54 protein-coding genes and 1 pseudogene (1 of these 55 cut by a window edge) are annotated in these 55,750 nt (G+C 66.3%); 28 read left to right on the forward strand and 27 right to left on the reverse strand.

The window, feature by feature from the left end:
- Positions 1-174 precede the first annotated feature (174 nt).
- From mmsB to AC07XB_RS20375, 3 genes are read left to right on the forward strand one after another with little or no spacing between them, the layout of a single operon-like run.
- Positions 175-1,074, forward strand: coding sequence for a 3-hydroxyisobutyrate dehydrogenase (mmsB, locus tag AC07XB_RS20365; RefSeq protein ID WP_492831485.1), 900 nt, complete (start codon positions 175-177; stop codon positions 1,072-1,074).
- The gene (locus tag AC07XB_RS20370) at positions 1,071-1,841 is read left to right on the forward strand and encodes an enoyl-CoA hydratase (protein ID WP_492371960.1); all 771 of its coding nucleotides are present in this window, start codon (positions 1,071-1,073) and stop codon (positions 1,839-1,841) included. The genes mmsB and AC07XB_RS20370 overlap by 4 nt, the downstream gene beginning before the upstream one ends.
- A 10-nt stretch (positions 1,842-1,851) precedes the next feature.
- Complete coding sequence (locus tag AC07XB_RS20375) at positions 1,852-3,006, forward strand: enoyl-CoA hydratase/isomerase family protein (RefSeq protein WP_492831484.1); 1,155 nt, start codon at positions 1,852-1,854, stop codon at positions 3,004-3,006.
- 65 nt (positions 3,007-3,071) lie between these two features.
- Here AC07XB_RS20375 and alaC read toward each other — a convergent pair whose 3' ends face one another.
- From alaC to AC07XB_RS20425, 10 genes are all read right to left on the reverse strand, one after another.
- On the reverse strand, positions 3,072-4,328 hold the full coding sequence (gene alaC, locus AC07XB_RS20380; RefSeq protein ID WP_150985560.1) for an alanine transaminase: 1,257 nt from the start codon (positions 4,326-4,328) through the stop codon (positions 3,072-3,074).
- Positions 4,329-4,460: 132 nt separating this feature from the next.
- Complete coding sequence (locus AC07XB_RS20385; protein WP_492831483.1) at positions 4,461-4,973, reverse strand: 2-thiouracil desulfurase family protein; 513 nt, start codon at positions 4,971-4,973, stop codon at positions 4,461-4,463.
- 88 nt (positions 4,974-5,061) lie between these two features.
- Positions 5,062-5,523: a winged helix-turn-helix transcriptional regulator gene (locus tag AC07XB_RS20390; protein ID WP_492371963.1), complete on the reverse strand. Its 462-nt coding sequence runs from the start codon at positions 5,521-5,523 to the stop codon at positions 5,062-5,064.
- Positions 5,524-5,651: 128 nt separating this feature from the next.
- Entirely contained in the window at positions 5,652-6,470 is an 819-nt protein-coding gene (locus AC07XB_RS20395; protein WP_492371964.1) for a siderophore-interacting protein, read from the reverse strand.
- 71 nt (positions 6,471-6,541) lie between these two features.
- A complete protein-coding gene (locus AC07XB_RS20400) occupies positions 6,542-7,297 on the reverse strand; it encodes a PadR family transcriptional regulator (RefSeq protein ID WP_492371965.1) in 756 nt (251 codons plus the stop codon).
- A 537-nt stretch (positions 7,298-7,834) separates the two neighbouring features.
- Positions 7,835-8,170 carry a hypothetical protein gene (locus tag AC07XB_RS20405; protein ID WP_492371966.1) on the reverse strand — a complete coding sequence of 112 codons (336 nt, stop codon included), beginning with the start codon at positions 8,168-8,170 and terminating at the stop codon, positions 7,835-7,837.
- Positions 8,167-8,310 (reverse strand): hypothetical protein, encoded by a 144-nt coding sequence (locus tag AC07XB_RS20410; RefSeq protein ID WP_492387131.1) that lies wholly within the window; start codon positions 8,308-8,310, stop codon positions 8,167-8,169. Before AC07XB_RS20410 ends, AC07XB_RS20405 begins: the two co-directional genes overlap by 4 nt.
- A gap of 143 nt (positions 8,311-8,453) precedes the next feature.
- A complete protein-coding gene (locus tag AC07XB_RS20415; RefSeq protein WP_492371967.1) occupies positions 8,454-8,780 on the reverse strand; it encodes a polymorphic toxin type 8 domain-containing protein in 327 nt (108 codons plus the stop codon).
- A 194-nt stretch (positions 8,781-8,974) separates the two neighbouring features.
- On the reverse strand, positions 8,975-9,601 hold the full coding sequence (gene ycaC / locus AC07XB_RS20420) for an isochorismate family cysteine hydrolase YcaC (protein ID WP_492371968.1): 627 nt from the start codon (positions 9,599-9,601) through the stop codon (positions 8,975-8,977).
- Between the two features lie 65 nt (positions 9,602-9,666).
- The gene (locus tag AC07XB_RS20425; protein ID WP_492371969.1) at positions 9,667-10,548 is read right to left on the reverse strand and encodes a pirin family protein; all 882 of its coding nucleotides are present in this window, start codon (positions 10,546-10,548) and stop codon (positions 9,667-9,669) included.
- Between the two features lie 123 nt (positions 10,549-10,671).
- Between AC07XB_RS20425 and AC07XB_RS20430 the strand changes: the two genes are divergently transcribed.
- Together AC07XB_RS20430 and AC07XB_RS20435 are read left to right on the forward strand one after the other, a co-directional pair.
- Positions 10,672-11,580 carry a LysR family transcriptional regulator gene (locus AC07XB_RS20430; protein ID WP_492371970.1) on the forward strand — a complete coding sequence of 303 codons (909 nt, stop codon included), beginning with the start codon at positions 10,672-10,674 and terminating at the stop codon, positions 11,578-11,580.
- Positions 11,581-11,897: 317 nt separating this feature from the next.
- A pseudogene (locus tag AC07XB_RS20435) lies at positions 11,898-12,129 on the forward strand (patatin-like phospholipase family protein); the annotation flags it as partial.
- Positions 12,130-12,250: 121 nt separating this feature from the next.
- On the opposite strand, the gene AC07XB_RS20440 reads toward AC07XB_RS20435, so the two are convergent.
- Together AC07XB_RS20440 and AC07XB_RS20445 are read right to left on the reverse strand one after the other, a co-directional pair.
- Positions 12,251-12,784 carry a hypothetical protein gene (locus tag AC07XB_RS20440; protein WP_492807486.1) on the reverse strand — a complete coding sequence of 178 codons (534 nt, stop codon included), beginning with the start codon at positions 12,782-12,784 and terminating at the stop codon, positions 12,251-12,253.
- A 516-nt stretch (positions 12,785-13,300) separates the two neighbouring features.
- Positions 13,301-14,149, reverse strand: a complete 849-nt coding sequence (locus tag AC07XB_RS20445) for a LysR substrate-binding domain-containing protein (RefSeq protein WP_492831482.1) — start codon at positions 14,147-14,149, stop codon at positions 13,301-13,303.
- Between the two features lie 100 nt (positions 14,150-14,249).
- On the opposite strand from AC07XB_RS20445, the gene AC07XB_RS20450 reads away from it, so the two are divergent.
- Positions 14,250-14,897 carry a LysE family translocator gene (locus AC07XB_RS20450; RefSeq protein WP_492831486.1) on the forward strand — a complete coding sequence of 216 codons (648 nt, stop codon included), beginning with the start codon at positions 14,250-14,252 and terminating at the stop codon, positions 14,895-14,897.
- Positions 14,898-14,952: 55 nt separating this feature from the next.
- Here AC07XB_RS20450 and AC07XB_RS20455 read toward each other — a convergent pair whose 3' ends face one another.
- Together AC07XB_RS20455 and AC07XB_RS20460 are read right to left on the reverse strand one after the other, a co-directional pair.
- Entirely contained in the window at positions 14,953-15,303 is a 351-nt protein-coding gene (locus AC07XB_RS20455) for a VOC family protein (protein WP_492831481.1), read from the reverse strand.
- A gap of 200 nt (positions 15,304-15,503) precedes the next feature.
- Positions 15,504-15,974 carry an SRPBCC family protein gene (locus AC07XB_RS20460; RefSeq protein WP_492371973.1) on the reverse strand — a complete coding sequence of 157 codons (471 nt, stop codon included), beginning with the start codon at positions 15,972-15,974 and terminating at the stop codon, positions 15,504-15,506.
- A gap of 225 nt (positions 15,975-16,199) precedes the next feature.
- Here AC07XB_RS20460 and AC07XB_RS20465 point away from each other — a divergent pair, with 225 nt between their 5' ends.
- Positions 16,200-16,955 carry a hypothetical protein gene (locus AC07XB_RS20465; RefSeq protein WP_492831480.1) on the forward strand — a complete coding sequence of 252 codons (756 nt, stop codon included), beginning with the start codon at positions 16,200-16,202 and terminating at the stop codon, positions 16,953-16,955.
- A gap of 110 nt (positions 16,956-17,065) precedes the next feature.
- Here AC07XB_RS20465 and AC07XB_RS20470 read toward each other — a convergent pair whose 3' ends face one another.
- Both AC07XB_RS20470 and AC07XB_RS20475 read right to left on the reverse strand, forming a co-directional pair.
- Positions 17,066-17,698 (reverse strand): MlaC/ttg2D family ABC transporter substrate-binding protein, encoded by a 633-nt coding sequence (locus AC07XB_RS20470; protein ID WP_492807240.1) that lies wholly within the window; start codon positions 17,696-17,698, stop codon positions 17,066-17,068.
- A 55-nt stretch (positions 17,699-17,753) separates the two neighbouring features.
- Positions 17,754-18,332 (reverse strand): TetR/AcrR family transcriptional regulator, encoded by a 579-nt coding sequence (locus tag AC07XB_RS20475; protein WP_492371976.1) that lies wholly within the window; start codon positions 18,330-18,332, stop codon positions 17,754-17,756.
- A gap of 191 nt (positions 18,333-18,523) precedes the next feature.
- Between AC07XB_RS20475 and AC07XB_RS20480 the strand changes: the two genes are divergently transcribed.
- Positions 18,524-19,252, forward strand: coding sequence for an SDR family oxidoreductase (locus AC07XB_RS20480; protein WP_150985585.1), 729 nt, complete (start codon positions 18,524-18,526; stop codon positions 19,250-19,252).
- An 82-nt stretch (positions 19,253-19,334) separates the two neighbouring features.
- Positions 19,335-19,928, forward strand: coding sequence for a 2-hydroxychromene-2-carboxylate isomerase (locus AC07XB_RS20485; RefSeq protein ID WP_492807239.1), 594 nt, complete (start codon positions 19,335-19,337; stop codon positions 19,926-19,928).
- Positions 19,929-19,957: 29 nt separating this feature from the next.
- Here AC07XB_RS20485 and AC07XB_RS20490 read toward each other — a convergent pair whose 3' ends face one another.
- The gene (locus AC07XB_RS20490) at positions 19,958-20,761 is read right to left on the reverse strand and encodes a MetQ/NlpA family ABC transporter substrate-binding protein (protein ID WP_492371978.1); all 804 of its coding nucleotides are present in this window, start codon (positions 20,759-20,761) and stop codon (positions 19,958-19,960) included.
- A gap of 249 nt (positions 20,762-21,010) precedes the next feature.
- Here AC07XB_RS20490 and AC07XB_RS20495 point away from each other — a divergent pair, with 249 nt between their 5' ends.
- Entirely contained in the window at positions 21,011-21,376 is a 366-nt protein-coding gene (locus tag AC07XB_RS20495; RefSeq protein WP_492807237.1) for a hypothetical protein, read from the forward strand.
- A 7-nt stretch (positions 21,377-21,383) separates the two neighbouring features.
- Here the strand turns inward: AC07XB_RS20495 and AC07XB_RS20500 are convergent, their stop codons facing one another.
- Positions 21,384-22,631: an AI-2E family transporter gene (locus AC07XB_RS20500; protein ID WP_492807236.1), complete on the reverse strand. Its 1,248-nt coding sequence runs from the start codon at positions 22,629-22,631 to the stop codon at positions 21,384-21,386.
- A 343-nt stretch (positions 22,632-22,974) separates the two neighbouring features.
- Between AC07XB_RS20500 and AC07XB_RS20505 the strand changes: the two genes are divergently transcribed.
- A complete protein-coding gene (locus AC07XB_RS20505; RefSeq protein WP_492371981.1) occupies positions 22,975-23,886 on the forward strand; it encodes a YihY/virulence factor BrkB family protein in 912 nt (303 codons plus the stop codon).
- 43 nt (positions 23,887-23,929) lie between these two features.
- On the opposite strand, the gene AC07XB_RS20510 is transcribed toward AC07XB_RS20505, so the two are convergent.
- Both AC07XB_RS20510 and AC07XB_RS20515 read right to left on the reverse strand, forming a co-directional pair.
- On the reverse strand, positions 23,930-24,685 hold the full coding sequence (locus AC07XB_RS20510) for a sulfite exporter TauE/SafE family protein (protein ID WP_492371982.1): 756 nt from the start codon (positions 24,683-24,685) through the stop codon (positions 23,930-23,932).
- A 90-nt stretch (positions 24,686-24,775) separates the two neighbouring features.
- Positions 24,776-25,759, reverse strand: a complete 984-nt coding sequence (locus AC07XB_RS20515) for a LysR substrate-binding domain-containing protein (protein WP_492831479.1) — start codon at positions 25,757-25,759, stop codon at positions 24,776-24,778.
- Positions 25,760-25,915: 156 nt separating this feature from the next.
- On the opposite strand from AC07XB_RS20515, the gene dsdA reads away from it, so the two are divergent.
- The 7 genes from dsdA to AC07XB_RS20550 all read left to right on the forward strand — a co-directional run bounded on the left by dsdA (position 25,916) and on the right by AC07XB_RS20550 (position 34,374).
- The gene (dsdA, locus tag AC07XB_RS20520; protein ID WP_492807232.1) at positions 25,916-27,289 is read left to right on the forward strand and encodes a D-serine ammonia-lyase; all 1,374 of its coding nucleotides are present in this window, start codon (positions 25,916-25,918) and stop codon (positions 27,287-27,289) included.
- Positions 27,290-27,341: 52 nt separating this feature from the next.
- On the forward strand, positions 27,342-28,322 hold the full coding sequence (locus AC07XB_RS20525; RefSeq protein WP_150985594.1) for a Bug family tripartite tricarboxylate transporter substrate binding protein: 981 nt from the start codon (positions 27,342-27,344) through the stop codon (positions 28,320-28,322).
- 135 nt (positions 28,323-28,457) lie between these two features.
- Positions 28,458-29,636: a DSD1 family PLP-dependent enzyme gene (locus AC07XB_RS20530; RefSeq protein WP_492831478.1), complete on the forward strand. Its 1,179-nt coding sequence runs from the start codon at positions 28,458-28,460 to the stop codon at positions 29,634-29,636.
- A 74-nt stretch (positions 29,637-29,710) separates the two neighbouring features.
- Complete coding sequence (locus AC07XB_RS20535) at positions 29,711-31,237, forward strand: amidase (RefSeq protein ID WP_492807228.1); 1,527 nt, start codon at positions 29,711-29,713, stop codon at positions 31,235-31,237.
- Between the two features lie 505 nt (positions 31,238-31,742).
- A complete protein-coding gene (locus AC07XB_RS20540; protein ID WP_492831477.1) occupies positions 31,743-33,197 on the forward strand; it encodes a cytochrome ubiquinol oxidase subunit I in 1,455 nt (484 codons plus the stop codon).
- 5 nt (positions 33,198-33,202) lie between these two features.
- Entirely contained in the window at positions 33,203-34,210 is a 1,008-nt protein-coding gene (gene cydB / locus AC07XB_RS20545; RefSeq protein WP_492371989.1) for a cytochrome d ubiquinol oxidase subunit II, read from the forward strand.
- The gene (locus tag AC07XB_RS20550) at positions 34,210-34,374 is read left to right on the forward strand and encodes a DUF2474 domain-containing protein (protein ID WP_492371990.1); all 165 of its coding nucleotides are present in this window, start codon (positions 34,210-34,212) and stop codon (positions 34,372-34,374) included. Before cydB ends, AC07XB_RS20550 begins: the two co-directional genes overlap by 1 nt.
- 96 nt (positions 34,375-34,470) lie before the next feature.
- Here AC07XB_RS20550 and AC07XB_RS20555 read toward each other — a convergent pair whose 3' ends face one another.
- A complete protein-coding gene (locus AC07XB_RS20555) occupies positions 34,471-35,235 on the reverse strand; it encodes an SDR family NAD(P)-dependent oxidoreductase (RefSeq protein ID WP_174423665.1) in 765 nt (254 codons plus the stop codon).
- A 158-nt stretch (positions 35,236-35,393) separates the two neighbouring features.
- Between AC07XB_RS20555 and AC07XB_RS20560 the strand changes: the two genes are divergently transcribed.
- The 9 genes from AC07XB_RS20560 (at position 35,394) to AC07XB_RS20600 (ending at position 46,025) form a co-directional block, all read left to right on the forward strand.
- Complete coding sequence (locus AC07XB_RS20560) at positions 35,394-35,990, forward strand: TetR/AcrR family transcriptional regulator (protein ID WP_492831476.1); 597 nt, start codon at positions 35,394-35,396, stop codon at positions 35,988-35,990.
- 55 nt (positions 35,991-36,045) lie between these two features.
- Positions 36,046-37,362: an MFS transporter gene (locus tag AC07XB_RS20565; protein ID WP_492807220.1), complete on the forward strand. Its 1,317-nt coding sequence runs from the start codon at positions 36,046-36,048 to the stop codon at positions 37,360-37,362.
- Positions 37,363-37,726: 364 nt separating this feature from the next.
- Entirely contained in the window at positions 37,727-39,742 is a 2,016-nt protein-coding gene (locus AC07XB_RS20570; RefSeq protein WP_492831475.1) for a LamG-like jellyroll fold domain-containing protein, read from the forward strand.
- 30 nt (positions 39,743-39,772) lie between these two features.
- A complete protein-coding gene (locus AC07XB_RS20575) occupies positions 39,773-39,940 on the forward strand; it encodes a hypothetical protein (protein WP_416052405.1) in 168 nt (55 codons plus the stop codon).
- Between the two features lie 101 nt (positions 39,941-40,041).
- Positions 40,042-42,210 carry a phosphocholine-specific phospholipase C gene (locus tag AC07XB_RS20580; RefSeq protein ID WP_492371994.1) on the forward strand — a complete coding sequence of 723 codons (2,169 nt, stop codon included), beginning with the start codon at positions 40,042-40,044 and terminating at the stop codon, positions 42,208-42,210.
- A gap of 147 nt (positions 42,211-42,357) precedes the next feature.
- Positions 42,358-43,227, forward strand: coding sequence for a LysR substrate-binding domain-containing protein (locus AC07XB_RS20585; protein ID WP_492807216.1), 870 nt, complete (start codon positions 42,358-42,360; stop codon positions 43,225-43,227).
- A 137-nt stretch (positions 43,228-43,364) separates the two neighbouring features.
- A complete protein-coding gene (locus AC07XB_RS20590; RefSeq protein WP_492371996.1) occupies positions 43,365-44,063 on the forward strand; it encodes an HAD family hydrolase in 699 nt (232 codons plus the stop codon).
- 166 nt (positions 44,064-44,229) lie between these two features.
- A complete protein-coding gene (locus tag AC07XB_RS20595) occupies positions 44,230-45,261 on the forward strand; it encodes a M14 family zinc carboxypeptidase (RefSeq protein WP_492371997.1) in 1,032 nt (343 codons plus the stop codon).
- The gene (locus AC07XB_RS20600; protein ID WP_492371998.1) at positions 45,258-46,025 is read left to right on the forward strand and encodes an alpha/beta fold hydrolase; all 768 of its coding nucleotides are present in this window, start codon (positions 45,258-45,260) and stop codon (positions 46,023-46,025) included. Before AC07XB_RS20595 ends, AC07XB_RS20600 begins: the two co-directional genes overlap by 4 nt.
- 17 nt (positions 46,026-46,042) lie before the next feature.
- Here the strand turns inward: AC07XB_RS20600 and treF are convergent, their stop codons facing one another.
- The 4 genes from treF to AC07XB_RS20620 form a co-directional block, all read right to left on the reverse strand.
- Positions 46,043-47,713 carry an alpha,alpha-trehalase TreF gene (gene treF, locus AC07XB_RS20605; protein WP_492807211.1) on the reverse strand — a complete coding sequence of 557 codons (1,671 nt, stop codon included), beginning with the start codon at positions 47,711-47,713 and terminating at the stop codon, positions 46,043-46,045.
- Between the two features lie 191 nt (positions 47,714-47,904).
- A complete protein-coding gene (locus AC07XB_RS20610) occupies positions 47,905-50,082 on the reverse strand; it encodes a sensor domain-containing protein (protein WP_492831474.1) in 2,178 nt (725 codons plus the stop codon).
- A 146-nt stretch (positions 50,083-50,228) separates the two neighbouring features.
- A complete protein-coding gene (locus AC07XB_RS20615; protein ID WP_492807207.1) occupies positions 50,229-50,969 on the reverse strand; it encodes a DsbA family protein in 741 nt (246 codons plus the stop codon).
- 75 nt (positions 50,970-51,044) lie between these two features.
- A complete protein-coding gene (locus tag AC07XB_RS20620; protein WP_492372002.1) occupies positions 51,045-51,950 on the reverse strand; it encodes an MBL fold metallo-hydrolase in 906 nt (301 codons plus the stop codon).
- Between the two features lie 148 nt (positions 51,951-52,098).
- Between AC07XB_RS20620 and AC07XB_RS20625 the strand changes: the two genes are divergently transcribed.
- Positions 52,099-53,025 carry a LysR family transcriptional regulator gene (locus AC07XB_RS20625; protein WP_492372003.1) on the forward strand — a complete coding sequence of 309 codons (927 nt, stop codon included), beginning with the start codon at positions 52,099-52,101 and terminating at the stop codon, positions 53,023-53,025.
- Between the two features lie 66 nt (positions 53,026-53,091).
- Here the strand turns inward: AC07XB_RS20625 and AC07XB_RS20630 are convergent, their stop codons facing one another.
- Together AC07XB_RS20630 and AC07XB_RS20635 are read right to left on the reverse strand one after the other, a co-directional pair.
- On the reverse strand, positions 53,092-55,230 hold the full coding sequence (locus AC07XB_RS20630) for an alpha/beta hydrolase domain-containing protein (protein ID WP_492831473.1): 2,139 nt from the start codon (positions 55,228-55,230) through the stop codon (positions 53,092-53,094).
- A gap of 166 nt (positions 55,231-55,396) precedes the next feature.
- Positions 55,397-55,750 carry the 3' portion of a DUF2938 domain-containing protein gene (locus AC07XB_RS20635; RefSeq protein WP_492831472.1) on the reverse strand. Its footprint extends 168 nt past the window's final position, so only the last 354 of its 522 coding nucleotides appear in the window; its start codon lies off the right edge, out of view; the stop codon is at positions 55,397-55,399.

Here is a 55,750-nt window from a genome sequence, read left to right on the forward strand (position 1 = left end):
CGCGCCTTCTTTGCCTACTTTCTTGGCAAGACAAGAAAGTAGGTCGCCGCCCCGCAGGGGTGGTGAAACTGCAGTTGAAGTTCAGCAGTTTCAGTTAAGCAGTTCCAGTCGCCACAACCACCAAACACCGACCACCAAACACCGACCACCAAACACCAAGAGTAAGGACCCAACATGCACATAGCCTTCATCGGCCTAGGCAACATGGGCGCCCCCATGGCCCGCAACCTGCTCAAGGCAGGCCACACCCTGACCGTCTTCGACCTCAACCCCACCGCCCTGTCAGCCCTGCAAGCCGACGGCGCAGCCGTAGCCCCCTCCGCCCGCAAGGCCGCCGCCGAAGCCGACTTCGTCATCACCATGCTGCCGGCCGCCGCTCACGTCCGCGCCACCTACCTCGGCCCGGAAGGCGTCCTTGCCGGCGTACGGCCCGGCGTACCGCTAGTGGACTCCAGCACCATCGACCCGGCCACCATCCGCGCACTGGCCGTCGAGGCCAAGCAGCAAGGCAACCCGATCGCCGACGCCCCCGTCTCCGGCGGCACCGGCGGCGCGCAGGCCGGTACGCTGACGTTCATGGTCGGCGCCGAACCAACCCTGTTCGAACAACTGAAACCTGTGCTGTCCGGCATGGGCCGCAACATCGTCCATTGCGGCGACACCGGCACCGGACAGGTCGCCAAGATCTGCAACAACCTGATCCTCGGCATCTCCATGATCGGCGTGTCGGAAGCCATGGCGCTCGGCGTCAAGCTGGGCATCGACGCCGGCGTGCTGGCCGGGATCGTCAACACCTCCACCGGCCGCTGCTGGGCCGCCGACACCTGCAACCCCTACCCGGGCGTGATCGAGACCGCGCCGGCCTCGCGCGGCTACAGCGGCGGCTTTGGCGCGGACCTGATGCTCAAGGACCTGGGCCTGGCCACGGATGCCGCTCGCAGCGTGCGGCAACCGCTGTTCCTCGGGGCAATGGCCCAGCAGATCTACCAGGCGGTGAGCCAGGCCGGCGACGGACAGCTCGACTTCTCGGGCGTGATCCGCCAGTACCTGGCCCAAGAGGAGCGGCAAGCATGATCGAGCACGTCATCGACGGACATATCGCCCGCCTCACCCTCAAGCGCCCGCCCGCCAATGCGTTCAACGCCGAGGGGCTGGCACAGTTGCAGCAACTGGTGGCCACGCTGAATGCGGACACGCGCGTGCGCGCCATCGTGATCACCGGCGACGGCAGCCGCTTCTTCAGCGCCGGCGCCGACCTCAATGGCTTTGCCGACGGCGATCGCGCCCATGCGCGGCTGATGGCGCAACGCTTCGGTGCCGCCTTTGAGGCGCTGCAAAACGCACGCCCCCTGGTGATCGCGGCGATCAACGGCTATGCCATGGGCGGCGGGCTGGAATGCGCGCTGGCCTGCGACGTGCGCATTGCCGAGGAACAGGCCCAGATGGCGCTGCCGGAAGCCGGCGTCGGCCTGCTGCCGTGTGGCTGCGGCACGCAAACCCTGCCCTGCCTGGTGGGCGAGGGCTGGGCCAAGCGCATGATCCTGGCCAACGAGCGCATCGATGCCGCCACCGCGCTGCGCATCGGGCTGGTGGAAGAGATGGTGCCCACGGGCCAGGCGCTGGACGCGGCGCTGCGGCTGGCCGAGCGCGCCAGCAATGTGAGCCCGCGCGCGGCTGCCTACAGCAAGCAACTGGTGCACCTGGCGCGCCAGGGCGTGCCGCGCGGCCCGGCGCTGGCGCTGGAGCGCGAGCGCTTTGTCGACCTGTTCGACGACGAGGACCAGCGCGAAGGCGTCAACGCCTTCCTGCAAAAACGTGCGCCGCAATGGCGCAATGCCTAGGAGCCGCGCCATGCGCCTGAACCCGAACGATGCCGCCCAGGAACGCCCCGCAGCCGCGCCGAGCGCCGAAGACGAGGTGTGCTTCGTCGCGATCAACGGCATCGGCCTGATCACGCTCAACCGGCCGCGCCAGCTGAACGCCTTGTCCTACCCGATGATCGGCCTGCTCGATGCGCAGCTTGCCGCCTGGGCCGCGCGCGACGACATCGCTGCGGTGGTGCTGCGCGGCGCGGGCCCCAAGGCGTTCTGCGCCGGCGGCGACATCCGCGCGCTGTACGACAGCTTCCACGCGGGTACGGCGCTGCATCGCCAGTTCTTCGTGCACGAGTACCAGCTCGACTATCGCCTGCACTGCTACCCCAAGCCGGTCGTGGCGCTGATGGACGGCATTGTCATGGGCGGCGGCATGGGCCTGGCGCAGGCCGCGCACCTGCGCGTGGTCACCGAGCGCTCGCGCGTGGCCATGCCGGAGACCGGCATCGGCCTGGTGCCCGATGTGGGCGCGAGCCATTTCTTGTCGAAGCTGCCGCCGGCGCTGGCGCTCTATGTCGGGCTGACGGGCGTGACGCTTGGCGCTGCCGATACGCTGCTGTGCAAGCTGGCCGACATCGCCGTGCCTGCCGCAAGCCTGGAGCACTTCGAGCAGACGCTGGCAGCCATCAACCGGACAGGCGACGTGCTGGCGGACCTGCGCGCCGCGCTGCAGGCAACGCCTGTCGCCAGCGCGCCCGCGGCGCCGCTGCAGTCAGTGCTGCCTGCCGTGCTGCGGCATTTCCGGACAGACGCCAGCGTGGCCGGCCTGCTCGAGAGCCTGGCCGCCGAATCCGACCCGGCCTATGCCGACTGGGCCGCGCGCACACTTGAGATCCTGCGCGGGCGATCGCCGCTGATGATGGCGGTCACGCAGGAATTGCTGCTGCGCGGCCGCGACCTGGATCTTGCCGATTGTTTCCGCATGGAGCTCGGCGCGGTGTCGCACGCGTTCACGCAGGGCGATTTCATCGAAGGGGTGCGCGCGCTGATCGTCGACAAGGACAATGCGCCGCGCTGGCGCGTGAAGGATGCGAGCGAAGTCAGCAAGGCCATGGTGCAGTCGTTCTTCGACAGCGCATGGCCGCGTGAGCCCCACCCGCTGGCCATGCTTGGCCGATCAGGGCATGCCTGATGGTTGCACGCCGGCATGGCGCCGGCGTGTGGTCACGTGCATGCGGATACGGAAAAACTACGCACTCAGTCCTTGGGCTTCGGCGCGTGGCCGTGCGGCTGGTGCTCGTCCACCGGCACCTTCACCAGCCCATCCGCGCGGAACATCGCCTTGATGCCGCGCACCGCCTGCCGGATACGCGCCTCGTTCTCGATCAGCGCGAAGCGCACGTACTCGTCACCGTAATCGCCAAAGCCGATGCCGGGTGAGACGCAGACTTTGGCCTTGGCCAGCAGTTGCTTGGAGAACTCCAGCGAGCCCAGCGCGCGATACGGTTCGGGGATGCGCGCCCAGATATACATCGATGCCTTGGGAATCTCCACCGGCCAGCCGGATTCGATCAGCCCGCGCGCCAGCACGTCGCGGCGTGTCTGGTAGTGCGCGGCGATCTCCTTGACGCATTGCTGGTCGCCTTCCAGCGCGGCGATGGCGGCCACCTGCAGCGGGGTGAACGTGCCGTAGTCGTGATAGCTCTTCATGCGCGTGAGCGCGGCCACCAGATCCGGGTTGCCTACCATGAAGCCGATGCGCCAGCCCGCCATGTTGTAGCTCTTGGACAGCGTGAAGAACTCCACGGCAATGTCTTTCGCCCCTTCCACCTGCATGATCGACGGCGCCTTCCAGCCATCGAACACGATGTCGGCATAGGCCAGGTCGTGCACCACGAAGATATCGTGCTTGCGCGCCAGCGCGATCACGCGCTCGAAGAAGTCCAGCTCCACGCATTGCGCGGTGGGATTCGACGGAAAGCCCAGCACGATCATCTTCGGCTTGGGATAGCTGCCGCGAATGGCGCGTTCCATCTCGGCGAAGAAGTCCACGCCCGGCACCAGGGGCACGGAACGGATATCGGCTCCGGCAATCACCGCGCCATAGATATGGATGGGATAACTCGGGTCCGGCACCAGCACGGTGTCGCCGCGATCGAGCGTGGCCAGCATCAGGTGGGCCAGCCCTTCCTTGGAGCCGATGGTGACAATGGCCTCGGTGTCCGGATCGATCTCGACGTCGTAGCGCTCGCGATACCAGTGCGAGATGGCGCGGCGCAGTCGCGGGATGCCCTTGGAGGCGGAGTAACCGTGGGTATCGGGGCGTTGTGCGGCTTCGGTCAGCTTGGCAACGATATGCGGCGGCGTGGCGCCGTCCGGGTTGCCCATGCTCATGTCGATGATGTCTTCGCCACGGCGGCGCGCCGCCATTTTCAACTCGGCGGTGATATTGAAGACGTACGGGGGAAGACGATCGATACGCGCGAAGCGACGCTTGCCTGCGGAGGCTGACATGGATTTTCCTTGAACGTAAGCGCCCGGAACCGTCCGAGCGACGCTGCCAGCCGTTGGTGCGGCTGACCGGAAAGATCTTAGCGGCGAATACCGGCCGCGTCTACGGCTTTTGCAAGCTGGGCGGCGGCACCGCTACGCACCGGGCACGCCGGCCGTGCGGATCAGGGCATCGATCTCGCTTTCGTTCCACACGCGCACGCCGGCCTCGGCCAGCAACGCCGCGGCCACGCCCTGGCCCGGGCGCAGCACGCCGCCAAACGAGCCATCGTAGTGCTCGTGATTGCCGCATGAGGGGCTCAAGGCCTTGAGCAGCGCGTGCCCGCATTGACGCTGCCGGGCGATGGCCAGCGCGTCGCGGGCGCCTGCCACGAACGGCGCGGTCACGTCGGCACCGGTGGCATCGCGCACGATGGCCGCGCCGGCCAGCACCTGCGCGCCGCTGCCGCCGACGATCTCCGCTGGCGGGCGCGGCGTCGGCAAGCCCCCCATGGACTCCGGGCAGACCGGAATCAGTTCGAAATGCCGCGCCAACATGGCCAGCGTGGCGTCGGGCTGGGCCTTGGCCTGGCCGTCATAGCGCACGGGCTGGCCTAGCAGGCAGGCGCTGACGAGAAGGGGCGGCGGGGTGAGAGATGTTTGCGGCATGGCGATGCGCGAGAGAAGGTGTCGGACAGTGTTGAACAGTATTGAACAGTGTTGAAGGGCGGGATGGTCGATGCATCCGGCGCCGGACTTACTGCAACGCGTCCTCGCCGACCTTGCGGACCACCGCATCGTCGGGCCCAAGCAACCGGCCATCCTCGGCACGCACCTCGAGCGGCCGCACGGGCTTGCCAGCCTTGCTGTCCACCAGCACGGAATGCGGCTCGCCAGGGGCATAGAAGAACGCTTCGCCCCACTGCCGCAAGCCCACCACCACCGGGAACAGCGCGCGCCCTTTCGGCGTCAGCACGTATTCCTGGTAGGCGCTGCCGTCGGAGGCCGGCACCTGTTCCAGGATGCCGTGCGCCAGCAACGTGCGCAGCCGGCCGGCAAGGATGTTCTTCGCAAGGCCAAGGCTGCGCTGGAACTCGCCAAAGCGCCGCAAGCCATCGAAGGCATCGCGCACGATCAGCAGCGACCACCAGTCGCCGATCACATCGAGCGAGCGGGCCACGGGACATGCGGCGCCTTCCAGGCTGGTTCGCCGGACCATAGTGCAACTCCGTTTCACTCGCCAGATGCGGCGTGCCGCGGAATGCGGCGCCAAAATGGCGAGGCGGTTGCATTGTAAAACCAGTTGATCCGGCCTTCAAGGCTTGCACTGCCCCCAGCATGCGCCGCTCAGTCGTCGATGTTCTCGTGCACGGCGGCGGCACCGGCCTTCCAGTAGCTGGCCGCGCGGATGCGGCCCTTCTCGATGCCGCGCTCGCCCACCAGGTACTGACGCACGGCGCGAATCGACGCGGCCTCGCCAGCCGCCCAGACATAGCCTTCGCCGCGCGGCAACGTGACCTCGCGCAAGGCTTGTTCCAGCAGCCCGGCGGCGCTATCTGCCGGTGCGCTGTCGCGGTGCTGCCAGTGGATCTCCACGTCGGCGCGGCTGGGCAGCGGGATTTCGGCGGCGGCGTTGTCCACCGCCAGCACCACCAGCGCGCGCACGCCGGACGGCAGTTCCTCGAGGCGGCGGCCGATGGCAGGCAGCGCGGTTTCGTCGCCTACCAGCAAGTGCCAGTCGAAGCCCTCGGGAATCACGAACGACCCACGCGGGCCGCCCACGCCCAGATACTGGCCGGGCGCAGCCTGCGCGGCCCAGGTGGAGGCGGGGCCATCGCCATGCAGCACGAACTCGATATCGAGCTCGCCGGCGGCGGCATCGTAACGGCGCGGCGTGTAGTCGCGCGCGGCGGGCTTCGGCTGGCCTTCGGGAAACACAGGGCCATTGGGGCCAAGCTCCGGCAGCGCGGGCTTGCTTTGCCCCGGCGCGGGGAGGAACACCTTGATGTGGTCGTCGAAAGACGCGGAGACAAAGCCCTTCAGGTCTTCGCCAGCCAGCGTCACGCGCAGCAGTTGCGGCGACACCGCCTGGGTACGCACCACTTGCAGCAAGCGCATCTTGAGTTCATGGCGAACGCGTTGCACGGTGAGATCGCGAGTAGTCATGGATTTCCTGGTTGGCGGGAATGAGGGGAATGAGGAATACGGAATGTGGAGTGTCGGGATGCGGGTCAGCACTAGGCACCCTGGCCGCCCTGGCCGGCGTTGATCTCGGCGGTTGCCCGCGCCAGGATGGCGGCGATGCGGCGCTGCTCGTCCGGCGTGGCATCGGTGCGCAGCAGCAGCGCCCGCTTGAGCGCCACGCGCGCCTCGACGAACTCGGGCAGCCAGCCGCCCGCGGCTTCACGCTCGTCGGCGGCTACGCCCGCCGCACCCGGCTCGGCGGCTTCGCCCGACAGCGCGCGCCGCACCCACTCCATCTTGCGCGCCACGTGCTTGAGCTTGTTGAGCATCAGGGCCAGCCGCTCACGGTTGGCGTCGAGATGGGCCAGGCCCGGCCCCGCCAGCTGATAGCGCTTTTTGTTGCCCTCGGTGTCCACCGTAGCGTAGCCAAGTTCTTCGAGGAAGGTCAGGGCCGGATAGACCATGCCCGGGCTGGGCTTGTAGAAGCCGTTGGTGCGGGCCTCCAGCGCCTTGATCAGCTCATAGCCATGGCTGGGCTTTTCTTCCAGCAAGGACAGCAGCATGAGTTGAAGATCATCCGAGCTGAACTTGCGGCCACGCCGCCAGCTATCGCCGTCGCCGTCGAAGCCATCGCCGCCGCCACCAAAGAAGCCGCCGGGGCCACCGCCGTGGTGGTGGCGGCCAATGGCTTGGCGGCCATGGCGCTCGCCGTGGTGCGAGGAATGGGACGAAAAGTGGGACGAAAAGTGGGAAGACAGATGGGCAAGCATGTGATGGCTAAGCCTGCCCAGAATGGGGTGGTGACGCATCGTCGCAGCTCCTACGTATCGAAAAACATATCTTACGATATATATCGTACGTAAGGATGTCAAGGCGAGATTTGCAGGCGAGACCGGGGGAATCGCAGACGGCCGGCCGCGTCATAGCGACAAATCCAGATCCTGCCTTCCGACTCGATGCGTCGGCGACCGCTGGGTTGTCGGACGCGATCACATCGGCGGGCAGGCAAAAGAATCGCCGCATCACGTTCCACGGGCAGGTGTCAGTGATGCTGGCTTCACTGCTCTCCTCCAGGCTCGTGACCAGAGGCGTTTTGGGCCCTCGATGGGCTGGTCTATTCGCGATACTGATCGAATGCCATGCACGCTAGACGTGGTAACGCCATTTTCCCTAGCCATCGGCCAAGCAGGTAACTCCCTCCATAAGCTCGCCTATCGCAGCGCGTGGCACAAAGTGCCACTGGCCGAATTCGGCATCGAACAACGCGAACTGGTTACATGGGATTCTCAGTTCTTGGTTCAGGGGCCTTTGACGTGCCAATGAAGCCTACTCGCGCCTTGTCTTTCTTAGTTTCCAGCCCGGATTTCTGCCAGCGCCTTCTCCAGCATCTTCAGATCCGGCGGGTTCTTCTGTCCCCCCTTGGAACCTAACCATCTATGCACGGGATTTTTGGGGCCACTGCTGAGTCGGTTGCCTTCCTCCGTTATCTGGCTTGCCATGATCTGCCGTTTAACCACCTGACCTTGCTCGTCGGTGACGCGACATGTAAGCAGACCCTCGGTCTCCATAAACTTGAACAACGCCTCCATACCCGTTCTCACGGTCTCGGCTAGGTCAGGGACGTTGGCGTACGCCGCCACCAACTCATCAATGTCCCAGACCGAATAATCCTTTGCCATCATTCAATACTCTCCATTTTCGACATACCGTTGACGGGCGTGTCGGGTGTTGGCCGGCACCTGCACGACTGCCCGTTGGTCCCGGTGGCCAGGAACGCGGCTTCGACCAGCGTTTCGTCCAGCCGCGCCAGCGGCACGAGCATGTGCGTCGTGGAACCAAAGATCTCCCATTGTTCACTAAGAGCCAATCCGAGAAAGATCTGGGTAGCGTGCGTCCCAATTCAGCTTCAGCAGCACGGATAGCATCTATTGATGTTCCAATTGCGCGCGCTTTAGACATCGCTCCTCACCTACGGAAGTGCGCCCGGTTTCGGCAGACTAAGCTCTCCCGTACCAGGAGAACCGGAGCTTGGCATTTTTGCAGACCAGCATCATTCTCGAACCAGGGACGGTGTGCAAGCTCGTATCCAGGCGGCGCCTTGATGTTGGCTTGTTTACCAGAATCCTTGACACCGCCGACAGCTCGGCGGCACTCGCCGCGCGGGCACCTCGAGGAAATAGGATTGCTGACCGCCCTTGCCGGTCGATTCGTTTGCCATGTCTGGGCCGCAGTGCGCGGCAATGGTAAAGGTGAGGGGCCCGCGAGCGACAACACGTCAACCAACGCAAACACGGGGTAGCGGGTCAGGCCACCGAAGAATGTTCGCCATTCACATCGGACAAGTCCGAAATCGCACCACTTTTAACAAGAATTTTGCATTGTGTAGCGCAATGTGGGCAGCAGATGCGTGCGCCATGGACCAAGAAGCGGGGCCCGTCCCAGCCCCGACCCGGTTCGCCCTTTTGGGCGGGGCTGTATGTCCAACGCTACTTGCCAGCCTTCACCGTGCTATAGCTCGCCATCAGGTTGCGATAGTCGGGAATGTGATTGGCAAACAGCGTGCCCAACCCTTCGATATCGTTGCGCCAGTCGCGGTGCAGTTCGCAGGCCACGCCGAACCAGCTCAGCATCTGCGCCCCGGCTTGCTCCATGCGGGCCCATGCGGCGTTGCGGGTGATCTCGTTGAAGGTGCCCGATGCATCCGTGACCACAAATACGTCGTAGCCTTCGGCCATCGCCGACAATGCCGGGAAAGCCACGCAGACTTCGGTCACCACGCCCGCGATGATCAACTGCTTGCGCCCGGTGGCCTTGACCGCCTTGGTGAAATCCTCGTTGTCCCAGGCATTGATCTGGCCGGGGCGCGCAATGTAGGGTGCATCGGGAAAGGTCTGCTTGAGCTCCTGCACCAGCGGCCCGTTCGGGCCATCTTCGAAGCTGGTGGTGAGGACGGTGGGCAGGTTGAAATACTTGGCCAGATCCGCCAGCGCGAGCACATTGTTCTTGAACTTGTCCGGCTCGATATCGCGGACCAGCGATAGCAGGCCGGCCTGGTGATCGACCAGGAGGACGGCGGCCTGGCTCTTGTCCAGGCGCTTGTAGGGGGTTGCCATGAGAATCTCCTTTCATTGACTCACGATTTGCGATTGACGTCGAATGGGTTAGCGTCCGACGCTGACTACGCCGCTTCGATCTGCCCGAAGCGGCCGCTGCGAAAATCCTGCAGCGCTTGCTTGATCTCTTCCTCGGTGTTCATCACGAACGGCCCATAGGTCGCCACCGGCTCGTCGATGGCGTCGCCATGCAGCACCAGCACCAGCGCGTCGCTTGTGGCCGCCAGCGCGAATCCGGCGCCCGCGCGATCGAGCAGCACCATCTGCCCGGCTTGGGCGGCCTCGCTGCCGTTGACCAGCACATTGCCGCGCAGCACCACCAGTGCCACGGTGCGCCCCTCGGGAGCAGGCAGGTCCACGTCCGCGCCGTGGCGCAGTTGTACGTCCCATACGTCCATTGGCGTGAAGGTGTGTGCCGGCCCGCGTGCGCTTTCGCCTGTGCCCCGATACTCGCCCGCAATCACGCGCACCTGGCCGGCGCCGCCGGGCAACTGCACCGACGGGATCTGCGCCGACACGATGGTCTGGTAGCCGGGCGCGGCCATCTTGTCGCTGGCGCGCAGGTTCACCCACAATTGCACCATTTCCAGCGTGCCGCCGGTGCGGGTGAAGGCCTCCGAGTGGAACTCCTCATGCAGGATGCCGGACGCTGCCGTCATCCATTGCACGTCGCCGGGGCCGATGCGCCCGCCCTGCCCCGTGGAATCGCGATGCTCCAACTCGCCCTGGTAGACGATGGTCACCGTCTCGAAGCCGCGGTGCGGATGCTCGCCCACGCCGCGCCGCCGGGCGGCAGGCGAGAACTCAGCCGGGCCCGCATGGTCGAGCATCAGGAAGGGGCTCAGGTGACTGCCAAGGCTTTGCTGCGAGAACAGCGTGCGCACGGGAAAGCCGTCGCCCACCCAATGGGCATGCGGGGCACGGTAGGTGCCGCTGATCTTCTTCATGGGAACTCCTGAACGGTGGCGGGCAGGCTTTGCCCCTGACGAAGACCAGCTTAGGCCTGCGGCAGGAACGCCGGTAGCCTCCATGCGCTATCCTCAGTGTCCTATTGATAGGACGATGACCCGATGCATCCCGACCTCAACGACCTTTTCTACTTTGCCCAGGTGGTGGACCATCAGGGCTTTGCGCCGGCAAGCCGTGCGTTGGGCATCCCTAAGTCCAAGCTGAGCCGCCGCGTGGGCGAACTCGAAGAACGCCTGGGCACGCGCCTTATCCAGCGCTCGACGCGGCATTTCTCCGTGACCGAGATCGGGCAGAGCTACTACACGCACTGCAAGGCCATGCTGGTGGAGGCCGATGCCGCGCAGCAGGCCATCGACCTGACGCACTCGGAGCCCCAGGGCATCGTGCGGGTGACCTGCCCGGTGGCGCTGCTGCACGCGCGGATCGGCGCCATGATCGCTGAATTCATGGCGGCCTACCCAAAGGTCATCGTGCATCTCGAGGCGACCAACCGCCGCGTGGACGTGATTGCCGAGCGCATCGACGTGGCGATCCGGGTGCGGGTGCCGCCTTTGAGCGACAGCGACCTGGTGATGCGCACGCTGGCCACCCGCGCGTGGTGCCTGCTGGCCAGCCCCGCGCTGCTGGCGGGCCGCACCATGCCCGCCGTGCCGGCCGACGTGGCCGAGCTGCCCACGCTGGACTGGGGCCCGCCGCAGCCCACGCATAGCTGGCGGCTGCAGGGGCCGGAGGGCGCCAGCGTGGAAATCCGCCATAGCCCGCGGCTGGTCACCGACGACATGCTGGCCCTGCGCCTGGCCGCACTGGCCGGGGTGGGCGCGGTGGCGCTGCCGAGCATGGTGGTGGAGGACGAGTTGAAACTAGGCCAGCTGGTCATGCTGGTGCCAGAGTGGCGGCCAAAGGGCGGCGTCATTCATGCCGTGTACCCTTCGCGCCGGGGCCTGCTGCCTGCGGTGCGTGCTCTAATCGACTTTCTTGCCCTGCGCTTCGAGGCGCTTGTGGAGGCGTAGGCAAAGCGCTGGCGGGCAAGCCGACACATCGCTAGCCACACCACTGCCCAACCACCTTTTGCAGCACAACTACGGGCCAAAAAAGAAAACACTCAATTGCCCTGCCCGCAGTCATGATCGAACATGGAAAACGCGCGGTTGGATGGTGCAGCCAGCGCCATTGCATGAGGCACCGCCGATCACCCGAGGAACAGGCCATGCGACTGCAACGCCTAGCCGTTGGTCTTTTGCTATGTGCCACTGGGTCCACGCAAGCCCAGGCGCAGAAGCCCATCGTGTACCCCGCCAAAGGCAGACCCCGACCCAGCAAGCCCAGCATCGCCGGCACCAGCATGGGCTCGCTGGTGGGTGCCGCGTACGCCACCGGCATGGCACCGATGGCGCAACTGGTCGGCGGCTTGTCGACCGAGAAGCTGTTCAAGGAGCGTGCGCCCCGGCAGGAGTCTGGCGATTCGCCGCAAGCTCGACGACCATACCAACCTGTTCACCCCGGAAATCGGGGTCAGCGGGAATGGCTTGCTGCTGCCAAAGGGCATCGTGTCGGGGATTTTCGCGGGGATGCCTTTTTCAACCTGAACGCCAGCTACCGCCGCACGTGGATCAATTCGCTCGGCGCCGAGTGGCGCACCGATGCGCAAGTCGGCCAGACCAGCCGGCTTGTCAGCGCGCCTTACGACTTCGGCGCCGACGTCACCACAATCGAGATGACCTCGCGATAGACGAGCTTGGCCAGGCGGCCCGCCTTGAGCTTGCCCAGGTCGATGTTGGGGTCCTGGACTTTCACCGTGCGCAGCGTCTCGCGCGGACCACGGAAGGTCACGGTACGGTGCTTCGCATCGACCTTGGTGATCTCCGCCGTCACCGTGGTTGTGATCTCGCGCGCAAAGCCAGGCTTGTCGCCCTCGCCAGCGCGCGCGGTGCGCTCCACCGACTCCGCCAGCGGCATGTCCTTGCTATCGACCGGCTCCAGCGTGGTGACCACGGCCGCCGCGCGGGTCAGCGTGACCATGTCGCCCTTCTTGATCTGCTTGAAATTCTTGACTTCGTCGCCGCCGATCAGCTCGGCGACATTGCCGCGCGGGCCTTGCACCAGCACCGCCTTCGATTCCGGATCGATCGAAACGATGCGCCCGGAGATCACGGTTTCCTCCGCCACGCCGACGGGGCCCGGCGGCGCGGCGTGGACGAGCGGTGCGAATAGCATGGCCGCGCCAAGGCTCAGCGCGTGCAGGGAACGGGGAATCAACCGACGATTTGGCATGGCTGTCCTGACAAGTGAAAAAGCGTGGATACGAAATAACTTGGAGGCCGCCGGGGCACGCGGCACGCAGCGGTACTTCGGAGTTGAACATAGCGCGCAATGGCGCCACGCGGCATGCCTGTTGAAAGATTTCATATCGGACGGGGTAGAAGGTGAAATCAGCCGAAAGTGCCGCCTGACTCACCCATTCCGGATATCGCGCTCGCCACAAGGCTTAATTCACACGGCGAGAACTGCAGGACGAAACCCGTGCCATTGCGAGGGATGCCTATATCTATGCATTCCCGATGATCGAGAACTACAACACAAAACTGCAGCACCATGGCCAAGCCTGCGGGCCAAGCGAGGCGGCGATGAATGGCACGTGGAAGCTGCCACCGTTGACACCCGCCACGGACTGACCTACCCCTCTCCATGCGTCGATGGACGCTTCACCATGCGTGATCGCTCAGGTTTTCCTCAGGTGCTCAATTCAACCAGGATCTGCTCAGCGAGATAATCGCAGGGAGGTCGCGCGGACCGGGAGCTGCGGGCGAGGACGATTTCGAGTTCGGCCAGTGGTGGCAAGCCGTCGCTCTGGGATAGCTGAACAAGATGCCCGGGTACGCTGCATCTCGCCAGGGGGGCCACCGCAAGCCCCGCTTCGACCATGCTGACAAGGCCCAGCAGGCTCGGGCTTTCGTAGGACATGCGGTATTTGATGTTCTCCCGCTGCAGCGCACTGATGGCATTAGCGCGCGCCGTGCTGCCATGGGCGAACACGGCGATGGGCAGCGGGCGCTCGTTCCACACTTTTCTCACGGCCGACCCGACCCAGACCATCGGCTCGAACCGGATGAATTCGCCGGCGATGCCCTTGGCTTTAGTCAGGCAGGCCAGGTCGAGCGTGTTGTCCTTGAGCAATGGCACGAGCGCACTGCTAGGCATGCCGATCACCCGGATTTCCACTCGCGGGTGCGCCACCGCGAACTGTCTGAGGACCGACGGCAGCAACGATGAGGCGTAGTCGTCAGGCACGCCGATGGTGACGCGCCCCTTCATCTCCGGGCGCACGATCGACGCCCACGCCTCCTCCCGCATCGCGAGCATGCGACGGCCATAGTCCAGCAGCGTCTTTCCCTCGGCGGTAATCGTCACGTGCCGCGTGGTCCGCACAAACAGCGGCTTCCCAAGCGACTCCTCAAGTGCCTTGATCTGCATGCTCACCGCCGACGCGGACCGGTGTACGGTCTCTGCCCCCCGCGCAAACGAGCCGGCGTCGGCGACCGCCACCACCATCTCAATGACGTCCAGATCAAGCTTTTTCATATTAATCAGAAAATCTGAATAAAAACGTCAGTTTAACCCGTTTTACTCGGCCACTCACCAAGTGGATACTGCGGTCAATGTCCACTGGGGAACCCCGAAAATGCACAGTGCGGAATCGATCTACGGATTTTTAGCGGTTGGGGGCATGCTAGCCGTGACGCCGGGCCCGAACATGGTCTACGTGATGTCACGCTCCATTGCGCAAGGACGCAAGGCCGGGCTCGTGTCCCTCGCTGGCGTCATGCTCGGATACCTTTTCTATATGTTTGGCGCGGCGTTTGGCATCACGGCATTTTTCCTGAGCGTGCCCTACGCCAGCAGCATCCTGGGCACGGTGGGCGCTGCCTATCTGTTCTATCTGGCATGGCAGGCCGTGAAGCCTGGTGGCCGCTCCCCGCTCGAAGTCCGCGACCTGCCGCACGAACGCCCCCGACGGCTGTTCGCGATGGGCGCCACCACCAGCCTGTTGAATCCCAAGCTGGCGATGACCTTCCTGTCAATTCTGCCGCAGTTCATCAACTATCGGAACGGCAACGTCCTCGAGCAATCGCTCGTGCTCGGGTCCTCGTTGATTGTCGCGTTCGCCACCGTCAACGGCGCCGTGGCAATCTGCTCTGGCAGCATGGCAACCCTCCTGTCCCGCCGGCCGGGACTCCTGCTGGCCCAGCGCTGGGCCATGGGCGCGGTTCTGCTTGTGCTGGGCGCGAACATGATGCTCGACGCCCGAAGACTGGCGGGAATTGGCTGACTGTTGCGGTTGCCTGCCATTGCCAGCGCACCTGCCCCCGTAGCAGACCTGCGCGTCAGGTGTGAGCAAGCACATTGATCAGCTTGCCAAATGGGTCGCGAACATAGAAGCGCCGTACGCCCCATGGTTCGTCGACCGGGCCGTACTCGATGGGAATCCCTGCCGCCTTCACACGCTCAAGCGCGGCGACAATGTCGTCCACTTCGATTGATAAATCCGGCGTTGGCGTGTCCGATCCGCCTTGCGAAGCGAAACTAATCTGCACCTCCATCCTCTCCGACGACCCGTACGTGGCAATCCAGCCATGATCCATCAGCAGGTCGAGGCCAAATACTCTCCCGTAGAAGTCCTTCGCGTCGCCTACGGCTTGCGTGCTGATATTTGCAACGATGCGTTTGACTTTCATTGCGACCTCGATAGGCGTGTGGAGGGAAATATAGCGGGACACTACCATACGGCTTCGACCGCTCCCCCCCGGCAGCAGGCTGCGCCTATTGGAAAGGATGACATTCTTGAACAACTGCTTCTGGGTGAGGATTCAACCGGTCGATGCAACAGATAGCAGTTTGATGAAACCGATCAGCGGGAAGCGCCACCCCAATGCAGTCAGTCATCTCCCGGCTTCCGTTGTCGCAAGTAGGCAGCCATCGCAGCAAAGCGTCGACGCGTTTCCAACTCGAAGACCTTGGCCACGAATGGATCCAGAATGCGCCCCAACAGCTGTGGGCGTAGCTTGATGTTGAATGTGTAAATCAGCTCCGAGGCGCCATGACCAAGGTCACGGTGTCGCATCGAAGCGCCCCAGAATGCGAACAGGCCGGTAGGGGCAATGATGGTCGCTGCGGCAATTCTGGGAGGATCGTAGCTGACGAATTGCGTCCGCATGCCAAGAAGTTTCTTCCAGCCACGACCGAGATTCGTGGTGATGGCACCTACGTGGGGATGCGTCCCGCCGCCCTCCACATAAGCAACCGACAGCAATGTGTCCCATATCAACCGTTTCTCGTGATTATGGAAGGCCTCAAACGCTGCGGCGGCAGATGCCGGCATTGTAAGCACGATACGACGCTGAGCCATGATCAGGATTCTTCTATCGTTGCGTGGATTCCCCACTCGCGAAAGTGGGGTTCGAAATCCGCGAGCTACCTGAGACGGCCCGTGGGTGATCGCAATACACTACAAGCGGCGAGCTTACCAGCAGCCCCCCGCTCTCACAGCCCTTAGTGTGCGGCATTGACCGGTTGAACCCACAGCCAACAGCGGCCGACGCGCTACGATCCGCTACAGTATCAATACAGCCGCATGACACTGGTACAGATGAACCACCGCCCTCAACAGCATCGAGCACAAGACCTCCTCACTTCCTATTTCTGGAGCGGCGACGGCATCCGCAGTCGATGCGTCAGTGACATCGTGTTATGCGGCACGGTCGACGTGCCTGTGCCCCCTGCACGCCTGCTTGCGGACTGGGCCAGGGAGATATCGTCCCGGCTGGTCCTGGAACCCGGGGATGTCGAGGCCATGCCTTTGGCACGAGCGCGGGCGCGCTGGCCGGACTACGTGCACTGCGTGCAGGCGGCGTCCGATTGGGCGTGCGCGCTTGGACTGCCCGGGGTGCTTGCCGGCAGCGACGTCGCCCTCATGGCCTGCCGCGGCGCGAGGTACCACCATGATGGTGCGCAGTATGGCGGTGCGGCCTTTTGCAATCTCTTCCTGAGCGAAGACAGGGACCAGGACTTGCATTTTCCCTCGCTGGGTCTTCGAATTCCCCTGTCCCGGGGTACGGCGGTGATATTCGATACTTGCCAGCCCCATGGCGTGATTCAACGCCACAGCGGCAGTTTTAACGCGGCCGACTTTCCGCCCGACCAGGATTGCATCCAGCTATTCCTGACCTGGGAGCTTCCCATCGAAGATACCCATGTTGCGCACGCACTTCAGGTTGCCTTCGACACCGCCCCTTCGACCTCGTTGCCACTGAATGAAGAGCAAGTCTGGCTGAACGGTGCAAGGGCCGCTGTGTGCCCGGATTCTGGCCGGTGGTGCCGGGCCGCCTAATCGTCAGGGTCATGCAGCGGTTTGCCCTGACTGGGCGCACGGGTGCTGCCATCAACCGGACAGTCGCTCCGGATCCAAGGCATACAGCCCGCATGGCCCCTTGGACTCCCCTACTGCCTGCCAGACACAAGCCGCTCATTGCGCTCGGTCAGTGACTGGATCAGCCCATCCACCCCGCTTTGCTGAATCCTGTCGTTGAATTGCTGCCGGTAGGTCTGCACCAGCCAGGCGCCCAGCACGTTCAGGTCATACACGCGCCAGCCTTCCGGCGTCTTGTGCAGACGGTAGTCGATCTGCACAGGCTGGCCGCTTTTCATATTGGTGGCGACCGTGCGCACCACCACGTCCGTCTCGGCCGGCTCGATGCGCGACGGTGGATACTCGATCTGCTGGTCCGGGCGGAGTTGCGCGATAGCGCCGGCATAGGTGTGGATCAGCAGCAGCTTGAACTGCTCCACCACTTGTTGCTGCTGCGCCGGCGTCGCGGTGCGCCAGTAACGGCCCATGGCGAGCTGCGTGGTGCGGTTCAGATCGGTGTACGGAAGGATGTCCTTGTTCACGATCGTCGTGATGCGCTGGATATCGCCCGGCGCGACCGCGCGGGTGCGCACCTCACGCAGCAACTGCTGCGTCACGGTCTGGATCAGCGCCTGCGGCTTCGACTGGTCATCGACCTGGGCGCAGGCCGCACTGCCAAAGGCAAGCAAGGCCGAAACAACGGGAATCAGGAATACGTTCCTCATCGGTGGGAGTCCTGTCTGAATGTGCAGCCCGCATGTTAAAACAAAGCGCGTTGCGCTACACCCGCACGTCACCCGCCGCACCGCCAGCACGCTCCAACATCGTCCGTGCCCCCTTCAATATCTCCCTGGCCACATCCTGGTTGGCCACCGTGCGCGCCAGCATCAGCGCCCCGACGCACTGGGACATGACGCCCCAGGCCGCCTCCCCGCTCCCCAGCCTTACCGCCAGCTCCAGTTGCATGGCCACCATGCCATCCTCGCAGGCCTGGCGCGTGTCCGCATCGGCGCGGGCGATCTCCGCGCCCAGGCTGGGCAACGGGCAGCCCGTCTCCGGATGCCGCACATGGCCCATGGTGAGGTAGCAATCCAGCATCCTGGCCAGCCAGGCGCCATCGCCTGCCTCCCCGTCGGGCAGCAACAGCTCCCGGCTGCGCTGCAGCTCGCGCTCGATCACTTCGCGCAGCAATGCCTGCTTGGAATCGAAATGGCTGTAGAACGCCCCGCCGGTCAGACCGGCGGCGCCCATCAGCTGGTCAACGCCGGTCGACGCAAAGCCCTCGCGCTTGACCAGCGCGCCGCTGGCCTCCAGCACCCGCTCGCGGGTGGCAGCTTTGTGAGTTGCGGAATAACGCATTGCAGTTCCTGAGATTGTCCTGGGGCAGATGCCGCTTGACGCGACCCGCATTCATACCATAACGTTCGTTTACTAAACGACCGTTTATCTTATGCCGGATCCACTTCCGATGGAAGCGGCCAGCGTGGGCACGAACGCAGAAAGCCCGCCCGGCCATGGCCGGCGGATCATTCCAAGACTGGAGACAAGTCATGTCCAACAAGAAAGCCATCCTTGTGGTAGGTGCCGGCGACGCCACTGGCGGCGCCATTGCGCGCCGCTTTGCCCGCGAGGGCTATATCGCCTGCGTGACGCGCCGCAGCGCCGACAAGCTCACGCCGCTGGTCGAGCAGATCCGTGCAGAGGGCGGCGAGGCCTACGGCTTTGCCTGCGATGCCCGCAAGGAGGACGAGACGGTGGCGCTGATCGAGCGCATCGAGCGCGAGATCGCGCCGCTGGAGGTGGCAATCTTCAATATTGGCGCCAATGTACGGTTTTCCGTGCTGGAAACCACATCCCGCGTGTACTTCAAGGTCTGGGAGATGGCCTGCTTCGGCGGCTTCCTGATGGGGCGCGAGGCCGCCCGCGTGATGCTGCCGCGCGGGCACGGCTCGATTTTCTTCACCGGTGCAACCGCCAGCCTGCGCGGGCGCGATGGCATGAGCGCCTTTGCGGGCGCCAAGCATGCCCTGCGCGCGCTAGCCCAGAGCATGGCGCGAGAGCTGGGGCCGAAGAACATCCATGTGGCGCACCTGGTTGTGGACGCCGCCATCGACACCGATTTCATCCGCTCGAACTTCCCCGACCGCTACGCCACCAAGCAGGACGACGGCATCGTCAATCCGGAGCACATCGCCGACACCTACTGGATGCTGCACCAGCAGCCGCGCGACGCGTGGACACACGAGCTAGATATCCGCCCGTGGATCGAGCCGTGGTAAGCGCTGCGGGCCAAAGCCTCAAAACCATGGAAGCCATGAAAGCCATCAGCAAAAAAACACCACAACAAGCGGAGACGACGACATGAGCAAGCAAGTGGAATTCTATTTCGACTTCGGCAGCCCGTATTCCTACCTGGCCTACAAGGAATTGCCGCGCGTGGCACAGCGCACCGGCGCGCAGATCGTATGGCGGCCCATCCTGCTGGGCGGCGTGTTCAAGGCCACCGGCAACCACAGCCCCGCGGAGATCCCCGCCAAGGGCCGCTGGTCGAAGACCGACACCGCGCGCTGGTCGCGCCGGTACGGTGCCAACCTGCAGCAGAATCCGCATTTCCCGGTCAACACGCTGGCGCTGATGCGCGCCGCGATCGGCTTCCAGTTGCAGGACGAAGCCGCGTTCCACCGCTATGTGGAGACAATCTTCGCCGCCATGTGGGAGCAGCAACGTAACCTGAACGACCCCGCCGAGATTGGCACCGCGCTCACAGCCGCCGGGTTCGACGCGCGCCAGGTGCTGGCGATGATCGATGACCCGGCGGTGAAGGATGCGCTCAAGCAAGCCACCGAGGCCGCGGTAGCACGCGGCGTGTTCGGTGTCCCGAGCTTTTTCGTCGGCGACGAATTGTTCTGGGGCAATGACCGCCTGCTGTTTGTCGAGGAAGCGCTGGCCGCATAGCCGGCGCTATCCCTCGAAAGCGCGCGCCGTCAGAACGCCGGCAAGATCGCTCCCTTGAACTGCGTGGCCAGGAAGTCGCGCACTTCCTGCGACTGGTAGGCCGCCACCAGCGGCTTGACCCACGGCTTGTCCTTGTCCTGCGTGCGCACCGCGATCAGGTTGGCATAGGGGCCGCGCAGGTCTTCGGTGGCAATCGCATCCTTGGCCGGGCTGAGGCCGGCCTTGACCGCGTAGTCGGTATTGATGGAAGCCACGGCCAGGTCATCGAGCGAGCGCGGCAGGATGGCCGAGTCCAGTTCCACGATCTTCAGCTTGCGGGGATTGGACTTGATATCGAGCGGCGTGGCGTTCTTGCCGTTCTTGCCGGCGCCGTCGCGCAGCGTGACCAGGCCTTCTTTCTGCAACAGCAGCAGCGCGCGGTTGCCATTGGAGGGATCGTTCTGGATGCCCACCTTGGCGCCGTCCGGCAGTGCCTTCAGCGACTTGAGCTTCTTCGAGTAAAAGCCCATTGGCGCCACGTACGTCAGGCCGACATTGGCGATCTTGTAGCGCCGCGCCTCGATCTGGCTGTCGAGAAAGGGCTGGTGCTGGAAGCTGTTGGCGTCCAGGTCCCCGGCATCCAGCGCGGCATTCGGCTGCGCATAGTCGTTGAACTCGATGATCTTCACGTCCAGGCCGCTGCGCTTGGCCACGGTGCGCACGACCTCCCAGATCTGCGCGTCGGGACCGCTCATGGTGCCAAGGCGCACCACCTGGTCGGCGGCGTGCGCGGCGGGCAACACGATCATGGCGGCGGCCAGGGCGATGGATTTGAATAGACTACGGCGTTGCATGCAGGCTCCACACTCAGGGCTGCGGCTCTTCGCGCGCCGCGCCGATGCGCGGCGGCGCGCAAGCTGGCCGCTGTAATCAAGGCGCGACCGGCACTTGTGATGCCGGCTCGCTTGGCAGCGATGTTAGCGCCGCGGCCATGGGCAGGGAATGAAGGTGTTCGCCTATCGATATGCGTGGCGTGCGCGGCGCGGGCGCGCTCGGCTGCGGGTAGAATCGCGCTCCAGTTTCCTGCAGATATCCAGCCCGCCATGACGCAAACCCTTCCAGCATCGCCCGCCTGCGAGATTCTCCATGCCTTCACCGCAGCCGCGGGCACAGTACTGGAAATCAAGCGCCTCGGCTTGCCCGCCGATGCGCCGCGTTCGCGCAAATACCAGTGGCTGTGGATAGCCGCGGGCAATGGCCCGCAGCAAGCGCTGCCGTTGCAGTTTGTGTCGATGAGCCAGGGAGATTGCCAGGAGCGCGTGTTTGCCGAAGGCACGCTGCGTTTTGGCGAGCGGGATGCGGCAATGACGCTGCCGACGGGACAGACGCTGCATCTGCGGGCGTGCGCGGCGGATGCGGTCCCGCCCGATGTGGCGGTGCTGGTGGCGAGTTTTTTGGCTGCGGGTTGAGCCAACCTCACTCGCCCAGAAACTCCGCCACCACTTCCAGCCCCTCCACATGGTCAGCCACCACCTTGGCGATCACGGCGATGGGAATCGCCAGCAGCACGCCCCAGGTGCCCCATAGCCAGGTGAAGAGCAGCAGCACGACGAACACCGCGACGGCGTTCATCTTGGCCATGCGCCCCGTCATCCAGGTGGTCACCAGCGCGCCGATCAGCGTGGCGACCAGCAGCGAGCCGCCTGCCGCCATGGCCGCCAGCGCGAAGTCGCCCGACTGCATGAAGGCGGCAAGCCCAATGCAAACCGCGATGAGCACCGCACCGAAGTAAGGCACCAGGTGCAACGCCGCGGCGGCCAGCGCCCACGTGCCGGCGTTCTCTACTTGCAGCCATTTCAGCAGGAACCAGGTCAGCACGCCCACCATGGCGTTGGTGACCAGCAGCATCACCATATAGCGCTGGATCTGCCGGTTGATCTCGTCGAGCATGTGCACGCTGATCTTCTTCTGCGAAAGCGTGGTACCCGCCATCTTGATGAACTTGCGTTTGAACATGTCGCCGGACACCAGCATGAAGAAGGCGAGGAACAACACCACCGCGGCCTGCCCGGCGACGGCAAAGACGCCGACCGAACCTGCCAGCAGGATATTGTTGAGCGAATCCCCGGCGCGCTCCACCACGATCGGGGAGCCACGCACGGGCGGCCCTTGCCCGGTGCCGCCCAGCACCGTGGCCGCCCGCCGGATCTTTTGCACCATCGAGTCGTCTCCGCTGAGCAAGGCGCCCACGGAGCGCGACAGCTTGGTGGCAACTTCCGGCAAACGGTCGATCAGGCTAGCAACCTGATCCTGCAACAGGTATGCGCAGCAGACCACGCTGGCCAGCAGCGCCAGCAGCACCAGCGAGGCGCCGAGCACGCGCGGAATGCGCCGGCCGCACAGCACGGTGACCAGCGGATCGAGCATGTAGGCGACGACCACCGCCAGCACCACGGGGATCACGAAAGCGCTAGCCAGGTGCAGCGTGTAGAGCGACGCGAGCACCGCGAGGATGGTCAGTGGCATTTCGCCGCGCCTGGCCGGTACGGGAAGGTTTGCGGCCACCGCAGGCTGGGCCGCCGATGCGCCCGCAGCCGCGGCTTCAGGCGGCGCCGGCGGCTGGCTGGCTGCAGGAGCCCGCTGGCCTTCGCCGGCGCCGTCACTGGCATCCGCGGAGACAGACGACTGGCTAGCCACAGCGGGGCCGGCGTTCAGATCAGCCATTGGATTGCGGTTCCTGTCGTGATGGTCGCGTACGTGTCGCGTGAAGTGTCGCGTGAATGCCGGCGAAGCAATTGGCCTGTGCGCGCAGCGCGCGCCATGCTTCATCCAAGCATAGCCTTGCCTGCCGGCGTTTCTGTCGGAGAATGCCGCAAGCCTGTGTAGGACAACCACGGCTTGCCGTGCGGCGCGCGATGCACCACATTGAGAGAACACGGATGCGCCGCGAAAGTGACCTCCCTGCCAGTCATACAGACCTCCCAACCAGACAACCCAACCCGCAACGCGCCGTGGCCTGCGCTTTTTCCTGCTGCCCCTGCCATGACGAACTGACACATCCTCTGCCATGCAGATACTCGACGCGCGCGCCCGACTGGTGCTGAAACACCCGTGGCGCTTCGTACTGCGCACGCTCCGGCAATTCCGGGCCAACCAGGGCTTGCTGCTCGCGGGCGCGGTGGCGTACTACGCCCTGCTGTCGATCGTGCCCTTGCTGATCCTGATGGTGATCGCGCTGTCCCATGTGATCGACCCGGCATCGCTGCTGGCCACCTTGTCGCGCTACCTGGAATGGTTGCTGCCGGGACAATCCCGCGCGCTGGTGGGCGAGCTGGCCAGCTTCCTGGCGAACCGCGGGGTGATCGGCTGGGTGCTGCTGGCGAGCATGATCTTTTTCAGCTCGCTGGCGTTCACGGTGCTGGAGAACGCCATGTCGGTGATCTTTGTGCACCGGGTGGCGATCCGCCGCCGCCACTTCCTGGTATCGGCGGTGCTGCCGTACTGCTACATCGTCGTGCTCAGCGTCGGCCTGCTGCTGGTGACGGTGGTCTCGGGCAGCCTGCAGGCCTTAGGCGCGCGGCATGTGGAAGTGCTGGGCCACGACCTGTCACTCGACCGGGTCTCCGGCACCCTGCTCTACCTGCTCGGGCTGGCGGGGGAGATCCTGCTACTGGCCTCCCTCTACCTGGTGATGCCGGTGGGCCGCTTGTCTGTGCGCCATGCGCTGATCGGCGCGGTGAGCGCCGCGCTGCTGTGGGAGGTCTCGCGCCACGTGCTGGTCTGGTACTTCGCCACGCTGTCGCAGGTGAGCGTGGTGTATGGCTCGCTCACCACCGCGATTGTCGTGCTGCTGAGCCTGGAGATTGCCGCCACCTTGCTGCTGCTCGGAGCGCAGGTGATCGCGGAGTTCGAGCGCGGCGGCCTCGATGCGCAAGGGCAGGCGGAGGCGGAAACCGAAACCGAGACCTTTCACACCTGAGCCGCTGCGCACACGAGCCCAGGGCCCAGGGCTCAATGGCCAATCAGTGCAACGTCCCCAGCAGCTTCGGCAGCGAGGCAGAAAGCAGCGCCACGCCGGATGCGGTCAGCAGGCTCAGCACGATCCTGCGAAATGCGATCTCGCTGATGCCGATGTACAGCCGCGCGCCAAGGATGCTGGGCACCAGCATGGCCGGGCCCACCACCAGGAACATGGGCAGCATGTCGCGCGTGACGATGCCGGTGCCGACATAGGTCGCCATGGTCACCGCCAGCGTGGCCAGGTTGAAGTTCTGGATGATGGCGCGCTGCTCGTCCTTGGCCAGCCCGCGCAGGGTGCACCACAGCGTCGGGATGACGCCAGTAAAGCCGCCGATGCCGCCCATGATGCCCCCGGCCGCGCCGATCACGCCGTCAGCCACCCGCCCGCCGGCCCGGATGTGGGGTAGTTGCCTGGACATCAGCATCAGCGGACACCAGATGACCAGCAGCCCGCCCAGGCAAGCCTTGAACACACTGGGATTGAGCGCCGGCAAGATCGCCACGCCAATGGGAATGCCCAGGATGCCGCCGGCCACGAAGGGCAGCAACTGCCGAGGTGAAAAGCTGCGCCGCACCGTCACCGCCGCCACCACCTGGCCGGTCAGCGAGCCGAACACCGCCATCGCCGCGGCCAGGCGCGGCTCCACGGTCCAGACCCAGAAGGACATGGCCACCATGCCGAAGGCAAACCCGGACAAGCCTTGCACGAAGCCGGCCACGATGGCGCCCAGCGCCAGGATCAGGACAGGAAATTCCATCGGTAGCTCGAACGCCCGAAAGCCGGAAAGCCAGAAAGCCGCCCTATGCGGCACGAAAGCCGCAAACTATGCCGGGGATTGAGCGCTTTGTCACCTTCCGGTGGCCTTCGCGCCGCGTGCCTGCACGTCGAGCACCTTGGCCCGCGCCGCTTCGAAGCGCGCGCCCTCGGCAGCCAGCCAATCCTCCACCATGGCGATAGGCGGCGTCTGCCCATGCGCGCAGACGAAGAAGTAAGACGCCTGCGAGCGCGCATGGATGCCGAACAGGTCGACCAGGCGGCCGGCCTCGATATCTTCCAGCACCAGCGCCGAGCGCCCCATCGCGACGCCCTGCCCGGCCAGCGCCGCCCCCACGGCAAGCTGCGACAGGTTGAAGCGCTGGCCCGCGTCAAGTTCGCCCACCTCTGCCGCCACCCCCGCCACCTGCAGCCAGTGGCGCCATTCCTCGAAGGCTTGCGCGCCGTCCCACGGGCTCACGTCGTGCAGCAGCCAGGCCCCCCTCAGGTCCTGTGGCCTGCGCAACTCGGGATGCGCGGCCAGGAAGGCGGGGCTTGCCACCGGCAGCAGCCATTCGTCGAGAAACAGCCGGGCCTTGAGGTCGTCGTAGCCACCCAGGTCGAAGCGCACGGCGGCGTCAATGCCATCGCGTACCATCCGAGTGCGGTCCAGCGCGTGGAACTCGCCATAGACGCGCAGGCCCACCTCGGGGTGATCACGGAAAAAATCGCCCAGCCGCGGGGTCAGCCAGCGCATGGCAAACGACGGTGCGCAACTCAGCGCAATGGGGCCGGCCTCGCGCGGCTTGCGTAGCTGGGTGAGCGTGCCTTCGATGGCCTGGAAGGACTCGCGCAGCACAAAGCGCAACCGCTCGCCCTCGGGCGTCAGCACCAGCGCGCGCGGCGTGCGCAGGAACAAGGGCCGGTCCAGCCACTGCTCCAGCTGCTTCACCTGCTGGCTGACCGCGCCCTGCGTCACGCACAGTTCCGTGGCCGCGTGGGTGAAGTTGCAATGGCGCGCCGACGCCTCGAAGCAGCGCAGCCAGCTCAGCAAGGAAGACGATAACAAGGTGCTCATGACAAGGGGCTCATCAGTGGCCGCCGATACGCATGTCTGCTCTCAGCCAACAATTAGTAAAACTAATGCCTCACTAAGTATAAATGGATTGCCAGCGAATCCGCGCAGGCCAACAATGAAGTCACCCAGGAACCCGCAGCAGCCTATCCCTTTCTGATGAACCAGCCTTTAGCCACGAACCCATCAACCGCAACCGGCCCGCACAATGCCGCAGCGCTGCGCGCCAGCCTGGCCGCCGCCACGCCGTTGTTCTGGTGCAATCCGGCGCGCGCCGGGACGCCGCCGCCCGTCCAGGCCGCCGGCGAGCATAGCATTAGTCTAGCTGATGTCGAGGCTGCACAGGCGCGCTTTGCCCGCTTTGCCCCGCTGCTATCGGCGCTGTTTCCCGAGCTGGCCGAGACCCATGGCGTCATCGAGTCGCCCCTGGTGGCCGCGGCGTCGATGCAGGCGGCCCTTGGGCTGCCACACAGCCAGGGCCAGCTGTGGGTCAAGGCAGACCACAGCCTGCCGGTGGCAGGCTCCATCAAGGCACGCGGCGGCATCCACGAGGTGCTGGAATTTGCCGAGAACCTGGCGCTGCGCCATGGCCTGCTTGGCCCTGGCCACAACGGGCCGGAGCATTACCTGGCACTGGGGGAGCCTGCGGCGCGCGCCTTGTTCGGGCGCTACCAGGTGGCGGTGGGTTCCACCGGCAACCTTGGCCTGAGCATTGGCGTGATGGCCTCGGCGCTGGGTTTTCGCGCGGCCGTGCATATGTCTTCGGATGCAAAGGCATGGAAGAAGGCGCGGCTGCGCAACCGTGGCGTGGAAGTCGTGGAGCATGCTGGCGACTACGAGGACGCCGTCGCCGCCGGCCGCCGCCAGGCGCAGCAGGACGAGTTCACCTACTTCGTGGACGACGAGCGCTCGCTGTCGCTGCTGCTCGGCTACAGCGCCGCGGCGCTGCACCTGCGCCAGCAACTCGCCGCGCACGCGATCCGCGTCGATGCCGCGCACCCGCTCTTCGTCTACCTGCCTTGCGGCGTGGGCGGCGCGCCGGCCGGCATCACCTTCGGCATGCGGCAACTGTTTGGGCCGCACGTGCACTGCGTGTTTGCCGAGCCGACTCAGTCGCCCTGCTTCCTGGTGCAGATGATGGCTGGCGCAGGCAATCCGTCCGTCTACGATTTTGGCCTGAGCAACCGCACGCAGGCCGACGGGCTAGCCGTGCCGCGCGCTTCGGAGCTGGCCGCTGCCGTCATGCGCCCGCTGCTGTCCGGCGTGTACACGGTGGCGGACGATACCCTGTTCGAGCACCTGGCCATGGCATGGCGCACGCAAGGGCTGCGCATCGAACCCTCGGCCGCGGCCGGCTTCAGCGGGCCGCGCATGCTATGCGAGAGCCCGGCGGGGCGCGACTACCTGGCCCGGCACCAGCTCGAAGCCGCGATGCCGCAAGCCACGCATCTGGTGTGGACCACCGGCGGGCTGTTCGTGCCGCCAGCGGAGTACCAAGGTTTTCTGGACCAGGCGGCCGCGCTCGCGGCCTGAGCCGCTCACCGCCAGCATCCATCCCCCCATCGTCGCACGCAGGAGAGTCAGCATGAAACCCGTCCATACCTTCAAGCTTGCATGCCTGGCCGCCTGTTGCCTGGCGGTGCCCGCCGGCAGCGCGCTGGCCCAGGCCTACCCCACGCACCCGATCCAGATGGTGATCCCCTTCCCACCCGGCGGCGCGACCGATGTGATCGGCCGGCTGCTGGCCAAGAAGCTCGGCGACCACCTGGGCCAGACCGTGGTGATCGACAACCGGCCCGGCGCCGGCACCATCGTGGGCGCCGGCCTGGTGGCCAAGGCCGCGCCGGATGGCTACACGCTGCTGGTCAGCTCGGGCACCACATTCACGGTCAATCCGGCCATCCATCCCAAGCTGCCTTATGACCCGCTCAAGAGCTTCGAGCCGATCGGGCTGACCGGGCGCACCGGCCTGATCCTGCTGGCCAACCGCGATGTGCCGGTCAACAACCTCAAGCAGCTCGCGGCGGCGGTGAAGGCGACCCCCGGAAAATTCTCCTACGGCTCGTTCGGCACGGGTACCACCGCGCAGTTCGCCGGCGAGATGCTGCTGAACGATCTTGGCATCAAGATGCTGCACGTGCCCTACCGTGGCAGCTCGCCGGCCATGACCGACCTGATCGGCGGCCAGATCCCATTCTCGGTGGATACCGTCTCGGCCGCCGTGCCGCAGATCCGCGCCGGCAAGGTCAAGGCCATCGCGGTCACCACCGCCAAGCGCTCATCCTTGCTGCCCGACGTGCCCACCGTGGCGGAAAGCGGATACCCGGGTACCGATATGGATACCTGGCTGGCCGTGGTAGCGCCCCGCGGCCTGGCGCCCGAGGTGAAGGCGAAGCTGGAAAAGGCGCTGGCCGAGACCATGGCCGACCCGGACACGCGCAAGAAGCTGCTGGACAATGGCTTCGAGCCGTCCTACGGCACGGGCGCGGAGGTGACCGCGCTGATCACCAAGGAACTACCGCGCATGCGCGCCATTGCGCAGCGTGCCAACATCACGGCGGACTAAGCGCACCCAAATGGCCCGTGGCGGGCTCGGTTTGACAGCGCCCGCCTCCAGCCCACATCATCGCAAGCACCGCCGCCCCCGAGGCGGCGCCACGCCCTCCAGAACGATCCGAGACAGCCCAAGACAGCCCGACATATGACGCTCCCCGACTCCACTTCCGCCACCCTGCAGCTTGGCGCCTGCGCCGTCGTCGGCCAGCCCGCGGTGGCCATCGACACGCCGGCGCTGATGCTCGACCTCGATGCCTTTGAGCGCAACCTGGCGCAGATGCAGCAAGCCGCCGACCGCGCAGGCGTGCAACTGCGCCCGCATGCCAAGGCGCACAAATGCCCGGAGATAGCGCTGGCGCAGATCGCGCGCGGCGCGGTCGGCATCTGCTGCCAAAAGGTCAGCGAGGCGCTGCCCTTCGTGCAGGCCGGGGTCAGGGACATCCATATCAGCAACGAGATTGCCGGGGCGGCCAAGGCCGCGCTGCTGGCCCGCCTGGCGCGGCATGCACGGATGAGCGTTTGCGTGGATGACGCGCGCCAGGTCGCCGCGCTGGCGCAAGCCGCCGCGCAGGCCGGCAGCAGCATCGGGGTGTTCGTCGAGATCGACGTGGGCCAGGGACGCTGCGGCGTGGCCGACGCGCCTGCCGCGCTGCGCCTCGTCCAAGCCATCGGCGCGCACCCGCAACTAGCGTTCCGCGGCTTGCAGGCGTATCACGGCGGCATCCAGCATGTGCGCGATTATGCTGCGCGCCGGCAAGCTGCAGCCGATGCCGCGGCGCGTACCGCCAACATCGTCGCCGAACTGGCCGAGGCCGGCGTGGCTTGCGCCACGGTGACGGGCGGCGGCAGCGGCAGCGTGGAGTTCGACCTGAAGAGCGGCGTCTATACCGAAATCCAGCCCGGCTCCTACATCTTCATGGACGCCGACTACGGCCGCAACGACTACGGCGGCGCGCTGCGTTTCGAGCACAGCCTGTTTATCGCCACCACCGTGATGAGCGTGGCGGCGGCAACGCGGCCCTCGCCGCGCGTTGTGCTGGACGCGGGCCTGAAATCGATGGCGGTGGATTCGGGCCTGCCATTGGTGTGGGGCGCCAATGCCCAGGACCACGCGCTGGCCTATGTGGCGGCCAACGACGAGCACGGCATCGTCGAGCCCGTGCCCGGCACCAGCGCAGCGGGCCTGCCGGGCCTCGGCAACCAGGTGCTGCTGGTGCCTGGCCATTGCGACCCCACCCTCAACCTGTACGACGAGATCGTTGGCGTGCGCGGGCAGGCCGTGGCCTGCTTGTGGCCGGTGTCGGCGCGCGGGCTGAGCCGCTAGCGCGATCCGGATGCCACGCCGCCGCACCTGCCATGCCGGCGCGGCGCTTCCCCCTACCTGCCAGAGAATTCACCATGACCCAGACCGATAACCTGCTTGCCCAATCCGCCGTGGCGCTGCGCCGCCTGATCGGCAGCAAGGAGATCTCGCCCGTTGAGCTGCTTGAGGCGTGCATTGCCCGCATCGAGGCGGTCAACCCCTTTATCAACGCCATCACCGCCACCTGCTACGAGCGTGCCCGCGCAGAAGCCCGCGCGGCTGAGCGCGCCGTGCTCGACGGCGCGCCGCTGGGCCTGCTGCATGGCCTGCCGCTGGGCGTGAAGGACCTGGAAGCCACGGCCGGCCTGCTCACCACCTATGGCTCGCCGCTGTACCGCGACAACGTGCCCAGCGCCGACAACGTGCTGGTGGCCCGGCTGCGCGCGGCCGGCGCCATCGTCACCGGCAAGACCAACATCCCGGAGATGGGCGCGGGCGCCAACTCGCGCAACGCGGTGTGGGGCGCCACCGGCAACCCCTTCAACCCCAACCTGAATGCAGGGGGATCCTCGGGAGGCTCCGCTGCCGCGCTAGCGACCGACATGCTGCCGGTCTGCACCGGCTCGGACACCGGCGGCTCACTGCGCATCCCCGCCGCCAAATGCGGCGTGGTGGGCTTCCGCCCGTCGCCTGGCGTGGTGCCGAGCTCGCGCAAGCTGCTGGGCTGGACACCCATCTCCGTAGTCGGCCCGATGGGCCGCACCGTGGCCGATGCCTGCCTGCAACTGGCGGCCTCGGCCGGCGTCTCGGCCAGCGACCCGCTCACCTATGCGCTCGACCCGATGTCGTTCCTGCTGCCCGCCAATGTCGACCTGGGCTCGCTGCGGGTCGGCTGGACCGAGGATTTCGGCGTGTGCGCGGTCGACAACCAGATCCGGCAGGTCTTTCGCGACAAGATCGCCGCCATGCGTCACCTGTTCCGCAGTTGCGACGAGATCCAGTTCGACCTGGGCGAGGCGCACCGCTGTTTCGACGTGCTGCGCGCCGAGAGCTTTGTCGCCGGCATGCACGAGGCCTATCAGCGCGATCCGCAGAGCCTGGGCCCGAACACGCGCGCCAACTATGAGATGGGCGCGGCCATGTCGCTGGTCGACAGCGCCTGGGCGCAAGCCGAGCAGACCCGCATCCTGGGCCGCTTCCAGGCCGCCTTTGAAGACTACGACGTGATCCTGTCGCCAACCACGCCGGTGTCGCCGTTCCCGTGGACCAACCTCTACGCCGAGACCATCAACGGCGAAAAACAGGAGAACTACTACCGCTGGCTGGCCCCTACCTATGTGGTCACGCTCACCACCCACCCCGCCATCAGCCTGCCCTGCGGCCTGGACCATGCCGGCATGCCGTTCGGGCTGCAGGTGGTGGGCCGCTTCCGCGCCGATCACCATACGCTGGGCGTGGCGCATGCCATGGAGCAAGCCTTTGCAGGGTCGGAGGCACTGCGCCGTCCGCTGCCGCGGCTGGACCAGTTGCGCGCGGCGCAGCCCGGGCTGAAGTCGATCGTCACCGCGCCGCCGGTGCTGGATGGCTCGTCGGGCGGTGCCGCTTCGGTCTCGGCCGTCTAGCGCAGCCGCTGCCGCCCGCGCGCGCGGCAACAACGTGACGTGAAGCGAACGCCCCCGGCAAGGACTCCGCCTGTGCAAGTCCCCGGGGGCTTTGCTTCGAGCGCTCAGGCGGCAGCCCGCCCGGCGACGGCTCGGCCGCTGAGCCGTCTTCCGAAACAAGACACCGCTCTCAAATCTGATCCGGTCTTTTTCTGAGCCGTTGCTTCTGTTATCCACCGCAAGCTACCGGTAGCATGTTGTCCATGGCATGCCGCCAATCTCCCAGCCTCACTGCTGCCCCATCCATGGACATCCCTGCATCAAACCCGGCCGCCTCGGCGGGTTTCCTTTTGCGAGCCACATCCCCCGGCCTTTCGCCCCCTCAGTCAGCCCACGAAAAAGAGCACCTCTATGCGCTCGGCCTGTGGTCTACTCTATGTACGCGTGCGCCTGAAACGCAACGTGAATGGACCGCCCCCGAACTGGCCGGCCAAGCCTGTTCCCAATGCCCCACGGAGATCACGACATGTTTGGCTTGAGCGCGCTCGACCTGGCACGGATCCAGTTCGGCTTCACGATTTCCTTCCATATCATCTTCCCAGCCATCACCATCGGCATGGCGAGCTACCTCGCCGTGCTGGAAGGCTGCTGGCTGCGCACGCAAAACACGATCTACCGCGACCTCTATCACTTCTGGTCCAAGATCTTTGCCGTCAACTTCGGCATGGGCGTGGTGTCGGGGCTGGTGATGGCGTACCAGTTCGGCACCAACTGGAGTTTCTTCTCGGACTTCGCCGGCAGCGTGACCGGCCCCTTGCTGGCCTACGAGGTGCTGACCGCGTTCTTCCTGGAGGCCGGTTTCCTGGGCGTGATGCTGTTCGGCTGGAGCCGGGTCGGCCCCGGCCTGCATTTCTTCGCCACGCTGATGGTGGCGCTCGGCACCCTGATCTCGGCCACGTGGATCCTGGCCTCCAATAGCTGGATGCAAACCCCGCAGGGCTACGAGATCGTCGATGGCCGCGTGGTGCCGGTGGACTGGCTGGCGGTGATCTTCAACCCGTCGTTCCCGTACCGCCTCTTGCATATGAGCGTGGCGGCCTTTCTCGCCACGGCGCTGTTCGTGGGCGCCTCCGCCGCCTGGCACCTGCTGCGCCGGCGCGATAACCCGGCCATCCGCAAGATGCTGTCGATGGCCATGTGGATGCTGCTGATCGTGGCCCCGATCCAGGCCGTCATTGGCGACATGCACGGCATCAACACGCTCAAGCACCAGCCGGCCAAGATCGCCGCGCTCGAAGGCCACTGGGAAAACCGCGGCGACGAACCGCTGCCGCTGATCGTGTTCGGCTGGCCCGACATGGCGCGCGAGGAAACCCGCTTCGCGGTGGAAATCCCGCGCCTGGGCAGCCTTATCCTCACCCATAGCCTGGATGGCCAGATCCAGGGCCTGAAAGAGTTCGCGCCGCAGGACCGCCCCAACTCCACCATCATCTTCTGGAGCTTCCGCGTGATGGTGGGCCTGGGCATGCTGATGATCCTGCTCGGCCTCTGGAGCCTGCTGCTGCGCCGGGGCGGCAAGCTGTTCCACGCGCGCGCGTTCCTGCGCATGGCGCTATGGATGGGCCCGACCGGGTTGATCGCGATCCTGGCCGGCTGGTTCACCACCGAGATCGGGCGCCAGCCGTGGGTCGTCTACGGCGTGATGCGCACCGCCGACGCGGTCTCGCCGCACGGCGTGCCGGAACTGGCGTTCTCGCTCGCGCTGTTCGTGGTGGCTTATTTCTTCGTCTTCGGCGTGGGCATCGCCTACATGATGCGGCTGGTACGCAAGGGCCCGGTCGAGCATGAGGGCGATCCGGAACCCGACGGCGGACACGCTGTGGAAGGCACGCCGGCGCGACCGCTCTCCGCGGTGGACGATCCAGGCGATGTGCCTGGCGCGGTCGCTTCCACCAACCGCCTGGCCGATAGCAGGAGCTGATCATCATGGGCATCGACCTCTCTCTGATCTGGGCCGTCATCATCTTCTTTGGCGTGATGATGTATGTGGTGATGGACGGTTTCGACCTGGGCATCGGCATGCTGTATCCCTTCGTGCCGGACCGCCATGACCGCGACGTCATGATGAACACGGTGGCACCCGTGTGGGACGGCAACGAGACCTGGCTGGTGCTGGGCGGCGCGGGCCTGCTGGCCGCGTTTCCGCTGGCCTACTCGGTGGTGCTCAGCGCGCTCTACCTGCCGCTGATCTTCATGCTGCTGGGGCTGATCTTTCGCGGCGTGGCGTTCGAGTTCCGCTTCAAGGCCAATGACCGCGAGCGCCACGTCTGGGACAAGGCGTTTATCTGCGGCTCGCTGGTGGCGGCGTTCTTCCAGGGCGTTTCGCTGGGTGCGTATATCGACGGCATCAAGGTGACCGGGCGCACCTTCTCGGGCGGCCCGCTGGACTGGCTGCAGCCCTTCCCGCTGTTCTGCGGCATTGGCGTGGTGGTGGCGTACACCGTGCTGGGCAGCACCTGGCTGATCATGAAAACCGAAGGCAAGCTGCATGAGCGCATGCTGGAGCTCACCGGCAAGCTGGCCTGGGTGTTGCTGGCTGTCATCGCGGTCATCAGCATCTGGACGCCGCTGTCGCAGCCGCGCATTGCCGAGCGCTGGTTCAGCCTGCCCAACCTGTTCTGGTTCTCGCCGGTGCCGCTGCTGGTGGCGTTTGCCATGTACCGGCTGATCCGCTCGTTGCAGCAGCATGCGCACCTGGCGCCGTTCATGTACACGCTGGCGCTGGTCTTCCTGGGCTATAGCGGGCTGGCGATCAGCGTATGGCCGAATATCGTGCCGCCGGATATCTCGATCTGGGACGCCTCCTCGCCAGCGCAAAGCCAGGGCTTTGCGCTGGTGGGCGCGCTGTTCATCATTCCCTTCATCCTGATGTACACGGTGTGGGCCTATTACGTGTTCCGAGGCAAGGTGAAACACGGCGAGGGCTATCACTGATGCCAGCGACGCAGCACCGCCGGCGACCGCCGGATGATGCGCCCAGGCCGTGGCTCAAGCGGGTCGGCTGGATGGTGCTGATCTGGGTGGCCAGCGTGGCCGCGCTGGGCGTGGCGGCTTTACTGCTGCGCCTGCTGATGCGGCTGGCAGGCATGCATAGCTGAGGGGCGTTTGCGGCCCGGCGCCCCGGCATCTGCGGGGCGCGATCCTTTGACCGTTGACCGTTGACCGTTGACCTTTGATCCTTGACCCTCAGCGGCTCACGCCGAAAGTCCACCATCCACGCCAATGCTCTGGCCGTGGATAAAGCGCCCGGCTGGCGATGCCAGCAACACCGCCAGCCCCGCTACATCCTTCGCCTCACCGATCCGCCGCATGGGAATTGCGGCGGCCAGGCGTGCCTCCTGTTCGGGGTTACCCCATAGCGCCTCGCGCGAGAACTCCGTGCGCACCGGCCCGGGGTTGATCGCATTCACGTTGATCCCCTTCGGCCCGAGCTCCAGCGCCAGGCTGCGCACCGCTCCGTCCGTTGCGGCCTTGGTGATGCTGTACATGCCGAGCATGGCCGAGCCGCGCTTGGCGGCGATGCTCGACATGAAGATGACGGCACCGTCACCACGCTCGATCATCTGCGGCGCCAACGCATTGACCAGCACCAGGTTGCCTCGCACATTGCCCGCCATGGCCTGCTCGAACACTTCCGGGCCCTGGCTCAGCAGCGCGCCCGCCGTGCCGCTGCCCGCCGCGTTCAGCACCAGCGCATCCACGCGGCCGTAGGCGTCCAGCGCTTGCCTGGCAAACGCCTGGACGCTCTCCACGTTGCCGATATCGCAAGCGATGCCCTTGGCCTTGAAGCCCTCGCCCTCCAGTGCGGCCGCTACCGCCTGGGAAGCGGCCTGGTCACGGCCGGATACCACGAGCGCGGCGCCGGAGGCGCCCAGCGCGCGGGCCATTTCCAGGCCCATGCCCTTGGTGGAGCCGGTGATGACGGCAACGCGGCCGGTGAGATCGAACAGGTTCTGCATGACGGATTCTCCTGATACAGAGGAAAAGAAAAGCGACGCTGCCCGCATCTGCGATGCCGCGCGGCGACGCCGGTTTAAATGATGATCAACATCTATTGAATAAATTATGGTCGTCATATAAAATCCGGTCAAGCAAAGTTTCAGCAGGAGAGATCAATATGGCGCGCGCATCACGAGAGCAGGCCGACAAGCATAGGGAAGCCATCGAGCAGGCCTCCTCCAAGCTATTCCGCGAGCGCGGCCTGAACGGCGTGAGCGTGGCCGAACTGATGGCCGGCGCCGGCCTCACGCACGGTGGCTTCTATGGGCACTTCTCGTCCAAGGACGCGCTAGCCGCGCTGGCGAGCAAGCGCGCCTTTGAGGAATCCGCGCAGCGCTGGTCGCGCCGCATCGAACGCGCCAAAGGCGACAAGCAAGCGATGCGCGCCAACCTGGTGGAGGCCTACCTCACCACGGCGCATTGCGCCAACCGCGGCGAAGGCTGCGCGGCGGTGGCACTCGCTGGAGACATTGCTCGCGAGCCGGCGGACAAGCCGGTGCGCCAGGTCTACATCGACGGCTTCAAGGTCATGGTCGATGACTGGATGAAGACGGTCGAGCACGCCGACCCGGCCGAGCGCCGCAAGCTGGCGCTGGGACAACTGGCCATGCTGGTGGGCGCCATGACGCTGGCACGTGCCACCGAGGGCGATGCCCTTTCCGAAGACATCCTGGCCGCGGCGCGCGACATGCTCCTGGGCCCGAATCCGCAGTAACAGCAAGGGCCAGCGCCCCAAGACAAACCAAACGCCCCCCCCCGGAACCCGACCCATGTTCGCTCAAGCACTTTCCAGCCGGCTCGACCGGCGCGGCATCCACTACGCGTGGCTGATCGCCGCCATCACCTTCTGCGTGATGCTCACCACCTCGGCCGCACTCGGCCTGCCCGGCGCCTTCCTCAAGCCGCTGACGCGCGAGATGGGCTGGGACACGGATCAGATCTCATCCATCCTCGCGTTTCGCTTTGCGCTGTTCGGCCTGATGGCCCCGTTCTCGGCGATCCTGATGGAGCGTTTCGGCGTGCGCAACGTGGTGTGGGCCGCGCTGGCGCTGATTGCCGGCGGCATGGCGCTGGCCACTGTGGCCACCGAGCTGTGGCAGTTGTTCATTGCCTGGGGCCTGATGCTCGGCATTGGCTCTGGCCTGACCGCGCTGGTGCTCGCGGCCGTGGTCGCCAGCCGCTGGTTCAGCGCGCGCCGCGGGCTGGTGATCGGCATCCTGACCGCCAGTTCGGCCACCGGCCAGTTGGCGTTCCTGCCCGTGGCCGCCTGGCTGATCGAACATATGGGCTGGCGCATCGCGGTGCTGCCGGTGCTGGGCGCCTGCGCGGTGCTGGCCGTGCTGGTGTTCTGCTTCATGCGCAACCGTCCCGCCGATGTGGGCCTGGCTGCGTTCGGTGAAGTGCCAGTGCACGTGCAAGCCGCGCCGGCACCGACCAGCGCGCCTGCGCCGCTGACCTTGCGCGGGCCCTTCGTGGTGCTGCGCGACGCCGCCCGCAACCAGACCTTCTGGATCCTGGCCGGCACCTTCTTCATCTGCGGGCTGAGCACCAACGGCCTGATCCAGACGCACTTCATCTCGCTGTGCGCGGACTTCGGCATGGCCGCCGTGCCCGCAGCCGGCGCGCTGGCGATGATGGGCGCGTTCGACTTTGTCGGCACCATTCTCTCGGGCTGGCTGTCGGACCGCTATGACTGCCGCAAACTGCTGTTCTGGTACTACGGCCTGCGCGGCCTGTCGCTGTTCTGGCTGCCTCACTCCACGTTCACGCTGTACGGCTTGTCCATCTTTGCCATGTTCTATGGCCTGGACTGGATCGCCACGGTGCCACCCACGGTCAGGCTGGCAGGCTCGGTATTCGGCAAGGAGCGCGCGCCGATGGTGTTCGGCTGGATCTTTGCCGCCCACCAGGTCGGCGCCGCCACGGCTGCGTTTGGCGCGGGTCTTACCCGTACCTTGCTGCTGACCTATACACCGGCGCTGTACGCCGCAGGCGCGGCGTGCGTGGTGGCCGCGCTGCTGGCGTTGATGGTCCGCCGCCCTAGCACGCAGCCTAGCGGTGCGGCCCCGCAGGCAGCCAAGGCCTGACATTCGCGGCGCTCGCCGCCGCTGCGTTGCCCACGTCGCCATGACAAGGGCAACGCAGCACGCTTGATCCCCGCACTACATCCCGCCTTACGCCTCGCTTCCTCTCCCTTCGTCGTCCTCCGCGGTCATTCCTGACGCCGCGCTTTCCTCGTTTTTTCGTCCCCCAACCCGCCATCCAGGCAGGGCCTGTGCCTCTGCGTGCCTGTCCCATCAAGAATACAAATGGGCGCATCAGCATTCTTTGCCTCCCTGTCACCCGCATGACAACCCCTTTTCTTACTCTGCCAACGCGTCACGGGGAGCGTGATCGGACGCGCCGCCGGAGCGGCGCGCCGCGTTGGACAACAGAAAAGAGGAACCGGATATGGCATGGAAACAGCAGGCACGCATGGCATGTGGCCTGGCCCTGGCGGGCACGGTAGCGGCATGCGGCGGCGGCAGCGACTCGCCGGCAGTGGTGGCACCCGATCAGAACAACTTGAGCGACGCAAGTGTCGGCAGCAAGAAGAAGGTGCTGCTGGTCGGCGTGGACGGCGCCACCTATAGCCAGCTGCAGAGCGGCATCGGCCAGCGCACTTTGCCTAACCTGGCCACGCTGTCGATCACGCCAGCATCGACCGGCGGCCGGCTCGGCACCACCACCGAGCAGGCTCCGCTTGCCGGCCCGAGCTGGGCCACGGTCCTCGCCGGCAACTGGGCCAACCGCCACGGCGTCAGCGACGACGTTGCCGCGGCCAGCGGCATGCGCACGCCGAGCCTGTTCCAGTACTTGCGTGCCAACGCCAGCTCGAGCCGGCTGCGCCGCGGCGTCGCTTCCAGCGCGCCCGTGCTGCCGGCACTGCTCAAGGCCGACGTGACCGCGGGCAATCTCGATTCGATGCGCGACTGCACCGCCGACGACAACTGCGTGGCACAAGAGGGCGTGAAGCTGGTGCAGTCCGGCTACGACGTGGTCTTCACCCAGTTCAGCGCGCCCGGCCTGGCCGCTGCCGCCCAAGGCTTCCAGGGCGGCAGCTACGCCACCGCGCTGTCCGCCTTCGACCAGGCACTCGGCAAGCTGCTGGCCGCCGTGCAGGCAAGCCGCCAGGCCAACGCCGATGAGGACTGGCTGGTAGCCGTGACCACCAGTCACGGCCTGGACGCGACGGGTTCCACCACCACGCTGCCGACGGTGCAAAACCGCACCACCTTCATCGCGCTCAACAAGCCCTTCAACACCGCGGTGGCCAGCAACTTGCCGGCCGCGCCCGCCAACGCGGACGCGCTGGCGGCACTGCCGACCGAGGCCGACCTGCTGCCCACCATGCTCGCGCACGTCGGCGTGGTCCTGCCCGCCGCCTCGTACCAGATCGACGGCTCGGCCTTGGCCGGCACTGCGGGCGTGCGGGCCTTGCAGTCCGTGGTGGGCAGCACCAACACCTCGGTCGTGCTGTCATGGCAAAACCCCACCACCGCCACCGGCGACATGACGCTGCTGCGCGACGGCGTGCAGATCGCCACGCTGCCCGCCGGCACGTCCACCTATGAGGACAAGACCATCACCGCGCCGGCCAGCGGCGTGTACCGATTCAACTACACGTTGGTGCGCAACGGGGTGCCCACCGCGTTGCTGGCGCAGATCAACTACGTCAAGCCGATCGTGCTGGCCGACACGCTGCGCAACAACCTCGCGGCCTACTACAGCTTCGAGACCCTGCCGGCGGTGGACACTAAAGGCACCACCACCATCGGCCCGTGGGTAGCCGGCACAGACGGCGGCTCGCTCGGCAGCGACAACTTCGGCGGCAAGTCGCTGAAGGTCGATTCGAGAATCGATGCCTACCAGCTCACCCAGAGCGGTGCCGATATCGCGCTCAGCCCGCAGTTCACCATCGGTTTCTGGTTCAAGTCCGACTGCACCCAGGGCAATGGCACCGGCGAGCCGATCCTGTCGAACAAGAACTACGTCTCGGGCTCCAACGCCGGCATTGCGCTTGGCCTGTTCGGCAGCTGCGAGATCCGCTTCAACATCGGCAGCGGCGGCAAGCGCGATGACATCCAAGGCATGAAGTTCAGCGCCAACCAGTGGGCCTACGTGGCCTTGTCGGTCAACGCCACGGCCAAGACCTTCAGCGCCTACATCATCGACCCGGCGCTCGGCCTGCAGAAGACCGAGAACAAGGTCATCGCCAACACCGATGTGACCAAGCTCAACGGCCTCGCCACCAAGGTCTGGGGCATCAACGACGATGCCACGCACGCCTATGTGCCGAACAACAGCGGCGCGCTCAAGGGCGTGATGGAGTTCAACGACCTGGCCATGTGGACACGCCAGCTCAGCCTGGCCGAGCTGCAGACCATTGCCGGCTCGCGCCAGCCGCTGTCCACGCTCAACCCTTGATACCCATTCACCCCGAGAGCAAACATCATCATGAAGCCTTCGATCTCCTTCTTTGCCCGGCCAGGCTGGCTGGCGGCACTGGCGCTGTGCGCCGCGCTGGCCGCCTGCGGCGGCGACTCCACCGACAGCAAGCCCGCCGATCCTGCGCAGCCCGGGCAGCCGCCCGCAGCCACGCCGCAGCTGCGCTGCGCGCCTTAACGAGCAGCCGCCAACAGCGGTGACCCGTCCCTAACAGCAGCGCACCGCAGGGCACCGGCCCTGCCCACCGCACGAACCAAACAGTCCAGCTAAACACCAAGATGAGCCTTCACAGCAGACGCAAATTCCTCAAGATGGCCGGCGGCAGCGCCGCCGCCACCGCGGCGCTGGCCGCCTTCCCGCCGTCGATCCGGCGCGCGCTGGCGATTCCCGCCAACAACGCCACCGGCACCATCCGCGACGTGGAGCACGTGGTGATCCTGATGCAGGAAAACCGCTCCTTCGACAATTACTTCGGCACGCTGCAGGGCGTGCGCGGTTTTGGCGATCGTTTCCCGATCCCGCTGGCTGGCGGCCTCAATGTCTGGCAGCAGGCCTACACCAACCGCATCGTGCAGCCGTACCACCTCGACAGCACGGCCGGCAATGCGCAACGCGTCAGCGGCACGCCGCACAGCTACCCCGACGCCCAGAACGCCTGGGACCTGGGCCGCATGAACAAGTGGCCCACCTACAAGAACACCCAGTCGATGGGCTACTACACCCAGACCGAGCTGGACTTCCAGTTCGCACTCGCCAACGCCTTCACGCTGTGCGACGCCTACCACTGCGGCTTCCATGGCGGCACCAACACCAACCGCCTGTTCCACTGGACCGGCACCAACGACCCCACCGGCGCCAATGGCGGCCCGGTGATCGACAACAGCGGCGACTCCATGGGCGCTTCCACCGGCGGCTACCGCTGGACCACGTATCCGGAACGCCTGCAGGCGGCGGGCGTGAGCTGGAAGCTGTACCAGAACATGCCGGACAACTTCACCGACAACCCGCTGGCTGGCTTCGTGCAGTACCGCAAGGCCAACGAGGCGCGGGGCAATACGTCCAATGGCAGCCCCTACCCGGCCTATACCATCGCCGACGACGTCATCAACCCGCTCATCAAGGGCATCGGCAACACCATGCCGGACGGCGGCTTCCTGCAAGCGCTGAAGGACGACATCGCCGCGGGCAGCCTGCCGCAGGTGTCGTGGATCGTGGCGCCGGCGACCTACTCCGAGCACCCGGGGCCTTCCAGCCCGGTGCAAGGCGCCTGGTACACGCAGGAAGTGCTCAATGCGCTGACGGCCAACCCGGCCGTCTGGAGCAAGACCGTGCTCCTGATCAACTTCGACGAGAACGACGGCTTCTTTGACCATGTGCCGCCGCCCTGCGCGCCTGCCTACGACGCCAACGGCGTGCTCGCCGGCAAGTCCACCGTCGCCACCGACGGCGAGTACCACACCGACATGCATCCTTACGGCCCTGGCCCCCGCGTGCCGATGTACGTGGTCTCGCCGTGGAGCCGCGGTGGCTGGGTCAACTCGCAGGTGTTCGACCACACCTCGGTGCTGCGTTTCCTGGAGGCGCGCTTCGGCGTCGCCGAGACCAACATCAGCCCGTACCGCCGTGCCATCTGCGGCGACATGCTGTCGGCGTTCAACTTCGTCAGCCCGAACAGCGCGGCGCTGCCTGTGATCCCGAACCGCACCAAGACCGTTGCCGACAAGGTGCGCACGGATCAGGAAGGCATGGCACCGGTTGCGCTGCCGACCGTAGCCTTCCAGACCGCCAACCCGGCCACCCAGCCGGTGGGCACGCGGCCCTCGCGCGCGCTGCCTTACGAGCTGCATGTGAGCGGCCGTGAGGATCCGGGCCGCCAGGATCCCAACAGCAGGGGCATGTGGCTGCTGTTCAGCAACACGGGCACCGCCACCGCGGTCTTCCACGTATATGACCGTCTGCACCTGGACCGCGTGCCGCGCCGCTATGCGGTCGAACCAGGCAAGCAGCTTAACGGCCTTTGGGACGTCTTCTCCGCTGACAACGGCAAATACGACCTGTGGGTACTGGGCCCGAACGGCTTCCATCGCGCCTTCCAGGGCGACGTCAGCACCGTGACGGCAGCTGGCGGCACCGCGCCGGAGATCCGGGTGTGCTACGACATCGCCAATGCCGCGGTCTACCTGACCATGATCAATACCGGCGCCACGGCCTGCACCTTTACCGTCACGCCCGCCGCCTACCGCGACGACGGCCCCTGGACCTTCGACATCCCGGCAGGCAAGCAGCTCGACCAGCACTGGCCCGTCGGGCTGCAGGGCAACTGGTACGACTTTGTCGTGACAACCACCCAGGGCAGCTTCCGGCGCCGTTTTGCAGGCCGGCTGGAGACAGGCGCCGACGGCATCTCCGACCCCGCCCAGGGCAAGCCCGCACGGGCGGTGCCCTGAACGCAGCCCGGGCCGCACGCACCGGCCCGGGCTTGCCTGCCATCCCTGCTTCTTCGCCGCGCCGCCGCGCCCGTGGCCGCGCGGCGAAGAACTGTCATAAATCGCGGCTAGACTGGCGCGCTTGCATAATTCCCACGGAAATCCCCCATGCTCGGCGACCTGCTGACGACGTTCTATGAAGTGGCACGGCAGGGCAGCATCACCACTGCTGCCAAGCAGCTGCGCGTAAGCCAGCCCACGGTCACCGGCCGCATCCGCCAGCTGGAAGAGAACTACGGCGTGGAGCTGTTCTACCGGCGCGCTGGCCGGGTCGACCTGAGCGACGTCGGCGTGGCCCTGATGCCGGTGGTGGAGCAGTTGATGCAGCACGAAGGCAGCGCGGATTTCCTGCTGCGCAATGCCGGCAACCTGCATCTCGGCCATCTGCGTATCGGCGCTACCGGGCCCTACTACATCCTGAAGAGCGTGGCCGCGTTTCGCGAACGCTATCCCGCCATCGAGATCAGCATCGATATCGGCAACTCGCAGCAGATGCTGGATGCGCTGATCGAGTACCGCATCGACGTCGCCGTCTCCTCGCACGCCGTCGTCGACGATCGGCTGGCCCGCATCACGCTGGCCACCGACCCAATGGTGCTGGTGGTCAACCCAGCCCACCCGCTGGCGCGCGCGCCCAGGGTCAGCCTGGCGCAGCTGGCAACCTGCCACCTGCTGATCCGCGAGCACGGCTCGATGACGCGCAAGGCCACCGAGACCGCGCTGGACGACGCCGGCTTGCCACTGCCGGCCAGCACCGTCATCGGCAGCCGCGAAGCCATCTACGAAGCCATTCGCCAGGGCCTTGGCGCAAGCGTGGTGCCGCTGGGGGAAGTGCCGCGCGACCCGGCGCTGTGCGTTGTGCCGTTTGCCAGCCAGCCGCCCGTGCTGCACGAATACCTCTATTGCCTGCAGGGCCGCACGCATACGCGGCTGATCGGGGCCTTCCTGGAATGCCTTGCGCCGCGCAAGGCAGCGTAAGTGCCATCAGCAGCGTGAGCTAGCTGCGCAGCGCCGGCAAAAATCCCTGATATCCGTATTGGGATTCTTGCGCCGCACTTCATCCGTGGGTCATTGCCGGTAGGCATGCTTGCCGCTTTTCCGACCGGAGACGGCGCATGTCCTGCCTTGCCTTGTTTGACCTCGACCACACCTTGCTACCGCTGGATAGCGAATATGAATGGGCACGCTACCTGGTGGAGGCCGGCGCGGCGGATGCCGCCGAAGTCGAGGCCAACAACGCGCTGTGGCTGGCCGAGTACAGCGCCGGACGCCTGGACTTCCACCGCCACGCCGCCTTCGCCCTGGGCCTGCTGGCGCGTCATCCGCACGCACAGCTGGAGAGCCTGCGCAGCGGCTTCATGCGCGACGTGATCGCGCCGGCCATCCGCCCCGAGGCGCGCGCGCTGCTGGCCGCGCACCAGGACGCCGGCGATCTTTGCTGCATCGTCACCGCCACCTGCCGCTTCGTCACCGAGCCGATCGCCGAAGCGCTGGGCGTGGCGCACCTGCTGGCGGTAGAGGCCGGGCGCGACGCGTCGGGCAATTTCACGGGTGCGGTAGATGGCGTGCCAAGCTTCGGGGTGGGCAAGATCACACGTGTGGCGCAGTGGCTGGAATCGCTCGGCATGGCGTGGGCGCAGTTCGAGCGCAGCGTGTTCTACAGCGACTCGCGCAACGACATTCCGCTGCTCGAAGCCGTGAGCCACCCGGTGGCCACCAACCCGGACGCCGCGCTGCGCGCGCTGGCCAACACGCGCGGCTGGCCCCTGCTGATGCTGTTTGCTTCGGCCGAGCCGGCGCTGGCCACGGCCTGACACCCGTGACACCCGTGACACCCGGCGCCAGTCACGGGGCTTTCACAAAACCGGGGGATGATGGCGGGCACGCTTTTGTTACCTGACCGGCCGCCAGCGCCTATATTGACGTTGACGCCCTGACAATCGACCATCGCATCGCCCCCCCAAGGAGCCGCCCTCGCCCATGGCGCAGCCACCCAACGCAGGCAGTTTTGCTGAAATGCAGCAACTGGAGAGCATCCTGGAAGCCGGCGCCAGCCGCCTGGATGCCCGCCGCGTTGGCGAGGTGCAGGCAGGCGGCCAGTGCTTTCCCTTGTACACCGCCAGCATCGGGTCGAACGATCCGCACGCGCCCGCCATCGGCTTTTTTGCCGGCATCCATGGCCTGGAGCGCATCGGCACGCATCTGCTGCTCGACTACATGCGCATGCTGCTGTGGCGCCTGGAGTGGGACGAACTGCTGGAGCGCCAGCTGCAATCCGTGCGGCTGCTGTTCATGCCGATCGTCAACCCGGGCGGCATGTGGGCGGGCGCGCGCGCCAACCCCAATGGCGTGGACCTGATGCGCAACGCGCCACAAGACGCGGTTGGCCGGGTGCCGCTGCTGGCCGGCGGCCAGCGCGTGGGGGCGTGGCTGCCGTGGTACCGCGGCAAGCTCGGCGCGCCCATGGAGGTGGAAAGCGCAGCCATGCTGCAAGTGGTGGAGCAACAGTTGCAGGGCCGGCCCTTGAGCTTCGCGCTGGATTGCCACTCGGGCTACGGCTGGGGCGACAGCATCTGGTTTCCCTACGCGCGCACCGCCGCGCCAATGCCGCACCTGCCCGAGATGTTTGCCCTCAAGACCATGTTCGAGCAGGCACATCCTCACCATGGCTATGCCTTCGAGCCGCAGAGCCGCCAATACCTGCTGCACGGCGACCTGTGGGACTGGGCCTACGACCACACGCCGCCCGGCAATATCTTCCTGCCGATGACGCTGGAGCTGGGCTCGTGGCTGTGGATCAAGAAGAATCCCCGCCAGTTGTTCTCGCGCCAGGGCTTCTTCAACCCGGTCAAGGCGCACCGCACCGCGCGCGTGCTGCGCCGGCATGCCAACCTGCTGGATTTCCTGGCCCGCGTGGCCTATGCGCCCGAGCGCTGGCTGCCACGCGGGCAACACCGCCAGGAATTGCTCGACCGCGCCAACGCGCAGTGGCCCTGGGGGCCGCCCGGATGAGCGACTGGATATTGCTGCGCGGCCTGACACGCGAGACACGCCACTGGGGCGTCTTGCCGGGCGTGCTGCAAACCCACGCCGGCATCGGGCCAGTCACCATGCTGGACCTGCCTGGCAATGGCGTTGAGGCGACCGGGCGCGCGCCGGCCAACGTAGCTGCCATGGTGGCGTTCCTGCGCGATCGTGCCGCCAGGCAGGGGCTGGCGCGGCCGTACCGGCTGCTGGCGATGTCGCTGGGCGCCATGGTGGCGGCGCAGTGGGCGCAGCAGCACCCGGAGGAGATCGGCACGCTGGTGCTGGTCAACACCAGCATGCGGCCCTTTTGCAGCGTGGCCGAGCGGCTGCCGACGCGCAACTGGCCCGCACTGCTGGGCATGGCGCTGCGCTGGCACAACGCACCTTACTGCGAGCGCATCATCTACCGGCTGACCTGCAACGCCAGCGCGGCCTTCGCGACGGATGTGGCGCACTGGTGCGCGATTCGCACCAGTGCGCCGGTAAGCCGGGCCAATGCCCTGCGCCAGCTATGGGCCGCGGCACGCTATCACGCGCCGGGTGCGCCGCCGGCCTGCCCGACGCTGGTACTGTCGTCGGCGGCGGATCATCTGGTCGACCCGGTGTGCTCTGCGCGCCTGGCCGAAGCATGGGGCGCGCAGCACCGCCGCCATCCCTGGGCGGGGCACGATTTGCCGCACGATGATCCGGCCTGGCTGGCTGCCACGGTGGCGCGGTGGCTGGGCGCAACCGGCGCCAGCCACCGCTGAAGCCACGCCTTCATGCCTCACGCCTTCACGGACTTCACACCCGCGCGGCAGCGGCACGCCACATGCGTAGGGTGCTCCTGCAGCAGCCTGCGCACCACACCGTTGGTCCAGCCAAAGCCATCCTGCAGCGGATACTCGCCGCCCCCGCCGCCTACGGCGCCGTCCTCTGTGAGCTGCAGGGCGTACTTCTCCACCAGCTTGTACTCACGCTGGTAAAGGCTCGCCACGGTCAACAGCCAGCGATGGGCGATCTCGTGCGCAAGCGCCGCTTGCCCGGAACACGCAAACCCGCCGATCGCCAGCCATTGCAGCGGCGCCCAGCCGTTGGGCAGGTCCCACTGCTGGCCGCTGACGTGCTCCGTGGTGGCAATGCCACCGGGCTGCAGCAGCCTCGCGGCCACGGTTTGCGCCACCCGCGCCGCCTGCGCGGGAGTGGCCGCGCCAACGTAGAGCGGCACCACGGTCGCCGCCGTCAGGTTGGCGCGGGCGTGGTGGCGTTGCCAGTCGAAATCGAAGTAGGCGCCCTCGGCCTCGCGCCACATGAGCCGGTCGATGGCCTCCCGGCGGGCCTGCGCGCGCTGGGCGAAGACCGGTGCGTCGGCATCGCCGGCGGCCCGGGCCAGTTCGGCGAGCTTGTGCTCCAGCTTGAACAACAGGCAATTGAGATCCACCGGCAGGATCGCCGTGGTGCGAACGGACTCCAGCCCGCCGCCGGGTTCCTGCCAGCGCGAGCTGAAGTCCCAGCCCGATTCGGCCGCGGCGCGCAGGTCGCGGAATACCTCGGCGGCCGGCCGGGCGGCCAATGCTGCCGTGCCGATATCTTCGATATAGGCTTCCTCGCGCGGGGTGTCGCGCTCGTCCCAGTAGCGGTTCAGCAGGCTGCCGTCGGCCAGCCTGACCACCCGCCGGCACGCCTGCCCCGGCGCAAGGCAGTCGGCGCCCCGCATCCAGAAAGCGTACTCCTTGCGCAACTGTGGCAAGAAGCCCAGCTCGGCCTGCACACCGTGTTCCTCGAACAGCTCCACCATCAGCGCGAACACCGGCGGCTGCGAGCGGCTCAGGTAGTAGCTGCGGGTACCGTTGGGGATCACGCCATAGGTGTCGAGCAGGTAGGAGAAGTTGTCCGCCATGCCGCGCAGCAAGCCGGCCTGCCCGCTGGCGGCCAGGCCCAGCATGGTGAAGTACGAATCCCAGTAGTAGAGCTCGGAGAAACGCCCGCCCGGCACCACGTAGGCATGCGGCAGCGGCAATAGCGAGCATTGCGGCGGGTGCTGCGCGGGATGCCGGGTCAGCACCGCCCACAGCCCGTCGATATGGTCGGCCAGCGGCTGGTTGGGGTCGGACTCGTAGCAGCTGCGCGGCACCTCGGGCAGCACGAAATGCGCGTGCACAAAGGCGGCAAGGTCGAAGCCGGCTGCGCTGGCGCGAGCTCGGTAGGCGGCCAGGATGGTGGCCGGGTCCTGCCGGGGCATGGCGTCGGTGAAGGTCTTGCTGTCGGGAAAAATGCGCCCCATCTGCACCGCCACGAACAACTCCTGGTAGCGATCGGCGGGCGTGAGCGGATCGGCGTGCGCACAACCTGCCAAGCGGTGCGGGGCGAGTGTCTGGCCACCGGTGGGGTCGTCCACCTCGCGCACATGAGGCTGGCCTGCCGGCTGGCCGCCTTCGACGGTGATGCGTGGTGCCACGGCCCCTCCCGGTTTTTACCTGTGCGGCAGCGCGGGAAGCTGCCGACAAGCAATGAGAGTGGCTGGCTGGCGGGCGAGTTCCACCGCCGCGCAAAGGCGCCGCGTGCGGCCCGGACCGCGCGTCAAGCGCACGGATCGCGACAGGCGCGCACAGGATGCATCGCATGCGCCGCATGCGCCGGATGCGCCTCTTAGCGTTCCGATGTCTGCGTCGTCACCAGCCGCGGCCCGACCACGGCGTGGGCGCGGCGGAAATACTCGAGCGGCTGCGGGCGCCCGAGCAGGAATCCCTGCGCTTCGTCGCAGCCCTCGGCCTGCAGCAGGCTGAGCTGCTCGTCGGTCTCCACGCCTTCGGCCAGCACCGGGATCGCCAGGCTCTGGCCCAGCGCCAGAATGGCGCGGATGATGGCCTTGGCCTGCTGGCTGTCGGAGATTTCCGCGATAAAGGTGCGATCCAGCTTGATCTTGTCGAACGGGAAGGAGCGCAAGGTGTCGAGCGAAGAGTAGCCCGTGCCGAAATCGTCGATGGCAATGGTCACGCCCAGCGCCTTGATGCGGCGCAATATGTCCAGCGCCCGCTCCTTGTCGCCGATGATGGTCGATTCGGTGATTTCGAGTTCCAGCCGTCCCGCTGCCAGCCCGGTTTCCTCCAGCACTTGCGCCACCAGCGTGACCAGGTTGCCGTGGGTGATCTGCACCGGCGACAGGTTGACCGAGATCTTGCGCGGGAACGTCCACTGCGCGGCTTCCTGGCATGCGGTGCGCAGCACCCACTCGCCGATCGGCAGGATGGCGCCGCATTCTTCAGCCAGGGGGATGAAGCTGTCGGGCGCGATCAGCCCGCGCTCGGGATGATGCCAGCGCAACAGCACCTCGCAGCCGATGGCCTCACCACTGGCAATGGCGGTCTGCACCTGGTAGTCCAGCACGAACTGGTTGGCGGCAATGGCGGTCCACAGCTCGCCGGCCAGCGCGCGCCGCTCGCGCTCGGCCTCGTCCATCCGGCTTTCGTAGAAGCAGATCGATTCGGACAAGCTGCCCTTGGCACGGTACATCGCCAGGTCGGTATTGCTGACCAGCTGGTCGCGATGGGTGCCGTCGCCGGGATAGATCGCAATCCCGATGCTCGCGCCCGTGGTCAGGTCAAAGCCATCGAGCCGCACCGGCTCGCTCAGGCATGTCACCAGGCGCGCGCTGAAGTCGCTCAGCTCGGCCTGCCGCTCGAAACGCTTCACGGCAATGAACTCATCGCCGCCGATGCGAGCGATGAACTCGCCCGGCTCCAGCTGGCTGGCGATGCGCTGGGACACCGCGCGCAGCACGGTGTCGCCGGCCGCATGCCCGTGCAGGTCGTTGATTTCCTTGAAGCGATCCAGGTCGATGCCAAGCGTTGCCACCCGGCTGCCCTGCCTTTGCGCGCGCTGCAGTTCTTCGTCCAGGTAGTCGTTGAAATAGCTGCGGTTGGGCAGGCCGGTGAGCCCGTCGTGGCGCGCCATGTACTGGATCTTGGCTTCGATGCGTCGCTGCTCGGTCACGTCCTCGCAGGTGGTCACCCACGAGCCGTCAGCCATTGCGCTGTGCGACAGCGCAATGGCGCGCCCGTCGGGCAACGCTTCCACGCTGCGCCATTGCTGGTGGCGGCGCAGGATCTCGCGGTGCCGCTCGCAAAGCGCCTGCGCGTATTGCTCCGCGCGGTCGTCGGACTGGCCAGCCTCGGCCTGCATATCGCCGCCAAGGCGGCTGGCGAGCACGCCTGGTGCCGCGATTTCGCTCTCGCGCACGCCAGCCATGGTACGGCACAGGGCGAGAAAATCCGCGCCTGGCACCAGCGCCGCGCCCGCGCCGCGGAAGATCTCTTCCATGCGGCGATTGGTCAGGATGATCGTGCCATGCGGATCGAACAGGCACAGCCCCTGCGACATGTTCGCAAGAGCCAGGTCCAGCGTGCGTGTCACCTCCGCAATGCGCTCGGCGTCGGCCTTTTGCTGCGTCATGTCGCGCGTAACTTTGGCATAGCCAAGCTGCTTGCCCTTGCGATCGAAGATCGGCGTGATCAGCACGTGGGCCCAGAAGCGGGAACCATCCTTGCGCAAGCGCCAGCAGCCTTCCGCCGCGAAGCGGCCTGCCTCGCGCGCCTGCCGCAACGCCTGCTCGGGCAGCCCTGCGGCGCGATCCTCCGGCGTGTAAAAACACGAGAAATGCGCACCCAGGATTTCATCCCGGGTGTATCCCTTGGCCCGCTGCGCGCCGGGGTTCCAACTGCTCACGGTTCCAGCGGGATCCAGCGCGTAGATCGCGTAATCGGTCACGCCGAGTACAAGCGTGCGAAAAAGTTCGGTCTCTCCGGGAGGGCCTTGGATGTGCGGCATGTAGGGTGCGGGTGTAGGGTCGATGCCGTCTCGTGCGGCGCTCGTCCCGACGAAAGGACAAGCCGCGTGCAAACGACAATCGACGGAACCGGCGCAGCCTGTGTGCCGGGACGTCGATTGGTATAACGGCAATGCGGGCGCGAAGTTTACCCTTGCGCCGGCAAAGCGCAACCCTGCGCGTCGCAAGCCGGGCCGCCGGCGCCATCCTGGCTGCCCACCTCCATGCGCCCGCCCTGCCGCGCAACCGCCCGCGCCAGGCTCTCCTGCCACGCCCGCGCGTCGCCAAGGAACGGGCCCACGTCCAGCACCGCAAATTGATCGGTGCCGTTTTGCAGCGCAAACGTGGGGAAGCCATGCCCGCCCAGACGGTTCAGCAGCGCGCGGCTGGCGGCCATATGCGCATGCGTCTTGTCACCCCCAATGTCCAGACAAAGGCCGGCAAAGCGCTGCGGGTCCAGTCCGGCCTGTCCGGCAAGATCGGCCAGCACCTGCGCATCGGCAATGCGCAGCCCGTCCACATAGTGCGCATGCTGCAGGCGCGCCAGCAGATCGGCGGCGGCCTCGACGCCGCCCAGCGCCTGCGCGGCCAGGATCGCGGTGGTAGGCGGCGCGGAGTCCATCATCGCGCTCTCGTCGCGCAGCAAGCCTTCGAAATAGCGCTCGCCGAACGGCTGGCCGGTGAGCGCGGCGATGCGGCGGTCGTGCGGCATCACGTAGTCGCGCCATTGCGCCGTGATGCGGCGGCGGTTGGCGCCCGTGAGCATGCCGCCGCCGTGCAGCGCGAGCGCGAGGCCAGGCACGTCGCGCGCGGCACGCACCAGCGGCGCGGCGCCGTAGCACCAGCCACACAGCGGGTCGTAGATGTAATGCAGGGTGAGACCGGACATGATCAATGCTTCCTGAGATTTGATGCAGGCGTCATGCGCATCGCGAAACGCGAAACGCGGCTTGGCGCACCGCCGTTATTTTGCGGGCCACTGCATTTCGCCCTTGATGACCTTGGCGCTCAGATCGAGCGAGTCCAGGCCGCCCAGCTGCGGATAGTGCTTTTGCATCGCCGCGCTCAGCGCCTTGGCATCCGGCGCGCGCGCCGCCTCTTGCTCAAACGTGCGCAGGTAGTCCCGCGTGAAGCGCACCGACGCCAGCGTCTGCGGCGCATCGTCCAGATAGTGCCCGGGCACGACCCGCGCTGGCTTCTTAGCCGCGATGCGATCAAGCATGGCGATCCAGTGCTGGCGCGAGGCCGGTGTTTGCGTATCGGCCACCCAGACGTGGCTCTTGCCGAAGACCACCACGCCGCCGGCCACGGTCTTGAGCGACGGAATCCACACCACCGTGCGCTCCGGCGCCTGGCCGTCCAGGCCCAGCACTTCCAGCTTGCTGCCCTCGAGCTCGATGGCATTGCCGGCCAGCGGCTCGGGCAGCACCAGCGCCTTGGGCGCATTGTCCTTCAGGATCGGGGCCCAGTAAGCCAGCTTGCCCGACATGGATGCCTGGATGGCCGCCACCGTTTGCGGCGTGGCAACGATCCTGGCCGCCGGGAACGCGGCCTTGAGCACGTCCAGCCCGAAGTAGAAATCCGGATCGCTGTGGCTGATGTAGATGGTGGTGAGGTTCTTGCCGCTGGCGCGGATGCGCGCAACCAGCGCCTCGGCGTCGTTGCGCTGGAACTGCGCGTCGATCAGCACCGCGTCGTGCGCGCCGGTGACGAGCTCGGACGAGACCGGGAAAATGCTCTTGGTGCCGGGGTTGTAGACCTCCAGCTTGAGCGCGGCTGCGGCCACTGCGGGCGTGCTGGCGACGATGCCCAGGCACAAGGCGGTGGCGAGGCCGCGCAGGAATCGGTTCAGGGTCAGGCTGGAGCGCATCGGGAGTCTCACATGGCTGGGGATCAAGGAAACCGCCAGCATAATTTGCACAGACCGGTACAAAAACCCCATAGAATGAACATCTTTGTTGCATAAATCGATTAAATAGGGCAACAAGCTACACCAACGCCACCCGCCAACCCATCCCATGGACCGCATTACCGCCGCCGAAGTCTTCGTCGCCATTGCCGAACGCGGCAGCATGACGGCCGCCGCCGAGGCGCTGGACATGTCGCGCGCCATGGTCACCCGTTATCTCGCGCAGATGGAAACCTGGGCCGAGCAACGCCTGCTGCACCGCTCCACGCGCAGCCTGAGCCTGACACCCGCCGGGGAGCAAGCGCTGTTGCGCTGCCGCCAGATGCTGGAGATCGCCGCCCAGATGGCACGGCCCGAGCATGAGCGCGCGGGCATGCCGCGCGGCATGCTGCGCATCAGTTGCGCGCAATCGCTGGCCGAGTCCGTGCTTGCCGCGGCCGTGACGGCCTACCTGAAACGCTATCCGGAAACCGCCGTCGACCTGCATATCGCCAGCCAGGCGGTCAACCTGGTGGAGACGCGCATCGACCTGGCGATCCGCATCACCAACGACCTCGACCCCAACCTGATCGCACGCCCGCTGGCAAGTTGCGCCTCGGTGATCTGCGCCGCGCCTGCCTACATCGCCGCCCATGGCATGCCACGCCAGGCGCAGGACCTCGCCATGCACAACTGCCTCACCTACTCGTACTTCGGCAAAAGCCTGTGGCAACTGGAACGCGCGGGGGAAACGCTGGCGGTGCCGGTGCAGGGCAACCTCAGCGCCAATGAATCGACCGTGCTGCTGGCCGCCGCGGTGGCTGGCGCCGGCATTGCCATGCAGCCGCTCTACTCTGCCGCGCCGCTGCTGCACAGCGGGCAACTGGTGGCCCTGCTGCCCGGGTGGCAACCGCAGGCGCTTGGCATCCACGGCGTCTACGCATCGCGCCGGCAAATGCCGGCAATCCTGCGCACCATGCTGGACTTCCTTGCGGAGCGCTTTGCCGCGGACCCCGGATGGCAAGGCGCAGGAACCGCAGCCAGGCTTCCAGGCTAGGCGGGGCGGAGCGCCCCGCCCGCCGCATCACAGCCCCTTCAAAAGCCCCTTCAAAGGCCCCTTCGCTCAGGGCAACACGGGATTCGCCTGCGCGTTCGCCACGCGCCGGTCGGCATCCGCCTGCAGCAGGAAGCGCCTGGCCACCAGCCCGGCGGCCACGCTCTGTACCTTGGCCACATAGCCGGCCTGGTCGGTGTAGAGCGACTCCAGCGAGGGCCGCGTATCGCCAGCCGCAATGCGCGCGGCCTCGGTCTTGTGGAAGGGAATGTAGCTGCCGCTCAGGTTGACCAGATCCACGATGCCCGGCGTGGCCACATAGTTGAACTCCAGGCTGGTGCCCACTGGCGCGTCCACGTCGACGCCGTGGATGCCGGCCTTGGTCAGCCCGGTCTGCGCGTCCACCTGCGGCACCATGATGGCGTAGTCCCGTCCCATGTACGACGGTGGCAGCAAAGTCGGGATGCCGGACTCATCCTGCGGGCGATAGGTCGGGCCGTAGTCGAGCAGCGGGAAGCCGTTATAGCGCGCCAGGTACTGCAGCGCGGGAATCGCAGCATTGCTGCCCGCGCCGGCCCAGGTAATGCCCTTGGTCACGGGGAAGGTCAGCTGATCGGGCCGCACCAGCGTGCCATCGGCGATGGCCGGAACCTGGCTGGCCGGCGGCGCGACATCACGAGCCACCCAGTCTTCCAGCGCGACGAACAGCGCGCGGAAGGTATCGGCAAAATCGACCATGGAGCCTGCCGGGTACACCGTCGACGCTGGCGCGTAGCTGATCAGCGGCGACTTGCCGCCGTGCTGCGTGCTGGCGTAGTAGTAGATGCGCGCATTGTCAGGCTGCTTCAGGTCGGCAAAGCCGTAGGGATCGGTCAGCACCGGCGAGCCCTGCAATTGCCAGAACTCCGTGCCCGACAGGCCGAGGAAGAACTTCGGGCAAGTCTGCGTAGCGGTGCAGCGCTGCATGACGCCGCCGCTGCGGCCCGCCAGCGTGTCGTGGTAGTCGGCAGCCAGCCCGCGCGGCGCGGTCTGCCCGAAGGCGCGATGGTCGGTGCGCAGGCCACCGCCGCCACCCGGCACGGCGAAGCGCGTGTTGATATTGGTCTGGCGCGCGGCCACATGCGCGTAGATGCCGTCGAACACCTTGCTGCCATCCAGCGCCTGGTTAAAGCCAAGATGCAGGAAGGTCTTCATCGCGTTGCCCGATTGCGAAGTGCCCTGCCCGATGGCAAAGTGCACCGCGCCCGCCACCGGATTGGGCGTGCCCGCCGAATCCGCGGCCTGGTGCCGGAAAAACGTGATGGTGTCGCGCAGCGCCGCCAGGCCCACACCCATCACCTTCGGGTCTTTCGCCACGTAGGTGATCTCGTAGAGATAGCCCGGCACGAAGCCGCCCTTGAGGCAGATGTTGGCGGCGTCGGACTTGCCCGGGAAGGGGTTGCCTGCGTTATCGCAGGTGGCGAACTTCCAGTCCGTGGCGGGAATCGCCACGCGCGGGTCGGTCTCGTTTACGCGCCGCGTCAGCGTGTAGCCCGGCAAGGTGTTGTCGAGGCTGGCTGGCGCATAGGGAATCATCGTACTGTTGAACACGCCGCCCGGCAGGCTCATCGACGGGCTGGCAGCGCTCGGGATCAGCTCCGCCGCATACGGGCCGGTAATGCTGGTGCCGTCCTTGTTCTTTGCCACCGGCACCGCCAGCGTGAGCCTTGCCGCCGAGCTCTTCGGCACATCGCCCTGCCAGGCCGAGTACAGCAGCACGTAGCCGCGTTCGAAGTAGAGCGAATCCCCGGGCACCGCGGTGGGGTTCGGCATGGTCAGGATATTGCCGCGATTGGGCGCGTCGTAACGCAGCACGCCACCCGCCTTGCTCATGTCCTTGGGCTTGAGCATGACGAATTCCGTGGTGTACTCCACAAGCCCGCGGCCATTCACCGGGGCCAGCGCCAGGTCCTGGATGATGGCGTTATGCGCATCGGCGGGATCGACCTCGCCCTTGAGCGTGCCCGTGAGTTTTTCGTAGGCGCCTACGTTGCCATAGGTGCCAGGCATGTCTTCCCGCGCGGTGATGGTCAGCGTCATGCCCGGGGTGGCCGCCGCGGTGGACGTGACGGCGGTGCCCGTGTTTGCGCTCTCATCGTTGCCGCCGCAGGCGAGCAACGGCAAAGCTAGCGCCAGCGCCGCCGTGCGGCGCGCCAAGGTGATCTCCATACTTGCTCCTCTCTTGTCGTACGCCCTGCTAAGGGGGGCGTTGGCGCAAAGTGTAGGGAGCGTGGCAATATAAGGTAAATGGATAGTTTCGATGGATTATGCGGATAAACCGCTGAATCGCTTTTTGGGGCGCGTAGGCATTGCGGGAAGAACGCGCTTGGCGCTGCTACCAAAAGCTCGGCCATGGCAACGTGTCCAGCCAGCTTGTCACCCGGCCCGCCGCATAAAGACCCAGGCCGAATATCCCGTGCGTGACGAGGCTATGGAAGCGCGCGGCGGCGGGACGCGGTGTGCGGCTTGCTGCGACGCCGGCGCCCATGGCTGGCTGCATCAAAAAGAAGGGAGCCGCCACGCTGCCAATGCCAACGATCAGCGCGGGGCCGAGCGTCGGATGACGGACCCAGCCGTGGCCCCATAAAGCGAGCAGCACGGCCGCAAATGCGATGCCGATCAGATAATGGGCGACCCAGCCAATCAGGCGTTCGCCCCGTACGCGCGGCGAAGCGGCAATGGGATCGTG

The sequence above is a fragment of the Cupriavidus sp. GW821-FHT02F09 genome, assembly GCF_059421605.1.

Coding starts and splice junctions, on each gene's coding strand:
- mmsB (WP_492831485.1), top strand. CDS start 175: ATGCACATAGCCTTCATCGGCCTAGGCAACATGGGCGCCCCCATGGCC.
- AC07XB_RS20370 (WP_492371960.1), top strand. CDS start 1,071: ATGATCGAGCACGTCATCGACGGACATATCGCCCGCCTCACCCTCAAG.
- AC07XB_RS20375 (WP_492831484.1), top strand. CDS start 1,852: ATGCGCCTGAACCCGAACGATGCCGCCCAGGAACGCCCCGCAGCCGCG.
- alaC (WP_150985560.1), bottom strand. CDS start 4,328: ATGTCAGCCTCCGCAGGCAAGCGTCGCTTCGCGCGTATCGATCGTCTT.
- AC07XB_RS20385 (WP_492831483.1), bottom strand. CDS start 4,973: ATGCCGCAAACATCTCTCACCCCGCCGCCCCTTCTCGTCAGCGCCTGC.
- AC07XB_RS20390 (WP_492371963.1), bottom strand. CDS start 5,523: ATGGTCCGGCGAACCAGCCTGGAAGGCGCCGCATGTCCCGTGGCCCGC.
- AC07XB_RS20395 (WP_492371964.1), bottom strand. CDS start 6,470: ATGACTACTCGCGATCTCACCGTGCAACGCGTTCGCCATGAACTCAAG.
- AC07XB_RS20400 (WP_492371965.1), bottom strand. CDS start 7,297: ATGCGTCACCACCCCATTCTGGGCAGGCTTAGCCATCACATGCTTGCC.
- AC07XB_RS20405 (WP_492371966.1), bottom strand. CDS start 8,170: ATGATGGCAAAGGATTATTCGGTCTGGGACATTGATGAGTTGGTGGCG.
- AC07XB_RS20410 (WP_492387131.1), bottom strand. CDS start 8,310: ATGCTCGTGCCGCTGGCGCGGCTGGACGAAACGCTGGTCGAAGCCGCG.
- ycaC (WP_492371968.1), bottom strand. CDS start 9,601: ATGGCAACCCCCTACAAGCGCCTGGACAAGAGCCAGGCCGCCGTCCTC.
- AC07XB_RS20425 (WP_492371969.1), bottom strand. CDS start 10,548: ATGAAGAAGATCAGCGGCACCTACCGTGCCCCGCATGCCCATTGGGTG.
- AC07XB_RS20430 (WP_492371970.1), top strand. CDS start 10,672: ATGCATCCCGACCTCAACGACCTTTTCTACTTTGCCCAGGTGGTGGAC.
- AC07XB_RS20440 (WP_492807486.1), bottom strand. CDS start 12,784: ATGCTATTCGCACCGCTCGTCCACGCCGCGCCGCCGGGCCCCGTCGGC.
- AC07XB_RS20445 (WP_492831482.1), bottom strand. CDS start 14,149: ATGAAAAAGCTTGATCTGGACGTCATTGAGATGGTGGTGGCGGTCGCC.
- AC07XB_RS20450 (WP_492831486.1), top strand. CDS start 14,250: ATGCACAGTGCGGAATCGATCTACGGATTTTTAGCGGTTGGGGGCATG.
- AC07XB_RS20455 (WP_492831481.1), bottom strand. CDS start 15,303: ATGAAAGTCAAACGCATCGTTGCAAATATCAGCACGCAAGCCGTAGGC.
- AC07XB_RS20460 (WP_492371973.1), bottom strand. CDS start 15,974: ATGGCTCAGCGTCGTATCGTGCTTACAATGCCGGCATCTGCCGCCGCA.
- AC07XB_RS20465 (WP_492831480.1), top strand. CDS start 16,200: ATGACACTGGTACAGATGAACCACCGCCCTCAACAGCATCGAGCACAA.
- AC07XB_RS20470 (WP_492807240.1), bottom strand. CDS start 17,698: ATGAGGAACGTATTCCTGATTCCCGTTGTTTCGGCCTTGCTTGCCTTT.
- AC07XB_RS20475 (WP_492371976.1), bottom strand. CDS start 18,332: ATGCGTTATTCCGCAACTCACAAAGCTGCCACCCGCGAGCGGGTGCTG.
- AC07XB_RS20480 (WP_150985585.1), top strand. CDS start 18,524: ATGTCCAACAAGAAAGCCATCCTTGTGGTAGGTGCCGGCGACGCCACT.
- AC07XB_RS20485 (WP_492807239.1), top strand. CDS start 19,335: ATGAGCAAGCAAGTGGAATTCTATTTCGACTTCGGCAGCCCGTATTCC.
- AC07XB_RS20490 (WP_492371978.1), bottom strand. CDS start 20,761: ATGCAACGCCGTAGTCTATTCAAATCCATCGCCCTGGCCGCCGCCATG.
- AC07XB_RS20495 (WP_492807237.1), top strand. CDS start 21,011: ATGACGCAAACCCTTCCAGCATCGCCCGCCTGCGAGATTCTCCATGCC.
- AC07XB_RS20500 (WP_492807236.1), bottom strand. CDS start 22,631: ATGGCTGATCTGAACGCCGGCCCCGCTGTGGCTAGCCAGTCGTCTGTC.
- AC07XB_RS20505 (WP_492371981.1), top strand. CDS start 22,975: ATGCAGATACTCGACGCGCGCGCCCGACTGGTGCTGAAACACCCGTGG.
- AC07XB_RS20510 (WP_492371982.1), bottom strand. CDS start 24,685: ATGGAATTTCCTGTCCTGATCCTGGCGCTGGGCGCCATCGTGGCCGGC.
- AC07XB_RS20515 (WP_492831479.1), bottom strand. CDS start 25,759: ATGAGCACCTTGTTATCGTCTTCCTTGCTGAGCTGGCTGCGCTGCTTC.
- dsdA (WP_492807232.1), top strand. CDS start 25,916: ATGAACCAGCCTTTAGCCACGAACCCATCAACCGCAACCGGCCCGCAC.
- AC07XB_RS20525 (WP_150985594.1), top strand. CDS start 27,342: ATGAAACCCGTCCATACCTTCAAGCTTGCATGCCTGGCCGCCTGTTGC.
- AC07XB_RS20530 (WP_492831478.1), top strand. CDS start 28,458: ATGACGCTCCCCGACTCCACTTCCGCCACCCTGCAGCTTGGCGCCTGC.
- AC07XB_RS20535 (WP_492807228.1), top strand. CDS start 29,711: ATGACCCAGACCGATAACCTGCTTGCCCAATCCGCCGTGGCGCTGCGC.
- AC07XB_RS20540 (WP_492831477.1), top strand. CDS start 31,743: ATGTTTGGCTTGAGCGCGCTCGACCTGGCACGGATCCAGTTCGGCTTC.
- cydB (WP_492371989.1), top strand. CDS start 33,203: ATGGGCATCGACCTCTCTCTGATCTGGGCCGTCATCATCTTCTTTGGC.
- AC07XB_RS20550 (WP_492371990.1), top strand. CDS start 34,210: ATGCCAGCGACGCAGCACCGCCGGCGACCGCCGGATGATGCGCCCAGG.
- AC07XB_RS20555 (WP_174423665.1), bottom strand. CDS start 35,235: ATGCAGAACCTGTTCGATCTCACCGGCCGCGTTGCCGTCATCACCGGC.
- AC07XB_RS20560 (WP_492831476.1), top strand. CDS start 35,394: ATGGCGCGCGCATCACGAGAGCAGGCCGACAAGCATAGGGAAGCCATC.
- AC07XB_RS20565 (WP_492807220.1), top strand. CDS start 36,046: ATGTTCGCTCAAGCACTTTCCAGCCGGCTCGACCGGCGCGGCATCCAC.
- AC07XB_RS20570 (WP_492831475.1), top strand. CDS start 37,727: ATGGCATGGAAACAGCAGGCACGCATGGCATGTGGCCTGGCCCTGGCG.
- AC07XB_RS20575 (WP_416052405.1), top strand. CDS start 39,773: ATGAAGCCTTCGATCTCCTTCTTTGCCCGGCCAGGCTGGCTGGCGGCA.
- AC07XB_RS20580 (WP_492371994.1), top strand. CDS start 40,042: ATGAGCCTTCACAGCAGACGCAAATTCCTCAAGATGGCCGGCGGCAGC.
- AC07XB_RS20585 (WP_492807216.1), top strand. CDS start 42,358: ATGCTCGGCGACCTGCTGACGACGTTCTATGAAGTGGCACGGCAGGGC.
- AC07XB_RS20590 (WP_492371996.1), top strand. CDS start 43,365: ATGTCCTGCCTTGCCTTGTTTGACCTCGACCACACCTTGCTACCGCTG.
- AC07XB_RS20595 (WP_492371997.1), top strand. CDS start 44,230: ATGGCGCAGCCACCCAACGCAGGCAGTTTTGCTGAAATGCAGCAACTG.
- AC07XB_RS20600 (WP_492371998.1), top strand. CDS start 45,258: ATGAGCGACTGGATATTGCTGCGCGGCCTGACACGCGAGACACGCCAC.
- AC07XB_RS20610 (WP_492831474.1), bottom strand. CDS start 50,082: ATGCCGCACATCCAAGGCCCTCCCGGAGAGACCGAACTTTTTCGCACG.
- AC07XB_RS20615 (WP_492807207.1), bottom strand. CDS start 50,969: ATGTCCGGTCTCACCCTGCATTACATCTACGACCCGCTGTGTGGCTGG.
- AC07XB_RS20620 (WP_492372002.1), bottom strand. CDS start 51,950: ATGCGCTCCAGCCTGACCCTGAACCGATTCCTGCGCGGCCTCGCCACC.
- AC07XB_RS20625 (WP_492372003.1), top strand. CDS start 52,099: ATGGACCGCATTACCGCCGCCGAAGTCTTCGTCGCCATTGCCGAACGC.
- AC07XB_RS20630 (WP_492831473.1), bottom strand. CDS start 55,230: ATGGAGATCACCTTGGCGCGCCGCACGGCGGCGCTGGCGCTAGCTTTG.